We start from the raw sequence: 57,092 nt of genomic DNA, 5'->3' as shown, positions 1-57,092 counted from the left end.
CGAGCGCCCGCACCTGATGGCGCACATCGAGACCTTCGAGCAGTTCATCCGCTGGAAGCTCGATCCGCAGCGCCCCTACCAGTTTCACGTCGACACCAGCATCGAGCTGCAATCCGACTACTGCATCGACCTGCACGGCAAGCTGCTGGTCAACTTCATCGGCCGCACCGAAAACCTGCAGGCCGACTTCGAAGAAGCCTGCCGCCGCATCGGCATCCAGCCCCCGCCCCTGCCGCACAAGCGCCAGGCCACCGACCGCAAGAAGGACTACCGCAGCTATTACAGCGACGAACTCGCCGAACTGATCGGCGAACGCTTCAAGCCGGACATCGAGCTGTTCGGCTATCGCTTCGATCCGCAGTAGACGCGGCGGCAGATCGAAGCGGGCGGATCAGGGGGCCTTGGAGCCGGCTTGCGGCTTGGACTGATTGCGCTTGGCTACTTCGCGCAGACGCTCGACATCTTTGTCAGTAAAACTCGGACAGCGCTGCTGCCCTTTCGCGTCGAGCAGGGCCTGGACGAGAGCCGACACGGAAAGGGTTCCCGCCACCGGCGGCAACTCGGCATCGCCAAAAACTGGGGCAATGCTATCGATCATGCTGTCGCGAACCGGCGCTGATCTGGAGGCAGCGCACGTCCACTCAACCAGCAGCGGCAGCCAATCCTCCGATTCCGTACAACCGAGGCGTTGCGGGCCGTGACAACCAGCCTTTTCCTTCGCAGCCTGGAAACGGCCTCCGTCCGGCTTCATCGCCCACTGCAGGCGCGCCTCGAACCGAGCGTACTCAGCGTCCTGCAGATATGGACGCACAGCGGCTGACAGCTCACCCACCTGTGTAGTCGTCAGCGGCGTCCAATCGGGCTCGATGAGCAAACTGTTAACGGCGGACGACAAGGTGCCCTGACTGCCATTCAATGCAACGCCGGCCAGCAAGGCATCATCAATGGCAGCGTATTCAACATCAGCACCCTGCAGTTGCGCCCTATCAAGACTCGCCCCCTGCAGGTGCGCCCCCGAAAGACTCGCCCCCTGCAGTTGTGCCTCGATAAGACTCGCCCCCTGCAGTTGTGCCCCGTCAAGACTCGCCCCCTGCAGGTGCGCCCCCAAAAGACTCGCCCCCTGCAATTGCGCCACATCAAGACGCGCCCCCTGCAGGTGCGCCCAGTCAAGACGCGCCCCCTGCAATTGCGCATCCTCAAGACGCGCCCCCTGCAGGTGCGCCCCCAAAAGACTCGCCCCCTGCAGGTGCGCCCCCAAAAGACGCGCCCCCTGCAGGTGCGCCCAGTCAAGACTCGCCCCCTGCAGTTGCGCCCCCAAAAGACTCGCCCCCTGCAGTTGTGCCTCGATAAGACTCGCCCCCTGCAGTTTTGCCCTGTTCAGATCCACCAGCGGCAACACCGCCCGCTCCAAACGGGCTCCGCGCAAATCGCGCTGCTGTAATTTCAGCGGCACCACTTTGCGCAAGGTATCGCTGAGCCGTTCAGTAACGGGCGCCACACGCTCTGCACTCGCGTTATCGGCGCCATTCACGGCTCCTGGGATGTCCTTGCTCAGCGCATGCCGCGTTTCTGCCGACGGCTGTTCCTGCAGCAGGACTTCGTCATGCAGGTCGAGATAACGGCGTGGTATCAGCGGCGCAGCACTTGCGCCAGCCTGAGTCAACTCCTGCACGGGAGGATCAAATAACCACGCCGTCGGCCACAAAGTCGGCCCCAGCACACCGCTCCCCCTCCAAGCAGCAATATCTTTACATCTGTCCAGCTGCTGCCTGGGAATGGACGCCGCCTTGCCACTCTCACGCGCCAGCAGGCGACATGCGCCGATGCGATCAACGAAACGCACCAGCATGGCCTCAAACCCCTCTGCGTCGACCAGCACTACAGCACCATCAGCAGCTTCAGCCGACGGCTCCGGCACCGTAGCCGGCACCAACGCCACCAAGGCCCCGCCTCCGCTCACCAGCGCCAGCCCGCACGCACACAGTGTCGATAACCAGGGCGCAGTGATCCCGATCTTGCAGGCTTCAGGGCGAAAACCATCGAGAAAATGCCCGCTGCGCGACGCGATCAGTGGCCACAGCCAGACCACCAGCGCGACATCGGTCCACACCGCCAAGCGCTGTGCCCAGGTCACTGCCTCCGAGTGGTAGGCGAGGAACTTGATCTGCACGTACAGCAACAGCAGCAGCGGTACGCCGATCACGCTGGCGAACACCGCGACCGCCAGCAGCGGTCGCAGCCAGGGGTGGGTCTGATGCAGCAGGTAATGGGCAAACGGAAATACGTGCAGCCGCTCGACCAGGCGCGGGTAATCATCCGCCTTGGCCAACGCCCAGACCTTGCGCGCCAGCAGGTTGAGCTGGATCAGCAGGTTGAGGTGCACCAGGCAGTACAGCCACGGCGCCACCGTATAAAAGCTGACCAAATCGACCTGCACGTCGATCAGCGGCAGGCGCACCGGGCTTTCCTTCAGCAGGTCGAGGTGCGTGGTGCTCCACACCGTCACCGCCAGATAGGCGCTCAGTGCCATGAAGGCGACATGCAGCGTGGCCACCGTGCTCGCCGCCGTATTCACCGCCTCCAGCAGCTTTTCACCGAACTGGTACGGAGTCGGATCGGACGGAAAGACATCGACCAAGCGCACGTCATTAGGTCGGTGCCCCCACTTGCGCCAGGGGAACAAGGGCTTTCGCGGCCTGCCGGACATGCAGCCACCTCATAAACCGATTCGATGACCGGCGAGTCATACCCAAGCCCGCGGGGTGCGGTCTATGCGCATCCTCACTTGAGCAAATGCCGTGCATGACAAGCCTGCTCCGCCCGCCACCGACCGCCCTGCGCTGGCGTTAAAACCGCCGCGCAACGGACGCTGCCACAGCGCACTGCCGAAGCGCACACTGGCGGCCGCGCCTCCGATCGCGCCGCAGAGAGCCCCCATGCCCGCCCGCACCCGCCTGATCTGCAATGCCGATGACTTTGGCCTGAGCCCCGGCATCAGTGCCGCGATTCTGCAGGCGCACGCGGCCGGGGTGATCAGCAGCACCACGCTGATGAGCAATATGCCGGCGGCGGCCGATGCCGTGGCGCAGGCGCGCGACTGGCCACGGCTGGGGATCGGTGTGCATCTGAACCTGACGCTCGGCGCGCCGCTCAGCGCGCCGGCGGCGCTGCCGGATCTGCTCGCTGCCGACGGCCGCTTCCTCGACCGCGCGCAGCTGGCGCCGAAGCTGCGCGGTTGCGGCACGGCGGCGCTGCGGGCGCAGCTGCTGCGCGAGTTCGATGCGCAGATCGAGCAGGCGCGCGCGCTCGGCGTGACGCCGACGCACCTCGACAGCCACCAGCACATCGCCAATCTGCCGCTGGCGCTGTGGGCGCTGGCGCACAGCGCACGCCGCCACGGCATCCGCGCCGCGCGCAGCAACTACGGGCCGTTCCGCGCCACGCCGGGCAGCGGCCAGGCGCTGCATCGTCTGTCGAAGAATCTGCGCCTGCTGCCGGAAAGCCTCTGGCAGCGCGCGGCACGGGCAGTGCTCGCGCGCTACGGCGTGCGCACGCCGCAATACAAAGCCTCGTTCACGCGGGTGCTGCCACGCGAGCGCGACTCAGTGGCGCGCCTGCTGCGCCTGCTCGACTGCCTGCCCACCGGCAGCGTGGAACTCGGCTTTCATCCCGGCCCGGAACACAGCGACATCGACGAGTCGCCGCGCACCGTGGCGATGCGCGCCAGCGACCGTCGCCTGCTCACCGACGCGGCGGTGCGCGCCCGCCTGCAGGCCGCCGACATCGAGCTGATCCGCTTCGATCAGCTCGACTGAACGCCGCAGCCGGCGGCGAAGGCGTCGAGGTAGGCGCGCACGCTGGCGGCCTCGGAGTAACGCTCGCGCACCGTGGCACGCAGGCGTTCGCTGTCGCGCGGCTGCGCCAGACGCATCAGCATCGCCGCCGTCAGCGCCGCCTCGTCGCCGACCGGCACCAGCGGTCCGTAGCGACCGCCGGCGAGGATTTCGCGCGGCCCGGACGGGCAGTCCGTCGCCACCGCCGGCGTGCCGACCGCCAGCGCCTCGATCAGCGCATTGGCGGTGCCCTCCCAGCTCGACGACAGCACGAACAGCGCGGCGCGGGCCAGGCAGGCATACGGATTGTCGACGAAACCGGGCAGATCGACCTCGCCGGCGATGCCGAGGCGCGCCGCCAGCGCCAGCAGATCCTCGCGCAGGCGGCCTTCGCCGAGGATCAGCAGGCGACAGGGCCGCTGCGCCCGCACGCGGGCGAAGGCGCGCAGCAGCAGCGCGAAGTTTTTCTGCTGGCGCAGGCCGCCGATGCCGATCAGCACCGGTGCGCCGCCGTCGTGGAACCACGGATGCAGCGGTACTTCGGCCGCCTGCCGTTCGAGCTGCGGCGTCAGCACCGGATTCGGCAGCACGTGCAGGCGCGAGCGCGGCCAGCGGATCACCGGCGCCAGATCGTCGGCCACCCCCTGCGAAACGCAGATGATGCCGTCGGCCTGGCCGAACACCGCGCGGATGCCGCGATAGGCCAGCCAGCGGCGCAGCGGATTGGCGCGCCGCGCCGTCAGCCGGCCGGGAATATTGGTACCGCAGCGCAGGAACAGCCGCGGCGGCGCGCCGAGCGCCCGCCGCGCGGCGATCGCCAGCTCGTCGTCCCCGCCCTTGGCCGACATCAGCACGTCCGGCCGCTGCTGCTGCAGCGCACTGAGCAGCGCGCGGCCAAGCCCGGCGCCGTCACCGCCGAGTTCGATCAGGCGCACGCCGTCACCGAGCTGGTCGAGGTACGGCCGCGCACGCTCGCGCACGTAGAAATCGACGCCGATGCCGTGCCCGGCGAAGCCGCGGGCGAGATTGACCAGCATGCGCTCGACGCCGCCATCACCGAAGGAGGTCAGCAGGATAGCGATGCGTTCGAGCCGATAACCCATCGCGGCCGCCCCGCTCACAACCCGAGCCGGCTGCGGTAGTGGGCGACGCTGCGGGCAACGTCGTAGCGGGCGGCGGCGGCCTGCAGCTGGGCGGCCGGCAGCGGTGCGGCCAGCGTGTCGGTGACCGCATCGGCCAGTGCCCGCGCATCACCGACCGCGACCAGCCGGCCGTGGCGGCCGTTTTCGAGGATGCCGGCCGGGCCGCCCGGGCAGTCTGTGGCCACCACCGGCGTGCCGCAGGCCATCGCCTCGACCAGCACGTTGCCGAAGCCTTCCCACAACGAACTCGACACCAGCACCGCCGCGCGGCTCATGTAGGCGTAGGGATTGGCGACGAAGCCCGGCAGCTGCACGTCCGCCGCGGTGCCGAGGCGCTCGGCCTGCGCCTGCAGCGCCCGCCGCTGCGAGCCTTCGCCGAGGATCAGCAGCCGACAGGGACGGTCGCGGCGCAGCCGGGCGTGAGCGTCGAGCAAGGTCGGAAAATCCTTGACCGTCTCCAGCCGGCCAACCGCCAGCAGCACCGGCGGCTCGCCGGCGGCCAGCCACGGATGGCCGGGGTCTTCGCCGGCGCGCGCCTGCAGGCTCGCGCTGGCGATCGGGTTGTGAATGACGTCGAAGCGTGAGCTCGGCAGGCCGAGCAGCGCGGCGGCATCCTCGGCCACCGGCGCCGAAACCGAGATCAGACCGTCATTGCGCGGATAGGCCAGGCGCATCAGCTTCAGGTGCGCTTCGCGCTTGGCCGGCTTCAGCTGGCCGAGAAAACGGCCGAGGTGCGTGTGCAGTGTCGAGAACACCGGCACGCGCACACCGGACAGCGCCCGCGCGCGCAGCGCCAGCGCGTCGATGCGCTCGATGTGCGTCAGCAGCGCCTGCGGTCGCACCCGGCGCAGGTAGCGCACCAAGGTCGGCAGGCCGAACAGCAGGTGCGTGGTCGGAATCGGCAGGATCTGCACGCCATCGGTCAGCATGTTCATGTAGGGGCTGTCGCCATCGGCGACCAGCAGATCGACCAGCACGCCGCTGGCCGCCAGCCCGTTGGCCAGCGTGACCACGGTACGCCCGATGCCGCCGCGCGCCAGCGAGGCGACGATCATCGACAGACGAAGCACAGACATGGAGGCAGCGACTCCGCACGCGCAGGGCACGGGCCGGAGTCAACCGCCGCGCCACGGCACTCCGCCGCCGTCCGCGACCGCCTCGACGGGCATGCGGATCGGCCGCGGCATGCTGGCCGCACTCGCTTACACCAGACTTACCGCGACGGGCGGGCGTTGTGTCCGCGGTAAAAATCGTCATCAGGCGCGGGAAACGGGAGCCGCCACCGGGCAGACCGCAGCGGTTCAGCGCATCACCCGGTAGTGATCGGCGGCGAGGCAGACCTCGTCGCGCAGCGCCGACTGGCGCACGAACGCCTCGCCCTGCTGGCGGTCGCTGCTGCGACGCAAGGTGCGGCACCCGTCGACCAGACGCTGATGCTCGCGTCCGCGGCATTCGCGGTAGGCGATGCTGCCGGGGCCCATGCGGCTGCAGTCGTCGATGTAGACCGCAGGGGCCGCCGTGCCCGGCGCCGGGGCCGACCAGACCACGCGGGCATCGCCACGCGCCGGGGCCGGCGGCAGCGCCAGGCGGATGCCGGTTTCGCTGGCATAGCGGCGCGCCTGCTAGCAGGCCTCGTCACGGAACACCGCAGCATTCCGCTGCACGGCCGCCTCGCGCTGCCAGTAGGTGCAGGTGTCGACGAGGCGCGCCAGCACTTCGTCATGACGCCGGGCGGGCACGGCAGGCGGCACGGTCGCGATGTCGTTATCGCGCGCTGTCGGTGCAATGCTTGCCGACGGCGCCGGCCCCATGGCCGGGCTGTTACTCGCCGGCGGCGCGACGGAGAACGGCAACGGCGCGGCCGGCATCAGTCGCGCCAGCACTTCGGGCAAACGCTCACGGGCGAGCCAGAACCCGCTGCCGGCCGCGACGACGATCAGCGCCCGCAGCAACAGGCCGGTGAAGGACATCTGTGCCCGGCGAGGCCCGCGGTAACGTTGCATGGGCGCGGCGCCCTGCCGTTCAGCTGCAGCGGATCCTCGCCACCGTCGCCGTCGTCGAATGACCGTCGAGATAGCCGAGTACGCAGACCTCGCCGCCGTTGGCGAGCACCTCGGCGGCGCCGGCGATCTCCTCGGGACGGTAGTCGCCGCCCTTGACCAGCACGTCGGGCAGCACACGGGCGATCAGCTCGCGCGGCGTGTCTTCGGCGAACGACACCACCCAGTCGACGGCACGCAGCGCCGCGAGCACCTGCATGCGGTCGATCAGCGGATTGATCGGCCGCTCCTCGCCTTTGAGCCGCGCCACCGAAGCGTCGTCGTTGACGGCGACGACCAGGCGATCGCCGAGCGCCGCGGCCTCGGTGAGGTAATGCACGTGGCCGGCGTGCAGCAGGTCGAAGCAACCGTTGGTCATCACCACGCGCTCGCCGTGTGCGCGCGCAATCGCCAGCTCAGCGAGCAGAGCCTCGACATCGACAATGCCAGCGGCGGCGACGCGCTCGGGGAGCAGCGCGCCGGCGAGCTCCTCGACGCTGACGGTCGCCGTGCCGAGTTTGCCGACGGCGATGCCGGCGGCGAGGTTGGCAAGCGGTACGGCATCGGCCAGCGGCATGCCGGCGGCCAGCGCCGCGGCCAGCGTGGCAATGACGGTATCGCCGGCGCCGGTGACGTCGAACACCTCGCGGGCGCGCGTCGGCATGTGCTGGGCGAGACCGCTGGCGGCGTCGACCAGCGTCATGCCGCGCTCGCTGCGCGTGATCAGCAGCTGGGCAACACCGCAGTCGGCACACAGCCGGCGCGCCTTGCTCACCAGCTCGGACTCGTCGCGCCAGGGGCCGACGACGGCGGTGAATTCGCTTTCGTTCGGCGTCAGCAGCGTGGCGCCGCGGTAGCGACGGAAATCCTCACCCTTGGGATCGACCAGCACCGGCACGCCGCCGACACGGGCGGCATCGATCAGCCGGGCGACGTCCTGCAGCGCGCCTTTGGCGTAGTCCGACAGCACCAGCATGCCGGCGCCGGGCAGCTCGCGGGCCAGCGCCTCGGTGAGTCTGGCCGGCTCGGCAGCGGCAAAGCCATCCTCGAAATCGAGGCGCAGCAACTGCTGGTGGCGGGAGAGCACGCGCAGTTTGGTGATCGTCGCCGCGCCCTCCACCTCGATGAAGCGGCAGCCGACGCCGGCGGCCTCCAGATGTTCGCGCAGCACGGCGGCGGCGGCATCGGCACCGACCAGACCGAGCACGGTGACCCAGCCGCCGAGCGCGGCGATGTTGAGGGCGACATTGCCGGCGCCGCCCGGGCGGTCCTCGCTGCCGGCGACGTGCACCACCGGCACCGGCGCCTCCGGCGAGATGCGCCGCGTCGCCCCGCTCCAGTAGCGATCGAGCATCAGATCGCCGGCGACCAGCACTCGGGCCCGGGTGAAATCAGGCAAGCTGATATGGCGGTTCATGCGACACGGTCCTCCCGCCTGTTGGGGTTCAGGCGATGCGAAATCAGCAAACCGTCAGCTGGAGAATAGGCACTCTCCGCCGGCAACGTCGCAGCACTGCGTGACGGGTGTGCAGAACAGTTCACGCCCAAGCGCTCGACGCCCGCACCAGGTGGTGCGGGCCGCCTGCCGATGGCATCGGCAGGCCGGCGCTGACGGGCCCGGCGCCTTCATCACGGCCACAACCAATCCAGCCATGGCCGGAGCGGCACGACGGCCCGCTATGCGGCGGAGGTGTCCAGCGTCGTCTCAAGCCGTTCGCACAACCAGTGGCCGATCAGGATATGGGCCTCCTGGATGCGCGCGGTCACGTTCGAAGGCACGCACAGGCACTCATCGGCCAGCTCGATGAGGCGGCCACCGCTGGCACCGGTCCAGCCGACGCAGTAGACACCGAGCGACCGCGCCGCCTGCGCCACGGCGAGGATGTTCGGGCTGGTGCCGGAAGTGGAAATCGCCATCAGCAGATCGCCGGGCCGGCCCAGCGCTTCGAGCTGACGGGCGAAGACCGTCTCGAAGCCGAAATCGTTGGCGTGTGCGGTAAGGATCGAGGTATCGGTGGTCAGCGCAATCGAGGCCAGCGCCCGGCGGTTGAGCCGGTAGCGCACCACCAGCTCGGCGGCGAGGTGCTGGCAGTCGGCGGCGCTGCCGCCGTTGCCGGCCCAGAAAATGCGCCCGCCGGCAGCGAGCGTCGCCCGCATGCGTTCGATGAGACGCTCCAGCCTCGCGTCGAACGCCGCCAGGCCGGCGATGACCTCGGCGTGCGCAGCCAGTGTGCCGGCGAAGTCCACGGCCTCAGTCCTTGAGGATGTACTCGGCGCCACAGTACGGGCACTTGGCGTGACCCTTGACCTCGATCTCCAGGTAGACCTTCGGATGCGAGTTCCAGATCGCCATGCCCGGCATCGGGCAGGACAGCGGCAGATCCTTGCGGGTGACTTCGTAGGTCTTCTTGGCGTTGGCCTGGGTCTGGGCGCTCACGAGCGGTCTCTCCGTGCGGGTGGTCGAAATCAGGGGTGTCGGTTCTCGGGGCGGATCAGACCAGCGCCAGCCAGTCCAGATGCGCTTCGCTACGGCCGTGAACGACGTCGAAGAAGGCCTTCTGCAGCTTCTCGGTGAGCGGGCCGCGGCGGCCCTCGCCGATGGTGCGGCCGTCGAGTTCGCGGATCGGCGTCACCTCGGCGGCGGTGCCGGTGAAGAAGGCCTCGTCGGCGATGTAGACCTCGTCGCGGGTGATGCGCTTTTCACGCAGCTCGAAGCCGAGCTCGCGGGCGATGCGCATGATGCTGTCGCGGGTGATGCCTTCGAGGCAGGAGGTCAGCTCCGGCGTATAGATGACGCCGTTCTTGACCATGAAGAAGTTCTCGCCCGAACCCTCGGCGACGTAGCCCTCCGGGTCGAGCAGCAGCGCTTCGTCGTAGCCGTCGCGCAGCGCTTCCTGCAGCGCCAGCATCGAGTTGATGTAGGTGCCGTTGGACTTGGCGCGCGTCATCGTGATGTTGACGTGATGGCGGGTGAACGAGGACACGCGGATGCGAATGCCGCGCTCCATCGCCTCGGCACCGAGGTAGGCACCCCACGGCCAGGCGGCGACCATCACGTGCACCTTGAGATTGTCGGCGCGCAGGCCCATGCCCTCGGAGCCGTAGAAGCACATCGGCCGCAGATAGCAGCTGCTGAGCTTGTTCTCGCGCACCACGGTGCGCTGCGCCTCGCTCAGCGTCGCCTTGTCGAACGGCATCGGCATGCTGAAGATCTTGGCCGAGTTGAACAGACGATCGGTGTGGGCATCGAGACGGAAGATCGCCGTGCCGCGATCGGTCTCGTAGGCGCGCACGCCTTCGAAGACACCGAGACCGTAGTGCAGCGTGTGGGTGAGGACGTGGACCTTGGCCTCGCGCCACGGCACCAGTTCGCCATCCAGCCAGATCACGCCATCACGGTCAGCCATCGACATTTCGCATACTCCTATCAAACGGGGGACCCGCACCCGGCATCCATGGGCCAGCGGGTGCGGCAAAGATTGACTATTTCACCACAAAGCATAGGGAGGGGGTACGCGCGCTGCAGCATCGGCCCGCCTCAAGCCCGCAGACGAATCTGCTGAACCGCACCCGAGTCAACCGCCCGGCGACACTCGATCAGCTGCGGGTGCGCCAGCAGGAGCTTCTGCAACTGCGCATGTCCGTAGCGCTTGACGTTGAACGCCGGGTCGACCTTGCGCAGCGCTATCCCCACTGCCGACAACGTCAGCCACACTCCCGGCGTCAGCGCCTGACGCAGCAGCATCGCCGCATCGCCCTGCCGCCCGCGCAGACGCACGCTCAGATGACCTCCCGACTCGGTACGACGCTCAACCGTCTGCTCACACGCACAAACCAGGGCCGTCAACGTCGAAAACCCGTAGTGAGCGACATCAAACCCCGGCTCAAGCTTGCGCAAAACCTGGCCGAGTGAGGACAAAGCCACCCAGCTGCCATCCTGCAGCGCTTTGTGCAGCAGCGGCAGCGGGTCACGCTGGAGAAGAGCTGCGGACTTGATGTCCCCCTTCACCTCCGCCACGACATCTGTCGTCGGCACGGGTACCGCCACGCGCGGCGTGTCGTCCAGCGGCTCAATGGCCAGAAACAGATCAGCGGCCTTACGCAAGGCCTGCGGGGTATTGTCGCGACCAGCGACGAGGACGAACTGCCCGGCCTCGCGCAGCCGCACGGCCAGGCGGGTGTAGTCGCTGTCGCTGGCCAGCAGACAGAAACCGTCGACACGACCGGCATGCAACACGTCCATCGCGTCGATGACCAGAGCAATGTCGGCGGCATTCTTGCTGTTGACCGTCGGGAACACCTGCACGGCCTGGATTGCATGCTGCGCCAGGTATTCGCGCCAATGGCGCAGCCGCTCGCCACTCCAGTCGCCGTAGGCGCGGCGGATGCGCACATCGCCATGGCGGGCAAGTGCTGCGAACAGACCACGCAGACAACCCGTTTCGTGCACGTTTTCGGCATCGATCAGCAAGGCCAGGCGCCGCGGACACGCCCTTGCCCCGTCCATGCCGTCAATCCTCCATCAGGCGCCGCCACAGCGCGGCGGCGCCTTCGCGGTATTCCTTGAGTTCGTCGCCGTGGATCACCGAGGGTTCGTCGCGCAACTTGGCGATGTGCGAGCGGCGGCGCAGCCGGCGGTAGGCGTCGCGCAGCAGGTTGGCGTCGCTGGAGCTGAGAATGCCGGTCGCCTCCAGCGCGGCGAGCTGGCGGACGTTGTCGGTGAAGCGGGCGAGAATCGGTTCTTCGCGGCTGTGCGCCAGCAGCAGGTACTGGACGATGAACTCGATGTCGGCCATGCCGCCGCGGTCCTGCTTGAGGTGGAACTCGTCGGCGCGCCGCGAGCCGTGTTCGCTGCGCATGCGCTCGCGCATCTCGCGCACCTCGCGCCTGAGTTCGAGCGGGTCGCGCGGCCGGGCGAGGATTTCCTGGCGGATCGCGATGAAGCGGGCGCCGATGGCAGCATCGCCGGCCACCGGCCGCGCGCGCACCAGCGCCTGATGCTCCCAGGTCCAGGCATCGCGGCGCTGGTAGTCGGCAAAGGCCTCGACGTTGGCGACCAGCATGCCGGCACGCCCGCTCGGGCGCAGGCGGGTGTCGACTTCATAGAGGATGCCGGCCGGCGTCGGCGCGCTGAGGATGTGGATCAGGCGCTGGCCGAGGCGGGCGAAGAAGCTCGGATTGTCGAGCACGCGTGCGCCGTCGGTCTGCTGCTCCTCGCCGCTCGAATCGTGCAGGAACACCAGATCGAGGTCGGAGCCGTAGCCGAGCTCAATGCCGCCGAGCTTGCCGTAGGCAATGATGGCGAAGCCGGCGGTGCGCTCGACGCCGTCGACACGGCAGCGCGGATGGCCGTGGCGGGCGACGGTATCGGCCCAGGCCAGCTCCAGCGCGCGCGCCAGCAGCCGCTCGGCGATCATCGTCAGGTGGTCGCTGACCACCATCAGCGGCAGCGCGCCGCTGATGTCGGCGGCGGCGACGCGCAGCACGTTGATCTGCTTGAACTGGCGCAGCGTGATCAGCTGGCTTTCGAAGTCATCGGCGGCGACCCGGCTCAGCATGCGCTCAAGCTCGGCGCGCAATGCCGCGGCGTTCGGTGGCGCATAGAGCGCGGCGGGATTGAGCAGCTCGTCGAGCAGCACCGGGAAGCGCGTCAGCTGCTCGGTGATGCGCGGACTGGCGCTGGCCAGCGTGACCAGCTGATCGAGCGCAACCGGGCTTTCGAACAGCAGCGCCAGGTACACCGAGCGCCGCGCGATGGCCTCCAGCAGCGGCAGCAGCCGATCGAGCGTGCGGCTCGGCTGTTCGACCTTGCCGAGCGCCGTCAGCAGGCGCGGCATCAGCCGGTCGAGGCGCTCGCGCCCCTGCTCGCGCATCGCCCGGCAGGAAAAACTGCCGCGCAGGCGTTCGAGCGCGGCGAGCGCCTGCGGCGCATCGTCGAAACCGGCGCCGCGCAGGGCCTCGACGGCGGCCAGCTCGCCGGCCTGCCCGGCCCACACCGTCCCCAGATCGACGACCTCCTCCCCCGCGGCCGTCACCGCCTCGGGTTCGGAGAACACCGCGTGGAACTGGCCGGCGACGTAGTCGCGATGCCCGTCGAGGGTGTCACGGAAGCGGCCCCAGTCGGCAAAGCCCATCGCCAGCGCGAGCCGGGTGCGGGCCAGCTCGTCGGCAGGCAGTGCATGCGTCTGCTGGTCGCGCTGCGCCTGGATGCGGTTCTCGGTGCGGCGCAGGAAGTCGTAGGCGTACTGCAGGTGGACGACGGCGTCCTCGGGCAGACGCCGGGTCAGCGCCAGGCGTTCGAGCACGGCGAGGATGCCGCGCACGCGCAGTTCCGGCTCGCGGCCGCCGTAGATCAGCTGGAAGGCCTGGCCGATGAACTCGATCTCGCGGATGCCGCCGCGACCGAGCTTGACGTTGTCCTGCATACCCTTGCGCTCGACCTCGGCGGCGATCATCGCCTTGAGCTTACGCAGGGCCTCGAAGGCACCGAAGTCGAGGTAGCGGCGATAGACGAAGGGAGCGAGCGTCGCCAGCAGCTGCTCACCGGCGGCGATGTCACCGGCGATGGCGCGCGCCTTGATCAGCGCGTAGCGCTCCCACTCGCGCCCCTGCGTCTGGTAGTAGGTTTCGAAGGCGCCGAAACTCGCCACCAGCGGCCCGGAGTCACCGAACGGGCGCAGGCGCATGTCAACGCGAAAGACAAAACCTTCGGCGGTCAGCGCGTCGAGCGCGCGGATCAGCCGCTGGCCGAGGCGCAGAAAGAACTCCTGATTGCTGACGCTGCGCCGGCCATCGGTTTCGCCGTGCTCGGGGAAGGCGAAGATCAGGTCGATGTCCGAGGAATAGTTCAGCTCGCGACCGCCGAGCTTGCCCATGCCGAGCACCACCAGACGCTGGGCCTGACCGTGCTCATCGCGCGGCTCGCCGTGGCGGGCGACCTCCCAGACGTGCAGCTGGCCGAGGGCGGCATCGACGCAGGCATCGGCGAGGTCGGTCAGATCGCCGAGCGTGGCCGCGGTCGGCGCCAGACCGCCGAGATCGCGCCAGGCGATGCGCACCATCTCGCGCTGGCGCAGCCGGCGCAGCGCGACACCGAGCGCGTCCTCGCTGCTGACATCGAGGAGCGCGGCATCGACACGCTGACGCAGCTGGCCCGGTGCGTAGGCATGGTCGAGATCACCGCCGGTCAGCAGCTCATGCAGCATCGCCGGGCGGCGCACGCAGGCGGCGGCGACGAATTCACTCGCCGCCCATACCATCGCCAGCTCGTGCAGACGCTCGACCGGCCAGGCGGGCAGCTCCTCGCGCGCGCAGGCGTCGCAGTAGTCCTGCCAGCTCGCGGCGAGCGCGGGGCGCAGCACGGCGGGCAGCGTATCGAGGACTTCGGCGAAAGCGTTCATCGTGCCTCCCTGGGCGTGACGAGCCGCCGGCGGCACGGTCGCGGCCACCGGCGCAAGCGCTCGGACCTTTCAGTCTGGTCGCTGCGCCGCCGCGCCGCCAGCCGCCCCTCGCCTCACTCGCTCAGCATCTGATCGAGCGGCAGCTCGACGCCATTGAGCTGCAGGTGACCATCGCGATAGTCGAGCTCGCTCGACAGCTTGCCGTTGCTGCGGAAGATCCAGCCGCTGCGCACCAGCGGGTCGAGCTGTGCATCGAGCGTCGCCTGCATCGCCTGCTCGAAGTTCTGCGCCTTGCCGGCAGCCGGCGCACCGAGACGCCGCTCCATGTCGTTCTGCTGCGTCTGCATTTCCTGCTGCAGCTTGACCTGCTCGGCCAGCGCCAGGCGCAGGAAGCCTTCCGGCAGCTCGATGCGGCCGTGGGCATTGTCGAGCAGCTGCAGGGCGGCGTCGCTGGCGGCCCAGTCATTTGGCGCGCGCAGGTTCAGCGTCAACTCCGCCAACAGCGGCGACGGCACCTCGGTCAGGTGCACCTGCACGTTCTTCAAGGCCACGCTCGGACGATGCGACAGCAGTTCGTTGACGATGCCGAGGATCGCCTGCGCATCGGGTTCCTGCCCCTCGGCCGCAGCGGCGGTCATCGCATCGGCCTGGGTTTGCAGCTTGACCAGCGTCGGCCCGTGCAGGCGCGCCATCGACAGCGTCAGTTCGCCGTTGCCCAGCGCTTTGCCGGCACTGGTGACGTTGCCGACCGAGAAGCGCTCATCGAAGCCGATGTAGCCATCCTGCTCGGAGGAAGTCACGCCGACGCTGATTTTCTCGACGCCGAACTCGTTGGCGCCCTCCTCGCCCGGCACGCTGCCCTGAATGCCGTCGACGGCGAACTCACCGGTGCCGACGAACAACCCGCTCGGGCCGCGCACCTGCTCGCCGTTGCCCTTGAGTCCGCGCACGCTGACATCGGTGATGCCCGTTTCGCTGACGCCGCGTCCGCGCATGTGCTCAAGACGCAGGTCCATTCCCAGCTTGCTCGCCCCCGGCTGCAGCACGCCAGCCAGGTGCAGACCGTCGAGCGCAAAGGCTTCCGTCGCCTCCTGCTCGAAATCACCGATGCGGATGCTCGGCGCATCGAACAGCATGTCGAGGCTGTCGACGACCTGCTGCATGAACACCGGCAGCGGCAGATCGTCGCCCTGCGGGTCGCGCAGACCGATGCGCAGATGGCCGCTGATCGGTGCCTGTCCCGGTGGATTGAAGGCGATGTCCTCGATGCCGAGCAGCGGACCTCCGGCAAGCAGCGAGCGGCCGAGCTGCAGCAGACGCTGACGCGTTTCGGTGTCGTCGAGCGCCTCCAGCGCGCCGGCGATGATTTCGGTGCGCAGTTGCGCCAGCACCGAGGCATCGAGACGCTTGGCGCTGAGCGTGAAGCCCGCGCGCCCCCAGTCGGCGCCGGCGATGTTCAGCCGCTCGGCGGAAAACACCTCGCGCACGTCGAGCTGATCCTCGCCACTGGCCTCGACGCGGATGGCCACCTTCTCGGCCACCGTCTGCGCCGCTTCGTCGTGCTGCGGCCCGAAACTCACGCGCGCCGCACCGAGCGTACTGCTGCCCGGCCAGAAACCGTATTTGCTGCTGTGCTGATCAACCTGCATTTCGAGATCGGTGGCGACGAGCTCGGCCGGCACCGGTTCGCCGGTGTCCGGCGCTGGCGGCTGGTTCCACTGCAGACGCAGGCGATTGCCGCCGAACGAACCACGCAGCGCACGGGTATCGGCCGACAGATCGAAGCGTCCGGCGATCGGGTCGAGCTGCAGCGAGGCGCCGCTGAGCGGATCGACATACTGCATCGCCGCCACTGCCACGGTGTGGGTGCTGCTGCCATCGAAGGCGATCAGCGAGCCGAGCTGAACGAATTCGGCATCGCTGCTGCGCAGCGCACTGCCCGGCTCCAGCCGCAGCACGGTGCGCATCGCACCGAGGCGCGGCGTCCAGCGGCCGCTGCTGATCCAGGGCGCCGGCGTGAACGGGCCGTGACTGACGGTGTGCTCGGCGCGCAGCACCAGCGGCGGCGTGTCAGCGGCGGCCAGCGGCGGGCGCCACTCCAGACGCGTCACGGCTTCGGCGCCGAACCAGTGGCGGTTGTAGTGCTCGGTCGTCGCATGCAGGCCAGGCTGACTGCGATTGAGCTCATCTACCCAGGCGCGGTATTGCCGCTCGGATTCCTGCCCGGCCCAGCCTGCACCACCGACCACGCCGGCCAGTGCGGCGGCAGACAATCCCGCGCCTGCCCAAATCAGCTTGCCCATATCTCACCTCGTTGCCCGGCGTCCCCGCACCGGCTCGCGCCGCGAGTATTCCACACGTGTATGGCGTCTCGCTGCGCGTTGCCGCACAGCCGCCCGCTCATAAAGAAAAAGCCCCGCCGAAGCGGGGCTTTCCAGCTGTCGGGCCGCAGCCCGGACGGCTCGGGCTTACATCATGCCCATGCCGCCCATGCCACCCATACCGCCCATGTCGCCCATACCGGCGGCCGGCTCTTCCTTCTTCGGCAGCTCGGCGATCATGGCTTCGGTGGTGATCAGCAGGCCGGCAACCGAGGCGGCGTTCTGCAGCGCAGAGCGGGTCACCTTGGTCGGATCGAGGATGCCCATCTCGATCATGTCGCCGTACTCGCCGGTGGCGGCGTTGTAGCCGTAGTTACCGCTGCCGCCGGCAACGTTGTTGAGGACCACGGACGGCTCCTCACCGGCATTGGCGACGATCTGGCGCAGCGGCTCTTCCATCGAACGCAGGGCGATGGCGATGCCGACGTCCTGGTCGTGGTTGTCGCCCTTGAGGCTGTTGATCGCCTGCAGCGCGCGGATCAGCGCGACGCCACCGCCGGGGACCACGCCTTCCTCGACCGCCGCACGGGTGGCGTGCAGGGCGTCTTCGACGCGGGCCTTCTTTTCCTTCATTTCGACTTCAGTCGCAGCACCGACCTTGATCACGGCGACACCGCCGGCGAGCTTGGCGACGCGCTCCTGCAGCTTCTCGCGATCGTAGTCGGAGGTCGCTTCCTGGATCTGCACGCGGATCTGCTCGACGCGGGCCTTGATCTCGGCCTCGGAGCCGGCGCCGTCGATGATCGTGGTGTTTTCCTTGGCGACGATGACCTTCTTGGCGGTGCCGAGATCAGCCAGCGAGGCCTTCTCCAGCGTCAGGCCGACTTCCTCGGAGATCACCTGACCACCGGTGAGGATGGCGATGTCCTGCAGCATGGCCTTGCGGCGATCGCCGAAGCCCGGGGCCTTGACGGCGGCAACCTTGACGATGCCGCGGATGGTGTTGACGACCAGCGTCGCCAGCGCCTCACCCTCGACGTCCTCGGCAACGATCAGCAGCGGCTTGCCGGCCTTGGCGACGCCTTCGAGCACCGGCAGCAGATCGCGGATGTTCGAGATCTTCTTGTCGCACAGCAGGATGTACGGGCTTTCCAGCTCCGCAGCCATCGACTGCTGGTTGTTGATGAAGTACGGCGACAGGTAGCCGCGGTCGAACTGCATGCCTTCGACGACATCGAGCTGGTTCTCCAGGCCCGAACCGTCCTCGACGGTGATGACGCCTTCCTTGCCGACCTTCGCCATCGCGTCGGCGATGATGCGGCCGATGTGGTCATCGGCGTTCGCCGAGATGGTGCCGACCTGGGCGATGGCCTTGTCGTCGGCGCAGGGCTTGGACAGCTTGGCCAGCTCGGCGACGGCGGCGGTGACCGCCTTGTCGATGCCGCGCTTGAGGTCCATCGGGTTCATGCCGGCGGTGACCGACTTCATGCCTTCGCGGACGATGGCCTGGGCCAGCACGGTGGCGGTGGTGGTACCGTCGCCGGCGATGTCGGAGGTCTTCGAGGAGACTTCCTTGACCATCTGCGCGCCCATGTTCTCGAACTTGTCCTGAAGCTCGATTTCCTTGGCGACGGAGACGCCGTCCTTGGTCACGGTCGGCGCACCGAAAGCCTTGTCGAGGACCACGTTGCGGCCCTTCGGACCCAGCGTGACCTTGACCGCATTCGCCAGCGTGTTGATGCCACGCACCATGCGTACGCGGGCGTCATCACCGAACTTCACGTCTTTTGCAGCCATGCTTCTGAAACCTCTGGAATTCTGTGTGTAGCTGAACTTAAAGGGAGAATGCGGCGGGGGCCGGCTTACTTCTCGATGACGGCCATGATCTCGTCTTCGCGCATCACGAGGACGTCGTCACCATCGACCTTCACTTCGCTGCCGGAGTACTTGCCGAACAGAACGTGGTCGCCAACCTTGACGTCGAGCGGACGGACATCGCCGTTCTCAAGGATCTTGCCGCGGCCGACGGCCAGCACGGTGCCACGGGACGGCTTCTCGGCTGCATTGCCCGGCAGGACGATACCACCCGCAGTCTTGGTCTCTTCCTCGACGCGCTTGACGATCACGCGATCATGCAACGGACGCAGACTCATTCCTGTGAACTCCTCTCGGTAAAACAACGAAACGTTACGTTGGTGCCGCTGTTGTTAGCACTCAACATGAGCGAGTGCTGATATTAGGCAGCGACGAACCCCTGTCAAGGGACGAGTGGCTAGATGGGGGAGCCATCGGCGCTTTCAAGGCCGCCGCCGCGAAAAATTCCGCTATCAGTCCTCGCGGCGGAATTCACCGTCGATGGTGCGCGAGCCGCGGGCCTGTCCGCCCGCCTGTCCACGGAACCCGCCGGCCGCGACGACGGTCACCTGCCGAGCCAGCAGATCGATCAGCAGCCGGCGTGTCGCCGGCAACAGACAAAACAGGCCCAGCGCATCGGTGATGAAGCCCGGAGTCAGCAACAGCACGCCGCCGATGAGGATCGCGGCACCATCGAGCAGCTCGCGGGCCGGCATCTGTCCGGCATCGAGCGCCGCGCGCACGCGTGCCAGCACGCCCAGTCCTTCACGCCGCAGCAGCCAGGCACCGGCGGCGGCGGTGCCGATGACGAGGGCGATGGTCGGCAATACGCCGATCACCGAGCCGACCCGGATCAGCAGAGTGATCTCCAGGATCGGCAGCACGATGAAGGGAATCAGCAGCAGGGCCGGCGAGCGCATCGGCTTTTCCTCGATTGGGAGGCGCCGCGCACGACGCCTTTATAATGTTGGGCTTCTTGATATGGGGACCGTCTCAGCCATGGACAAGCCCTGTCGCCTGGTGTTCTGCACCTGCCCCGATGCCGGCACCGCCGAACACCTCGCCGCCACGCTGGTGGAGGAGCGTCTCGCCGCCTGCGCCAACCTGATTCCCGGCCTGACCTCGATCTATCGCTGGGAAGGCGCGCTGCAACGCGACAGCGAAGTCCTGCTGCTGCTGAAAACCCGCGCCGAGCATTTCGAGCGGCTCGCTGAACGCCTGCGTGCACTGCACCCCTACAACCTGCCGGAGATCGTCGCCGTGGCGATCAGCGAAGGCAGCCCCGCCTACCTCGGCTGGCTGCTCGCCAGCACGGAGATCGATTCGTGAAGTTGCCGCGCTGGCTGTCCGCCCTGCTCCTGCTGTGTTTTCTGCTGCCGGCCCACGCCGGCTTCGACCTGTTCGCCAAGAAGAAAAGCGCCGACGAGCTGCTCGATGCCGACCAGGCCTTCGTGCCGACGCTGGAAGTGCTCGGCGCCGACCGGCTGCGCGTGCGCTGGATGATCGCCGACGGCTACTACCTGTACCGCGAGCGCATCCACATCAGCCTGCCGGCCGACGCCAGCGGCGCGACCCTCGGCACGGTCGAGCTGCCGGCCGGCACGATCAAGAATGACCCGGCCTTCGGGCCGACGGCGGTGTTCCATCACGACGAGGCCGTCGCCGACGTGCCGCTGCTGCGCACGCAGAGCGGACCGCTGACATTGCGCCTGCAGCTCGATTACCAGGGCTGCAACGAGCCGGTCGGCGTCTGCTACCCGCCGCAGTCACACGTCTTCAGTGCCGAGCTGCCCGCGACGGCGGGCTCGACGGGCGGCGCACCGCCCGTCACCCTCGCGGCCGTGCCGGCGTCGGCGATGCCTCCGCTGGCCGAGCAGGACCGCATCGGTCAACTGCTGAGCACGCAGCGCTTTCTGGCGCTGCCGGCGTTCTTCGGCTTCGGTCTGCTGCTTGCTTTCACGCCCTGTGTCTTCCCGATGATCCCGATTCTCTCCGGCCTGATCGTCGGCCGCGGCCAGCCGGTCAGCCGCGCGCATGCCTTCGTGCTCAGCCTGATCTACGTGCTGGCGATGGCGCTGACCTACACAGCCGCCGGTGTCGCGGCGGCGAGTTTCGGCGCCAATCTGCAGATCGCTTTCCAGCACCCGGCGGTACTCAGCACTTTTGCCGCGCTGTTCGTGGTGCTGGCGCTGTCGATGTTCGGCTTCTTCACGCTGCAGCTGCCGAGCAGCCTGCAGACCCGGCTGAGCACGCTGTCGGCGCGCCAGCACGGCGGCGAGTACGCCGGTGTCGCCATCATGGGCCTGCTCTCGGCGCTGATCGTCGGTCCCTGTGTCGCGCCGCCGCTGATCGGCGTGCTAGCGGTGATCTCGGCGAGCGGCGATGTCGTGCTCGGCGGCAGCGCACTGTTCGCGATGAGCCTCGGCATGGGCGTGCCGCTGCTGGTGATCGGCGCCAGCGCCGGCCATCTGCTGCCGCACGCCGGCCACTGGATGGAGCGGGTCAAGGCGGTGTTCGGCGTGCTGCTGCTCGCGGTCGCCCTGAGCCTGCTCGAACGCGTGCTGCCGGCGGCGGTGTCGATGCTGCTGTGGGCGGTGCTGCTGATCGTCTGCGCCACCTACATGGGGGCGGTCAGCACGCTGCCGCACGGCGCGCCCTGGTGGCGCACGCTGATCAAGGGGCTCGGCCTGGTGCTGCTGATCCAGGGGGCGCTGCTGCTGATCGGTATCGCCGCCGGCGGGCGCGATCCGCTGCGTCCGCTCGGCGGCGTGTTCGCCGGCACCGGCGGGGCCAGTGCCGCGGAATCGGCGCTGTTCCGCCGCGTGCATGCCGGCGATGAGCTCGATGCGGCGATCGCCGCGGCGACGCGCGCCGGTCGCCCGGTGCTGCTCGACTTCTATGCCGACTGGTGCGTGAGCTGCAAAGAACTGGAGCGCGAGACCTTTCCCGACCCGGCGGTACGCGCCGCGCTCACTGACTTCGAGCGCCTGCAGGTCGACGTCACGGCCAATTCCGTCCACGATCAGGCGCTGCTGACGCGCTTCGGCCTGGTCGGCCCGCCGGCGATCCTGTTCTTCGATCACGCCGGCCAGGAGCAGCGGGCGCTGCGTGTCGTCGGCTTCATGCCGGCAGCGGACTTCGCCGTGCACGTCGGTAACGCCGTGCATTGAACGCACGGTAAAAATCCGCGATCGGCGGCGATCGGCACGCGGCATAAGCGTTTGGGCCCTGTGGACAGGGTCCGGACCTTGCGGCAGAATCCGCCGGTTCTACGAGCGGCCCACAGCGCCGCCGCCCTCCCGCGCAGGAACTCCCGTCCCAACCATGGCGAAACTGCTGGTCCTCAACGGACCCAATCTCAATTTGCTCGGCACCCGCGAACCGGCGCTGTATGGCTCGACGACGCTCGACGACATCCGTCGTCAGTGCGAAACCGTCGCCGGCCGCCTCGGTCACGACTGTGCGTTCTTCCAGAGCAATGCCGAGCACGCGCTGGTCGAGCGCATTCACGCCGCCCGCGGCGAAGCGGTGGCGTTCATCGTTTTCAATCCCGCGGCGTACACGCACACCAGCGTGGCGCTGCGCGACGCGCTGCTCGGCGTCGCGATCCCATTCATCGAAGTCCACCTCTCCAACGTCTTTGCCCGCGAAACCTTCCGCCATCACTCCTATCTTTCCGACGTGGCGGTCGGTGTCATCAGCGGCTTGGGCGCGCAGGGCTATGAACTGGCCCTGGAGGCAGCGGACCGTTATCTGCAAGCTCGCAGCCAGGCTTAGGAAATCATGGACATCCGCAAGATCAAGAAGCTCATCGAACTGCTGGAAGAATCCGGCATCGCCGAAATCGAGATCAAGGAAGGCGAGGAGTCGGTCCGCATTTCGCGCCAGGCTCCGGGCCTCATGCCAGCGGCCTTGGCGGCACAGCCGGCGCTGGCCTACGCCGCCGCGCCAGTCGCAGCGGCGCCGGCCCCTCTGCCCGCCCCGGCCGCACCCGTGGAAGTGGCCGCCAAGGGATATGCGATCAAGTCACCGATGGTCGGCACCTTCTACCGCGCACCGTCGCCGGACGCCAAGCCGTTCATCGAAGTCGGCCAGACCGTGGCGCCCGGTGACGTGGTCTGCGTCATCGAAGCCATGAAGATGTTCAACCAGATCGAGGCCGATCGCGCCGGCACCGTCAGTGCCATCCTCGCCGAGAGCGGACAGCCCGTCGAATTCGATCAGCCACTGATCATCATCGAGTGAGCGTCGCCATGCTCGATAAGGTCGTCATCGCCAACCGCGGCGAGATTGCGCTGCGCATCCTGCGCGCCTGCCGCGAACTCGACATCAAGACGGTCGCCGTCTACTCGACCGCCGACCGTGACCTCAAGCACGTGCGGCTCGCCGACGAAACCGTCTGCATCGGTCCGGCGCCGTCTGCCGAGAGCTACCTCAACATGGTCGCGCTGATCTCGGCGGCCGAGGTCACCGACGCCGTCGCCATCCACCCCGGCTACGGTTTCCTTTCGGAAAACGCCGATTTCGCCGAGCGCGTCGAGCAGTCCGGCTTCATCTTCATCGGCCCGCGCGCCGAGACCATCCGCCTGATGGGCGACAAGGTCTCGGCGATCCAGGCGATGAAAGCCGCCGGCGTGCCCTGCGTGCCAGGCTCGGACGGCCCGCTCGGTGACGACGAAGCCACCAATCTGGCGATCGCCCAGCGCATCGGCTACCCGGTCATCGTCAAGGCGGCGGGCGGCGGCGGCGGGCGCGGCATGCGCGTCGTGCATACCGAAGCGGCGCTGATCAACGCCATCGCGCTGACCCGCGCCGAGGCCAAGGCGGCCTTCGGCAACGACATGCTGTACATGGAAAAATACCTGGTGCATCCGCGCCACGTCGAAGTCCAGGTACTCGCCGACACCCACGGCAACGCGATCTTCCTCGGCGAGCGCGACTGCTCGATGCAGCGCCGTCACCAGAAGGTCGTCGAGGAAGCCCCGGCGCCCGGCATCACCCCGGCGCAGCGCGCGGCCATCGGCGAAGTCTGCGTCGCCGCCTGCAAGCGCATCGGCTACCGCGGCGCCGGCACCTTCGAGTTCCTCTTCGAGAACGGCGAGTTCTACTTCATCGAGATGAACACGCGCGTGCAGGTCGAGCATCCGGTGACCGAGCTGATCACCGGCGTCGACATCGTCAAGGAGCAGCTGCGCATCGCCGCCGGCCTGCCGCTGTCGTACACGCAGAACGACATCCACATCCGCGGCCATGCCATCGAGTGCCGGCTCAACGCCGAAGACCCGGACACCTTCCTGCCCTCGCCGGGCACGATCACGCGCTACCACTCGCCGGGCGGTCCGGGCGTGCGCGTCGATTCGCACATCTATGCCGGCTACCGTGTGCCGCCGTACTACGACTCGATGATCGGCAAGCTGATCACCCACGGCGAGACCCGCGACGTCGCCATCGCGCGCATGCGCAACGCCCTCGCCGAGCTGGTCGTCGACGGCATCAAGACCAATGCCGCGCTGCACCGGCGCATCATGATGGACGCCAACTTCTGCGAAGGCGGCACTGACATCCACTACCTGGAATCGACGCTCGGCCTGCAAAGCTGAGGCGGAGGTCCCGTGCGTGAGGACATCGACATTTCCTGGCTGCAGCTGACACTGGAAGCGATCGAACACAGCACCGAGCAGCTCGAAGACGCGCTGCTCGAAGCCGGCGCCTGCGCGGTGACGCTGCAGGATGCCGCCGATGATCCGGTCCTCGAACCCGCCCCCGGCGAAACGCCGCTGTGGGCGCGTACCCGCGTGACCGGCCTGTTCGACGCCGGCACCGACATCGAGATCGTCAAGCGTCAGGTCTGCCTGGCACTCGGCTGCAGCGCGCTGCCCGAAGCCTGCATCGATGCGCTCGAAGAGCGTGACTGGGTGCGTGCCTGGATGGACAACTTCCATCCGATGCGCTTCGGCTCGCGCCTGTGGGTGGTGCCGAGCTGTCGTACGCCGCCCGAGCCGGACGCCGTCAATCTGTTCCTCGACCCGGGCCTGGCCTTCGGCACCGGCACGCACCCGACCACGGCGCTGTGCCTGGAGTGGCTCGGCGATGCCGAGGTCAACGGGCGCAGCGTCATCGACTACGGCTGTGGCTCCGGCATTCTGGCGATCGCCGCACTCAAGCTCGGCGCCGCGCGCGCGCATGGCGTCGACATCGACCCGCAGGCCCTGCTCGCCACGCGCGAGAACGCCGCCGCCAACGCCGTCGACCAATCCCTGCAGGTCGGCGCGCCCGAGACGCTGCCGGCCAAACCGGCCGACATCGTGCTCGCCAACATTCTGGCCGGACCACTGCTGATGCTCGCGCCGCGCCTCGCCGCGCTGTGCGCGCCCGGCGGGCACCTGGTGCTCGCCGGCCTGCTCGAACGTCACGCCGACGAGCTCGAAGCAGCTTACGCACAATGGTTCGAACTGCAGCCGCGCGCCGAACGCGAAGGCTGGGTGCGCCTGCACGGCATCCGCCGCAGCGCCTGAGCCTTTCCCCCGTTCCTGCCCTCGCCGCCATCATGCGTATCGGTCCGTATTCCCTGAGCACTCCAGTCGTTCTGGCACCGATGGCGGGCGTCACCGACCGCCCATTCCGCCAGCTGTGCAAACAGCTCGGTGCCGGCATGGCCGTCTCCGAGATGGTCACCGCCGACACCCGCCTGTGGCACACGCCGAAGTCGCGCCGCCGGCTCGATCATCATGGCGAGCCGGGCCTCAAGAGCGTGCAGATCGCCGGTGCCGACCCGCAGCAGATGGCGGCGGCGGCCCGACTCAACGTCGAGCGCGGCGCGCAGATCATCGACATCAACATGGGCTGCCCGGCGAAAAAGGTCTGCAACGTCGCCGCCGGCTCAGCACTGCTGCGCGACGAAGCACTGGTGGCCCGCATCCTCGCCGCGGTGGTCGACGCCGTCGAGGTGCCGGTCACGCTGAAGATCCGTACCGGCTGGGACCCGCAGCACCGCAACGCCGTGCGCGTGGCCCGCATCGCCGAGGACTGCGGCATCCGCGCGCTGGCCGTGCACGGCCGCACCCGTGCCTGCGGCTACAGCGACGGCAGCGTCGAGTACGAGACGATCCGCGAGGTCAAGGCGGCCATCGCCATCCCGGTCATCGCCAACGGCGACATCACCACCCCTGAAACCGCTCGCGAGGCCCTGGCCCGCACCGGCGCCGATGCCGTGATGATCGGCCGCGCCGCACAGGGCCGCCCCTGGATATTCCGCGAGATCGCGCACTATCTTGAGACTGGCGACAAACTGCCGGGGCCAACGGTCGGGGAAGTCCGTGGCTGGCTGCTCGCACACCTGGAACAGCTGTACGCGTTTTACGGTGCCGTCACCGGAACGCGCATCGCGCGCAAACACCTCGGCTGGTACTGCCGGGGGCTCGTCGGCGAGCACGCCCTGCGCGAAGCCGCCAACCGCACCGACGATCCGCGCCAGCAGCTGACCCATGTCAGCGAGTGGTTCGACCAACTCGAAACCCACACGGAGCCTTTCGCAGCATGACCCCGCTCGACGACGAACGCGCCACGCCCAGCGTCACCCCGCTGCGCGCCCATGTGCGCAGTGCACTGCACGAGTATTTCGAACAACTCGGCGATCAGATGCCGAGCGGGCTTTATCAGCTGGTGTTGCAGGAAGTCGAACGCCCGCTGCTGGAGACCGTGCTGCATTACACGCGCGGCAACCAGAGCCGCGCCGCCGACGTGCTCGGCATCAACCGCAGCACGCTGCGCAAAAAACTGCGCCAGTACGACATCGACTGAACGACTCACCAGAAAGCCAGCGGGGCCGCTCCCCTCGCGAGGAGCGGCCCCGTGTGTCTTTGCGCGTCCTTACTTCTTGGCGCGCAGGCGGGCGAGCACGTCGGAGCTGCTGGCGCCGCCGCCGATCAAGCCAGAAGCGCGCAGCCGCGCGTCCAGATCGGCGCTGCTGTCCGAGCTCAGCGCCAGCTCATCAGCCGCATCGAAACGTGCCGCCTGTTCCTTCTGCCGCTGCTCCAGCCGCGCCAGCGAATCCATCGCCGTGGTCATGCGCGCATTGGCGCCGGAATGACTGGCGGCAATCGTCGACTGCGCCTTGTGCACGGCCTCGGTCGCCTTGACCATCGAGGCGCGCTGCTTGAGCTTGTCGAGATTGCCTTCGGCCGCGCGAATCGCATTCTTGATGCGATTTTCCCGCTCAAGAAACTGGGTCGCGATGTCGCGCTTCTGCGTCAGTTCGTTTTCGAGCTCGGCGATTTTGTTCGCCAGATCGTCGCGCAGCGCAGCGTTCTGCGCATCGAGCGCGCCGTCCGCGCCTTCCTTGGCCAGCACCTGACCGAGATAGCCCTCGTACTCGCCGATCTTGCCACCCAGGCCGGCAACGTCCTGATCGGCCAGCTTGCGCTTGGCCATCAGGCTGGTCAGTTCGTCCTTGGCCTTGCGCAGCTCTTCGCCGGCGTCGCGGATTTCCTGATCGAGGATGCGCATCGCCTGGCTGTCGACGATGGCCTCACCGACTTCCGTGGCGCCTCCGCGCACGGCGGTGAGTATCTTGCTGAGAATGCCCATAGCCTGCCCTCCGGGGTCAGTCGCGGTGCTTCAGATAGGAACCGAAGGATTCGTAGGCCTGCACGGCGTTGTCACCGAGCGTCTCGATTTCTTCGAGAATCTCCGCCAGATCCGACGATGCACTGAGCGCACCGAACAGCTCGTAGTAGTCACCGTCCGCCATGCGCACGATGCCGAAGGTCGACAAGGGCATCAGTTTGTGCGTGCGCAGGATCAGATCATTGAACGCCGCGGGATTTTCCACTTCTTCCATCGACCACAACAAGGTGCCGACCAGCAGCTGCGAACCGCTCGCGCTCATGAACAGCGGCAGGTCCTCCAGCTCGCTCAGGCGAATGCCGATGCAGGGTTCGACCCCTTCGATGCGCTCGATCTTGTAACGACCTTCGCGCACGGCATCGGTATCGATCAGTGCTGCCAGCAGCGTATCGGTAGTCCACACGAAATCACTCACACCCGCTCTCCTTCGGCTCGGGATGATGGGAACGATGCCCTGACGCAGCGCCAGCTCGCAGGTGCGCAGCGCCTCTGACATCAACGGCGGAATCCACACGTCCCGCTTGACGAAGCCCGCCGCGCGCATGCGCTCGCGGAAAGCCCGCTGATAGTCCGCCGATGTCTTTCTCTGTTCGTCCATACGTGCGTCCGGCCTCGTCGAGTTTAGCGGCCCGATCATACCTGTAAAGTGAATTATGATTCTTACATGTAAGATTTACGTCAAACCTCATCCTAACGCAGCAGCTATAGTGCAGGCTGCATCGCAGTTGGGAGATCGATCATGGGGCTGCTGGACCTACTGTTCAAACGGGGCAAGAACAAGTTGCGTAATGAATTCGCCGCGCCGCTGCCGACGAGCCTGCCCGCGCCGCTGGGCCTGCGCATCGGCGCCAGCGTGGAATTCGACCTGCTGCCGATCCGCATGCATCAGGACAGTTTCCGCTTCGCGCTGCCGATCGCCGATCAGCCGATGATCGTGGCCGCGCAGGGCCGTTTCGAACTCGACGAAGGCGTGCGCATCCATCGCTTCTACAGCGAGGAATCGACGATGCTGCAGCTGCTCACGCGTGGCAGCGGTGAACTGGCCAACGTCGAGGAAATCACGCTCTACGTCCCCTACGAGTGCTTCTACCCGGACGGTGAAGCCCAGTGGAGTCGCTGGAGCGGACTCAACGGCCGCATCGGCGCGCCGGAGTTCCGCCTCACCGACGGCACCACCTACACCCGCATCTGGTTCGACAACGAGCCCGGCTGGGTGCGGCCGGTGCGCTACACGGAAACCGTGCACGATGAGCCCGATCCGCGCAGCGCCAGCCGGCGCATCGTCCAGGAGGCGATGCTCTACGGCCGCCACATCACCGACAGCGAGCGTGCCGAGTATCTGCTGGTCACCCGCGAGGAGACCGACGGCGAAGCCTCCGTCAGCCTGATGGTCGGCATCGACCTCGACCGCTCCGCCATGAAGATTCTGTAAACCGCTGGAACCCGTCGCCATGAACTATCTCGTCGGTCTGCCCGCCTTTCTGGGTTATTTCATCCTCAGCATCGTGCTGCTGCTGACCTATGCCGTCGTCTATACGCGCATCACCCGCCACGACGAAATGCTGCTGATCCGCACCAACGTCCCGGCCGCCGCCGTCGCCTTCACCGGTTCGATGCTCGGCTTCGCGCTGCCGCTGGCCAGCGCCGTCGCCCACTCGGTCAGCCTGATCGACTGCCTGCTGTGGGGTCTGATCGCGCTGGTGGTACAGACCGGTGCGTATTTCGGCGTGCGTTACTGCCTGCCCGACCTGTCCACGCGCATCGAGAACGGCCAGATGGCGACCGGCTGCCTGCTGGCCGGCGCCTCGCTCGCCGTCGGCGTGCTCAACGCCGCCTGCATGACTTACTGAGGGCGCGTGCGATGAAGCGATCGAAGATGGTGCGGCTGGTGCTGATGGGCGCTGCCGTGGCACCGCTCGCCGGCTGCGGTGACGATCAGAACCAGGTCGAGTTCAGCGAGGACGTCACGGTCTATTCCTCGGTCGAGGACTGCGTCGCCAAAGGCGTGTTCACCGAGAAGTTCTGCCGCGAAAACTACGAGAAAGCCAAGGCCCTCAACGACAAGGTCGCCCCGCATTTCAGCGCGCAGCAGAGCTGCGAACAGCAGTTCGGCCCGGGCGCCTGCGAATACCGCCAGTCCGACAGCGGCAGCTTCTGGATGCCGGCGATCGCCGGCTTCATGCTCGGCCAGGCTTTGAGCAACCGCCGCAGCGAGATCATCTACCAGCCGGTCTACCGTGATTACAACGCCTCTTACGGTGGCAGCAGCAGCGGCGGCTGGAGCGGCGGCTATCGCACCTACAACAGCCGTGATGCGATCCGCCCCTCGGCCAACGGCTCGGCGCGCTTCAACACCGACCTGCTGCGCGATGCAGCGATCGCGCAGAAACCGGCCTATGCGCGGACGCAGACGATCTCGCGCGGCGGCTTCGGCTCACGCGCCGCTTCGTCCAGTTCGAGTTTCGGCGGATGAGGCGGCTGCCACTCGAACCGCGCACGGACTGGCAGCAGACGGCGCAGCATTTCGGTTTTCGCTTCCACACCATGTACGGCGAGCCGTACTGGGATGAGTCGGCCTGCTACGCCTTCACGCTGGCGCAGATCGAGCGCGACCTCGAAGACCCAAGCGCCGAGCTGCACGCGATGTGCCTCGACATAGTCGACACGATCGTGCGCGAAGAAGCCCTGCTGCGCCGCCTGGCGATCCCCAAGTTCGCCTGGGGCTGGCTGCGCGACAGCTGGCTGCGCGGCGAGCGCTCACTGTACGGACGCTTCGATTTCGCCTACGACGGCCACGGCCCGGCCAAGCTCTACGAGTACAACGCCGACACGCCGACCGCGCTCTACGAAACCGCCTTCTTCCAGTGGGTCTGGCTGGAGCAGGCGCTCGAACGCGGCCTGATCCCGGCCGATTGCGATCAGTTCAACAGCGTGCAGGAAACCCTGATCGGGCGCTTCGGCGAGCTCGGCATCGACGCCACGCTGTTTCTCGCCTGCGCCCGCGGCAGCGAGGAAGACCGCGGCACCGTCGATTACCTGCGCGATTGCGCGATGCAGGCCGGCCTGCATACCGACTTCCTGCACATCGAGGACATCGGCATCGACACCCAGGGTCAGTTCACCGGTCTGCACGGCGAGCCGCTGCGCTGGCTGTTCAAGCTCTACCCGTGGGAATTCATGCTGCGCGAGCCCTACGCGCCACGGCTGCCGGGCAGCGACACCTATTTCGTCGAGCCACCGTGGAAGGCGCTGCTCTCCAACAAGGGCCTGCTGCCGCTGCTGTGGGAGCGCCATCCACAGCACCCGAACCTGCTGCCAGCCTACTTCGCCGATGACCCGCGCTGCGGACGGCTGGGCATGAACTTCGTGCGCAAGCCGCTGTTTTCACGCGAAGGAGCCAATGTGCGCGTGGTGCGCCACGGGCAGATCCTGCACGACGCTCCCGGCCCCTACGGCGAGGAAGGCTACGTGCTGCAGGCGCTGCGGATGCCACCGGTGTTCGACGGCCGTCACGTCGTCGTCGGCAGCTGGATCGTCGGCGATACCGCCTGCGGCATCGGCCTGCGCGAAGACGCCGGCGTGGTGACGCAGGACCTGTCGCGCTTCGTGCCGCATGTGATTCTCGACTGAACCGCCGGTTGTCGCCCATGACGGCCGGCACGACGCACTTCCTGCGGCAGATCAAGCGCTTCGTGCCTATAATGCGCGGCTTTCCGTAACGGCAAAGCCCGACTACACAGCCATGACTGCATCCCTCGTCCGTATCCGCCGCGCCCTCGTCAGCGTCTCCGACAAGACCGGCATCGTCGAATTCGCTCAGGCGCTGGCCGACTTCGGCGTCGAAATCCTCTCCACCGGCGGCACGGCGAAACTGCTCGCCGCGCAGGGCCTGCCGGTCACCGAAGTCTCTGACTACACCGGCTTTCCGGAAATGATGGACGGCCGCGTAAAGACGCTGCACCCGAAGATCCACGGCGGCCTGCTCGGCCGGCGCGGCATCGACGAAGGCGTCATGGCTCAGCACGGCATCCCGCCGATCGACATGGTCGTCGTTAACCTCTACCCGTTCGAGGCCACCGTCGCCAAAGCCGGCTGCACGCTGGAAGACGCCATCGAGAACATCGACATCGGCGGGCCGACGATGCTGCGCTCGGCGGCGAAGAATCACGCCGGTGTCACCGTTGTCGTCGATGCCGCCGACTACGCGCGCGTCCTCGATGAAATGCGCGCCAGCGACGGCGCCGTCAGTCTGGCCACCCGTTTCGATCTGGCGGTGAAGACCTTCGAGCACACCGCCCGCTACGACGGCATGATCGCCAACTACCTCGGCAGGCGCGCGCCCGGTGGCAGCGCGGACTTCGCGCGTACCTTCAATCAGCAGCTGCGCCTGGCGCAGACCATGCGCTACGGCGAGAACCCGCACCAGAAGGCCGCCTTCTACATCGAGCCGGGCTACGTCGAGAGCAGCATCGCCACCGCGCGCCAGCTGCAGGGCAAGGAGCTGTCGTACAACAACATCGCCGACACCGACGCGGCGCTGGAATGCGTCAAGCAATTCGAGGCGCCGGCCTGCGTCATCGTCAAGCATGCCAATCCCTGCGGCGTCGCCGTCGCCGGCGACCTGCTCGCCGCCTACGACCTGGCCTACGCCACCGACCCGGAATCGGCCTTCGGCGGCATCATCGCCTGCAACCGTGAACTCGACGCCGCCACCGCGCAGGCGATCATCGAGCGCCAGTTCGTCGAGGTCATCATCGCGCCGAGTATCAGCGCCGAGGCGCTGGCGATCACCGCCGCCAAGCAGAACGTGCGCGTCCTGGCCTGTGGCCAGTGGCCGGCGCAGGCCAGCGCGCGCTTCGACTACAAGCGCGTCACCGGCGGCCTGCTGGTGCAGGAGGCCGACCTTGCGCTGCACGGCGAGATCAAGGTCGTCAGCCAGCGTACACCGAGCGAAGCCGAGCTCAGCGATCTGCTGTTCACCTGGCGCGTGGCCAAGTTCGTCAAGTCCAACGCCATCGTCTACGGCAAGAACCTGCGCACGATCGGCGTCGGCGCCGGGCAGATGAGCCGCGTCAACTCAGCGCGCATCGCCGCGATCAAGGCCGAGCAGGCCGGCCTGCCGGTCGCCGGCTCGGTGATGGCTTCCGACGCCTTCTTCCCGTTCCGTGACGGCATCGACGCCGCCGCCGCCGCCGGCATCCGCGCAGTGATCCAGCCCGGCGGCTCGATGCGCGACGCCGAAGTCATCGCCGCCGCCGACGAGCACGGCATGACCATGCTGTTCACCGGCATGCGCCACTTCCGTCACTGAGGAGCCGGCAGACCATGAATGTGCTGATCATCGGCAGCGGCGGGCGCGAGCATGCGCTGGCCTGGAAGGTCGCGCAGAGCGCACGGGTGAAGAACGTCTTCGTCGCCCCGGGCAACGCCGGCACCGCGCTCGAAGAGAAATGCCAGAACGTGCAGATCGCCGTCGACGACGTGCCGGCGCTGGTCGAATTCGCCCGCACCAATCACGTCGGCCTGACCATCGTCGGCCCGGAGGTGCCGCTAGTGCTCGGCGTGGTCGACGCCTTCCGTGCGGCCGGCCTCAAGTGCTTCGGGCCGCTGCAGGCGGCCGCACAGCTGGAAGGCTCGAAGGCCTTCGCCAAGGATTTCCTCGCCCGCTATCACATCCCCACCGCGGCCTACGCCACCTTCACCGAGATCGAACCGGCACTCGCGTATATCCGCGAGCAGGGCGCGCCGATCGTGGTCAAGGCCGACGGTCTCGCCGCCGGCAAGGGCGTGATCGTCGCGCAGAGCGTCGAGGAAGCCGAAGCCGCGGTGCGCGACATGCTCGCCGGCAATGCCTTCGGCAGCGCCGGCAGCCGGGTCGTCGTCGAGGAATTCCTCAGTGGCGAGGAAGCGAGCTTCATCGTCATGGTCGATGGCGAGCACGTGCTGCCGATGGCCAGCAGCCAGGACCACAAGGCGCGCGACAACGGTGATCAGGGGCCGAACACCGGCGGCATGGGTGCCTATTCGCCGGCGCCGGTGGTAACGGCGGCGGTGCACGCGCGGGCGATGGAGGAAGTCATCCTGCCGACGGTGCGCGGCATGGCCGCCGAGGGCACGCCGTACACCGGTTTTCTGTACGCCGGGCTGATGGTCGCCGCCGACGGCTCGATCAAGGTGCTGGAGTTCAACTGCCGCTTCGGCGATCCGGAAACCCAGCCGATCATGATGCGGCTGCGCTCGGATCTGGTCGATCTGTGCGAATGCGCGCTCGACGGCCACCTCGATCGCATCGAGGCGGAATGGGATCCGCGGCCGGCGCTCGGCGTGGTGCTCGCCGCCGGCGGCTATCCCGGCCACTACGAAAAAGGCGACACCATCCACGGCATCGACAACGTCGCTGACGAGGACGGCAAGATCTTCCACGCTGGCACGGCGCTGGTCGAAGGTGAGGTGTGGACCAACGGCGGCCGCGTGCTGTGCGCCACGGCGCTCGGCAACAACGTCGCCGAGGCACAGACCCACGCCTACAACCTGGCCAAGCGCGTGCACTGGCAGGGCATGTTCTACCGCACCGACATCGGCTACCGGGCGATCGCGCGCGAACACCCGGCGCCGCGCCGCCGCGGACGCTGAGCCCTTCGGCGGCATGGGCCGCGCACTTTGTTTGCTAGCATCGGCCCATGCCCCGCCCCCCCCTGCCACGCCGCCGCTGGCTGACCGGCGGCATCATCAGCCTCGCCACCCTGGCGGCACTGCCGCTCGCCGCGGAACGCCTGCTCGACCGGCAGCTGCGCCGCGCCGGCTTTCCTGCCGCCGAGCTGCGCCTCATGGAGCTCGGCGCGACCCGCCTGAGCGCACGCCTGCGCCTGAGTGCGAACGCACCGGCCGGCTGGATCGAGATCGACTACAGCTTCGGCAGCCTGCTGCACGGCCGCATCGAACGCCTGCGCCTGGCCGATCTGTATCTGCCGCTGCCGGCCGCCGGCGACGATGGCGATACCTCTTCACCGCTGACAACACTGCCGGTACTGCCGATCGATGCGCTGGTACTGGACGGTATCCGTCTGCAGCTCAGCCGCGCCGGGCGTGACTTTGAACTGCCGCTGCAACAGTTTGAAGCTGTCCAGTCCGCTCAGCGCTGGCAGCTCGATGGCCGGATCGGCGCTGCCGCGACCGAACTGTCGCTGCGTGGTGTGATTGGCCATCTCGCCGGCGGCCTGCAGGGCAACGTGACGCTGCGCAGCCGCGATCCGGCCGCCCTGGCCCGGCGCATCGGTCTGCCGCTGCCCCTTGGCGGCCAGCTCGGTGCCGAGCTGACACTGCAGCAGCCCGCGCGCGCCGAGCCGCTGTCGCTGGCGCTGCGTATTCAGGGCGAGCAACTCAGCTGGGGCGACTGGCTGCAGCAGGGACGCCTGAGCGCCGCCGCGCGGCTGCTCATCGATGGCAGCGGTCTGCATCGCATCGAGGCAGATCCCTTCGGCCTAGAAGCACACCCCGGTCCGGCGCTGGCACCGCAACTGCCACCGGCACTGGCCGCGGCCCCGCTGCGCCTCGGCCTGCAGGCACTGCAGCCTTCGACACCGCTGCTGCGCCTCAATGCTGGCGGCGACATCGACGGCCTGAGCGCCCAGTTCGGCCTGAGTTTCGGCAACACCGGCTGCGGCGGCCACCTCGAACTGCAGCGCACGGCCGACGGACTGCACGTCGCACTCAACGAGGCCGACCTCGGCCTCGCCGATTTCGGCCTCGCCGGGCGCGGCCTGAACCTCGCCCTCGACATCGACCGCAGCGCTCCACACAGCGTCTCTGGGCGGCTGGAGCTGGCGCAGCTGCGCAGCACACGGCAGCCCGCCTTGCACGCCCCGCTGCGCCTCAGCGGACCATTCTCCGGCACCCTGGACGAGCAACTGGCGCTCTCGCTCGATGCCGACACCACCGACGGATTGCGGCTGATGCAGCTGCAGCTGCGACACGACACGCGCCACGGCCGTGGCGAACTGCAGCTGGCCAGCGAACCGCTGAACTTTGCGGAAACCGGTCTGCGCGCCACAGCCCTGTGGCCGGCGGCGGGCGACTATGTCAGCGCGGCACGCGGCACGCTCGCCTTCAAACTGCACAGTGGCTGGGGCGAAGCCGCCGGCCCGGATCTGGCCGAAATCCAGCTGCACGATCTCGACCTGGCACTCGGCGCCATCCGCCTGTATCGCATCAACGGCCGGCTGCGCGCCGATCGGCTCTGGCCGCTGCGCGTCCCCGCCGGTCAGCCAATCACGATTGCCGCCGTCGACGCCGGACTGCCGCTGCGTGATGGCCGGATCGAAGCCGAACTCAATGACGATCGCTTACGCCTGCGCATGGCACGCTTCAGACTGCTTGACGGCGAGGTACAGGTCACGCCGTTCACCACCCGGCTCGGCGCACCGCGCCATGATTTCGTGCTCGCGGCGCACGGACTCGATCTCGGCGAACTGTTCACGCTGATCGCACTCGACGGCCTGCACGGCCGGGGTCGCCTTGACGGCGCCCTGCCATTACGCCTCGGCCGTGACGGCTCGCTCGAAATCGTCGATGGTCAGCTGCACGCGACGGCGCCGGGCGATCTGCGCTACGCCCCGGCCGAGCCACCGGCTTTTCTGAGCGAAGGCGAGGCGGCCCTCGCCCTGCAGGCGCTGCGCAACTTTCATTACCAGTCCCTGTCGATGCAGCTGGACGGCCGCAGTGGCGGTGAAATGCACGTCGGCCTGTCGCTGCACGGCGCCAATCCGGACTTCTATGGCGGCCATCCGGTCGCCTTCAATCTGCGCCTGTCGGGTGCGCTGGCCGGCCTGCTGCAGCAGGGGCTGGACAGCTACCGCCTGCCCGAACAGATCCGCGAACGTCTTGAACGCAATGGGAAAACACCATGAAGCCAGCCGCCCCGCTGCTGCCCACCACGCTGATCGGCAGTCTGCTGCTCGGTGCGTGCACGCCGACCGTGCGCGTCGAAGCGCCCGAAAAACCGATCGAAATCAATCTCAACGTGCGCATCGAGCAGGAAGTGAGGGTCAAGCTCGACCACGAACTCGACAGCGCCTTCCGCGACAACCCGGACCTGTTCGGCACTCCGGCCGCCAAGGAGAAGCGCCCGTGAACCGTCATTTACAGCTATTGCGTGCCCTGCTGCTCGTCGTCGTTACCGCAGGCATGGCTCAGCCAGTGCTGGCGGCCGATCCGCTCGCCACCGCCCGCGCCGCCGGTCAGGTCGGTGAACGCGCCGACGGTCTGCTCGGCCTGCCGGCCCAGGCCAGCAGCTCCCTGCGTGAGCAGGTGGACATGATCAACGCCGAGCGGCTGCAGAAGTACCGCGAAATCGCCGGGCGCACCGGCCGACCGCTACGCGAAGTGCAGTCGCTCGCCGGCAGCCGGCTGATCGAAGCCACACCAAACGGGCAATGGGTGATGGATACCAACGGCCAATGGCGGCGGCGCTGACGCACACCACGGGCAACGCCCGCGCGGGCGGGCGGGCGGGCAGCGCGATCAGACTCAGCGGCGCATCATCTCGAAGAATTCGCGGTTGGTCTTGGTGTTCTTCAGGCGTTCGAGCAGGAATTCCATCGCCTGCAGCTCGTCCATCGGATGCAGCAGCTTGCGCAGGATCCACATCTTCTGCAGATCCTCGGGCTCGGTCAGCAGCTCCTCGCGACGGGTGCCGGAGCGGTTGATATCGATCGCCGGGAACACGCGCTTCTCGGCAATGCGGCGATCCAGGTGGATCTCCATGTTGCCGGTGCCTTTAAATTCCTCGTAGATGACGTCGTCCATGCGCGAGCCGGTATCGATCAGCGCAGTCGCGACGATGGTCAGCGAGCCGCCTTCCTCGATGTTGCGTGCGGCACCGAAGAAACGCTTCGGCCGATGCAGCGCATTGGCGTCGACACCGCCGGTCAGCACCTTGCCGGACGACGGCACGACGGTGTTGTAGGCGCGGGCCAGGCGGGTGATGGAATCGAGCAGGATGACGACGTCGCGCTTGTGCTCGACCAGGCGCTTGGCCTTTTCGATGACCATCTCGGCCACCTGCACATGGCGCGCGGCCGGCTCATCGAAGGTCGAGGCGATGACCTCGCCGCGCACCGTGCGCTGCATCTCGGTGACTTCTTCCGGGCGCTCGTCGATCAGCAGCACGATCAGGTAGCACTCGGGGTGATTGGCACCGATGCTCTGCGCGATGTTCTGCATCATCACGGTCTTACCGGCCTTCGGCGGCGAGACGATCAGGCCGCGCTGGCCTTTGCCGATCGGCGCGGTGAGATCGATGATGCGGGCGGTGATGTCTTCGGTCGAGCCGTTGCCACGTTCGAGCCTCAGCCGGCTTTGCGCGTGCAACGGTGTCAGGTTTTCGAACAGGACTTTGTTCTTGGAATTCTCCGGCGGCTCGAAGTTGATCGAGTCGACCTTGAGCAGTGCAAAGTAGCGCTCGCCTTCTTTCGGCGGGCGGATCTTGCCGCTGACGGTGTCGCCGGTACGCAGGTTGAAGCGGCGGATCTGCGAGGGTGAGACGTAGACGTCATCCGGCCCCGCCAGATACGAACTGTCCCCGCCGCGCAGGAACCCGAAGCCGTCCTGCAGGATCTCAAGGACACCGTCGCCGTAGATGTCCTCACCATTCTTCGCCAGCGCCTTGAGGATCGCGAAGATCACATCCTGCTTGCGCGACCGAGCCATGCCTTCCAGGCCGAGGCCCTGGGCAATTTCGATGACTTCGGCCGCGGACTTTCTTTTCAGTTCGGTCAGATTCATGTAGTCGTGCTTCCGGCGCGTAGCTGCGGAATTTGAGAAGTACCCGGGCAAACAGGGTCTAGAGATGGAATGAAGCGAGCGGGGATCAAGCGCCGGGGGGCGGCGAAACTGCGCGGCGCGATGCGGCGCAGACGGGGTGCACCGCGTAACGGTGGAAAATTAACACGCAAAAAGGGCGGCGTCCAGACGACGCCACCCTGCAAATCGCTCGTCGCAAAGAAAGTTCAAACGTTGGCGTCGAGGAAACGTGCCAGCTCGGACTTCGACAGCGCGCCAACCTTCTGTGCGACGACCTGACCGTCCTTGAAGACCATCAGCGTCGGAATGCCGCGAACACCGAACTTCGCCGGCGTGGCCGGATTTTCGTCGATGTTGAGCTTCGCCACCTTGAGCTTGCCGGCGTATTCGTCAGCGACCTGATCGAGAATCGGCGCGATCATGCGGCACGGACCGCACCACTCGGCCCAGTAGTCGAGCAGCACCGGCTGCGCGGATTTCAGTACCTCGTCCTCGAACGTGTCGTCGGTGACATAAACGATTTGATCACTCACGGCATTCGCCTCCAAAATGGCCGCCGCATCACGGGCAGCCTGTGCTTACGTGACCCTCATTATCAGCCGAAACGTCGGAACGCTGGCAAGTCCCCGTCCAAGTGACCGACACACCACGGCATTGATCGTTGGAATCCATGGAAAAGAATCATCTGACCACTACGGCCTTCCATTCCCTGCAGCTGGTTGACTGCCTGCAGGAAGCGCTGGAGGACGCTGGCTTTACCTACGCCACGCCGATCCAGGAGGCCACCCTCCCCCTCGCGCTCGCCGGCCATGACATCGCCGGCCAGGCGCAGACGGGTACCGGCAAAACCGCAGCGTTCCTGCTGGCCACGCTGCACTACCTGATGACCACACCGGTCGAAGAAGGACTGGCGGGCCCCTGGGCGATCGTTCTGGCGCCGACCCGCGAACTCGCGCTGCAGATCCACAAGGACGCCGAGTCGCTCGGCCGCTACACCGGCCTCAAGTGCGCAGCCGTCTACGGCGGCACCGGCTACGACTCGCAGAAGCGCCAGCTCGAAGACGGCGTCGATATCGTCGTCGGCACGCCGGGCCGCATCATCGACTTCTACAAGCAGGGCGTGCTGAAGCTCAAGCACATCGAGGTTGTCGTCCTCGACGAGGCCGACCGCATGTTCGACCTCGGCTTCATCTCCGACATCCGCTACCTGCTGCGGCGCATGCCGGCACCGGACCAGCGCATCAACCTGCTGTTCTCGGCGACGCTGTCGACCCGGGTCATGGAGCTCGCCTACGAGCACATGAACAACCCGCAGCAGATCAAGATCGAGTCCGAGCAGGTCACCGCAGACAAAGTCCGGCAGGTGCTGTTCCACGTCTCCAAGGAAGACAAGATTCCGCTGCTGATCGGCCTGCTGCGCCAGCAGAAGCCGTCGCGGGCGATCATCTTCGTCAACACCAAGCGCGCTGCCGAACAGGTCGAAGCCTGGCTGGCCGGCAACGGCTACCAGTGCGCCGTGCTCTCCGGCGACATCCCGCAGAACAAGCGCGAGCGCCTGCTGGCGCAGTTCCAGGCCGGCGAGCTGAACATCCTCGTCGCCACCGACGTCGCCGCGCGCGGGCTGCATATTCCCGACGTGACCCACGTCTTCAACTTCGACCTGCCGCAGGATGCCGAAGACTACGTCCACCGCATCGGCCGTACCGCGCGCATCGGTGCCGAGGGCGATGCGATCAGCTTCGCCTGTGAGGAATACGTCTACTCGCTGCCGGACATCGAGGATTACATCGGCCAGAAGATCCCGGTCACGCCGATCGAGCCGGAACTGCTCGTCGAGCCGCAGCCGCCCAAGCGCATCGAACGCGCACCGCGGCCGCTGCACGGCCGCCCGCGGCGGCGCAACGCCCCGCGCCCGGCCTGATCGATAACGTCGTCTCTACAGCCCGAGCGTGAAGACGCACGGGCTGCAGAGGCCCGATGATGGACGCTTTGCCGCGTCAGCCGGCGAAATTGAGCGTCCAGCCGGCGGCGGCGAGCCATCCGGCCTCCGCCTCCAGATCGGCACAACTCAAGGGATGTGACTCCAGCCAGCCCGGCGGCAGCAGCAAGCGCAACGCGTGCCCGTCCGCAGCCAGCGTCAGCGCCGGCAGCGGGTCGCGCGAACGCGAACGGTGCAGCACACAGGCGAGCCGCAGCAGGACACACAAACGCTGCATGCGCTCGTTCTGGACGGCTGGCAGCTGATTGAAGACATCGAGTGGAAACTTGCGCCGGTGGCCACGCACCAGCGCGGCCAGCGCGCTCTGCTCGGTGCGCGAAAAGCCCGGCAGATCGGCATTGGCCAGAATGTAACCGCCGTGTTTGTGGTACTGGCTGTGCGCGATCGTCAGGCCGATTTCGTGCAATTGCGCCGCCCACGCCAGGAAAGACACATCATCCTCGTCATCGAGCTCCCAGCCGTCGGCCACCTGCGCGCGCAGCGCCATGGCGGTCTGCGCCACGCGCTGACCATGGGCCTCGTCGCTGGCGAAGCGGCTGCCCAGCACCCGAACCGAACGAGCCCGCACGTCCTCATGACGCACACGACCGAGCAGGTCGTAGATCAGCCCCTCGCGCAGCGCACCATCGGAGACGCGCATGCGCTCAAGTCCCAATGACTCGAAAATCCCATAGAGCACGGCAAAGCCGCCGACGAACACACTGGCCCGCTCCGCGGACAGATCGAAGCGGCTGGCCAGCGCAGCGGCATCGGCCGCGAGCAGCTCGCTGCGCAGCCGCTGCATGCCCTCGGCGGTAATGTCATCGCTGCACCAGCCGAGCCACACCAGCACGTCGCGGATCGCCTTGATGCTGCCGGACGCACCGATGGCTTCATCCCAGCGCTGAGCGCGGAAGGCGGCCTCGACCGGCTCCAGCTCCTGACGCACGGCGAGCTCGGCGGCGATGAGGTCGGCTTCGCGGATACGCCCGGCGGAGAAACAGCGCCGGGTCATGCTGACGCAGCCCATGTACAGGCTTTCGAGCTGATGGGGCTCGAACTGCTCACCGACGATCAGCTCGGTCGAACCGCCGCCGATATCGACGACCAGACGCCGCCCCTGCCCCGCGGTGGTATGCGCGACACCGAGGTAGATCAACCGCGCCTCTTCCATGCCGCTGATCACTTCGATGCGATGACCAAGAATGGCCTCGGCTCGCGCCAGGAAGGCCGCGCCGTTGCGCGCCTGACGCAGGGTATTGGTACCGACGATGCGCACGCGGCTGGGCGGCAGATGGGCAATGCGCTGCGCGAAGCGCGCCAGGCAGTCGAGTGCGCGCTGCTGAGCCGTGGCTGACAGGCGCTGCTGCTCGTCGAGTCCGGCGGCGAGCTGCACCATCTCGCGCAGCCGATCGAGCACCTGGACCTGCGCCTCGTGGGCGCGCACGACAATCATGTGGAAACTGTTCGAGCCGAGATCGATCGCGGCAAAGGAGTCTGCAGGCATGTCGTACGGTTCTCTGGCGACGGCGACGTGAACACAACCCGGCTACTGTAACGTGCCGCCGCCCCCGCCGGTCTGCGGATGATCAGTCGGGATCAGGCCGGGATCAGTCGCGCAAGGCACGCATCTGCGCCGACGTCAGCAGCCACTGCAGCACGCCGCCGCCAGCCGTCGCGCTGCCGTTGAACTCGATCAGCGCACTGCCGCCCTTGCGCAGCCGCACCGGCGAGGGGGCCGACTGAGCACCCAGCAGCAACCCGATCAGCCGCCCGAGGTGCGGCTCGTGGCCGACCACGGCGATGCACGCCTCCGCCGACTGCTCGCCGAGCCAGGCCAGCAGCTCGGCCGGATCATCGGCCGGCGTCATGCCGTCAATGCGCTCCGGTGTCGGCCCGCCGAAGGCCGCGGCGAGCACCTCAGCGGTTTCCAGCGCCCGGCGATACGGGCTGCTGACGATCCGGTCCAGGCGATCGAGCTGTGAGCGCAGGCGATTCGCCACCTTGCGCATGCGGCGCAGGCCTTCATCGGTCAGCGCGCGCTCGGCGTCGTGACCGCCCGCGCGGATGAAGCCCTCGGCGTCTTCCGCCACCCCATGTCTCAGCACCAGCAGTTTCATGATCCGAGTCCTCCGCTCCCGCGACTCACCACCTTGCGCGCGAGCGCCAGTTCGGCGGGAAAATCACAGGCGAACGTACTGCCAACCCCCACCTGGCTGGTGATGCGCAGCTGTCCGCCGTGCCGGCTCATGACATGCTTGACGATCGCCAGCCCGAGCCCGGTCCCGCCGCTCTCCCGATTGCGCCCGCGGTCGACGCGGTAGAAGCGCTCGGTCAGGCGCGGCAGGTGATGCGGCGCGATGCCCTCGCCATTGTCCTCGACTTCCATGTGCAGGCCGCGTCCGTCCTGATACCAGCGGATGACGATGCGACGTCCCGCCGGCGTATGGCGCACAGCATTGAACACCAGATTCGAGAAGGCGCTGCGCAGCTCCTGCTCATGCCCGAGCAGCCAGAGATCGCCATCGGCCTCGACGCGAATCTCATGCCCCTGCTCACCGGACAAGGCAATGCCATCCTCGGCGATCGCCGCCAGCATGCCCGGCACTGCCACCGGCCGCATCGCCACCCGCTCGCCCTGGCCTTCGAGCTTGGCCAGCATCAGCAGGTCTTCGATGATGTGCTGCATGCGCCCGGACTGCTGCTGCATGCGCCGCAGCGGCTGCTCCCATTTCTGCGCGCACAGATCGCCGCTGTCGAGCAGGGTTTCGAGATAGCCGCCGATCACTGTCAGCGGTGTGCGCAGCTCGTGCGAAACGTTGGCGACGAAGTCGCGGCGCACCTGCTCCAGGCGATGCACGCGCGACACATCGCTGGCGATCAGCAGACGGTTCGCTTCACCGTACGGGATGACCCGCACCGACAGCGGCAGACCGTCGGCGATCGGCGACGGGAAATCGCAGACGCCGTGGTACTCGTGTTTGCCGAGGAACTGCACGAAGCTCGGATGGCGCACCAGATACGTCAGACGGCTGCCGATGTCCTGCGGCGAACGCAGGCCGAGCAGCCGCTCGGCGGCCGGATTGCACCACAGCACGACATCACCTTCGTCGACGACGATGGTGCCATCGGGCATGGCGCGCGCCGCTTCCTGGAACTTGCGCAGCACGGCGACCAGATGCCGGGCCGTGTCGCGCCGGCGCTGCCGGCGCCGCTGCACGTGGTAGTAGAGCTCATCCCAGATGCCGCTGACCTGCGGACGCTGGCGGCGGCAGTCATCACGCAGCCAGCGTTCGAAACGATACAGCTGGCGCAGATGCCAGGCGACCAGCAGCAGCGCTGCCAGCGTCAGTCCGCTCCACGGGTGATCGACTTCCCACCCCAGAAACACGCCGGACAGCAGCGCACCGAACGTGCGCCACACGGCAGATGGCCAAGGACTGCGCAAACGTCAGACCCGCGTGGAGAAACGATAGCCGGTACCACGCACGGTCTGGATCAGGGCATCGTGCAGAGTCGGTTCCAGCGCCTTGCGCAAACGGCGGATATGCACGTCGACAGTGCGCTCCTCGACGTAGACATTGCTGCCCCAGACACGGTCGAGCAGCTGCGAGCGCGAATACACCCGCTCCGGGTGCGACATGAAAAACTCCAGTAAACGGTATTCGGTCGGGCCGATGTCGACGTCGACGTCATCGGCAGTGACGCGATGGCTGACCGGGTCGAGCTTGAGGCCGTTCGCCTCCAGCGCTTCCTCACCGGCCTGCGGACCGCCGCGCCGCAACACCGCCTTGATCCGCGCCACCAGCTCGCGCGGCGAGAACGGCTTGGTGACGTAGTCGTCGGCGCCGCTTTCCAGACCGTGGATCTTGTCTTCTTCTTCGGCGCGCGCGGTCAGCATGATGATCGGCACTTCGCGCGTCAGTTCGTCTTTTTTCAGGCGCCGCGCGAACTCGATGCCACTGGTACCGGGCAGCATCCAATCGAGCAGGATCAGGTCGGGCAGGCGATCGGCGATCATGGCCTGTGCAGCGCGGGCATCCGCCGCTTCAGCAGTCGCATACCCGGCATTGCCGAGCGCGAAACTGACCATTTCGCGAATCGGCTGCTCGTCTTCCACGACCAGAATGCGTTTCTCACTCATGACAACGGGCTCCTCGATGAGGCGCCGGCATTAAAAGTGAGGAATATGACATCCGCATGACTCCGCGTCGACTGAATGACTGTCCGATGACAGTTTCGTGCCGACCGCCACAATCGGTGTGAAAGGCAGTGTCATGGGTCAGTTACCCCCTTTGCACGATACGGCAATCTAGCTCTTCACCATTCCCCAAACCCCCGATATGTGATTTCATTCCGCCGCTTGCGGCCGGCCCCCCGACGAAATTCTCGATCGCCGCTTCCTGCGGAAGCCGACTACCGCATTTTTGCATTCGTTCATTTTTATGGAGGTCGACGATGGCTCTCGATGACAGTTTCTCGGGCTTTACGCCGTATCAGCCGCAGCCTGACGAGGAATACATGAGCGAAGGGCAGAAAGCGCATTTCCGCGACATTCTGCTGTCCTGGAAGCGGGAGCTGATGGCTGGCAGCCAGCGCACCGTCACGCACATGCAGGACGAGCCCCTGAATCTGCCCGACCCCAACGACCGCGCCAGCCAGGAGGAAGAATTCTCCCTGGAGCTGCGTGCCCGTGACCGCGAACGCAAGCTGCTGCGCAAGATCGACAAAGCCATGCAGCGCCTCGCCAACGACGAATACGGCTACTGCGAGAGCTGCGGTGTGGAAATCGGCCTGCGCCGCCTGGAGGCCCGCCCCACCGCCGAGCTGTGCATCGAATGCAAGCAGGTCGAAGAAATCAAGGAAAAGTCGCACGCCGCCTGAGCGGCAACCTGCACGAAAAAGGCCCGCTGGAGGCAACGCCAGCGGGCCTTTGCATGACGGCGCCCGCTCAGGCGTCGATGGCGAATTTCTTCAGCCGATACAGCAGGGTATCGCGGGTGATACCGAGCAGGCGGGCAGCCCGACTGCGATTGCCCTGGGTGCGCTCCAGCGCCTGACGGATCAGCCCCTGTTCCAGATCATCGAGGCGCACACCGGATGCCGGCAGGGCGAAGGCGGCTGCCGTGTCTTCGATCACGCCACCGCCGGCGAGCAGCTCGGCCGGCAGGTTTTCTGCGCCGAGCGTCCGCCCCGGGCACAGGATCACCATGCGCTCGCACAGGTTGCGCAGCTCGCGCACGTTACCGGGCCAGTCGTAACGGCGCAGCACGGAGAGCGCCGCCGCCGACCAGCGCGGAGCCGCAACACCGTGGCGCTCGGCGAGCGCCTCGCAGAACGCCTGGGCCAAGCGCTCGACATCAGCGCCGCGCTCGCGCAGCGAGGGCAGGCGCAAGGGCACCACGGCCAGCCGGTAATACAGATCCGCACGGAAACGCCCGGCGGCGACTTCGGTGCGCAGCTCGCGATGCGTCGCGGCAACCACGCGCACATCGGCCTTGCCCGGTCGTGCCTGACCGACCGGCTGGAACTCGCCGGATTCGAGGAAGCGCAGCAGTTTTGCCTGCACCCCCATCGGCAGCTCGGCCAGTTCATCGAGGAACAGCGTGCCGCCGTCGGCTTCGCGCACATGACCGGCATGTTCGGCGACAGCCCCGGTGAAGGCGCCGCGGGCATGACCGAACAGCAGCGACTCGGCCAGCGTCTCCGGCAGCGCGGCACAGTTGACCGACACGAAGGGTGCCCCGGCACGCCGGCTGTGCTCGTGCAGCGCCCGCGCGAACAGCTCCTTGCCGGTGCCACTCTCGCCCTCGATCAGCACGGTGACGTCGGTCGCCGCCACGATGCGGGCGGCGTTGCACACTTCCCGCAGCGCGGGGGCCTCACCGAGCAGAAGGCGTTCAAAGGCATCCATCGGATCATTCTCCGTCAGCAAACGCGTGCCTTGCGGCGCGCTTACGATATTCCGTGCAACAGATCGGGCGGTAGCCAGGCAGTCAGCACACCGAGCACCACCAGCGTCAGACCCGCCACGCGCCGCAACCGCGGCACTCCGCCCAGACGTGCCAGACCGCCGGCCAGCAGGCCGCTCAGCAGCATCACCGGCAGCGTACCGACGCCGAACGCCAGCATGGTCGCCGCACCGGACAGAGCACCGCCCGCCGCTGCGGCCAGTGCGAGCATGTAATACACCAGTCCGCATGGCAGCCAGCCCCAGACGGCCCCGAAGGCCAGTGCTCCGGGCCAGGAGCGTACCGGCAGCAGGCGCCGCCCGAGCGGTTCCAGACGACGCCACAGCGGCTGGCCGAAACGTTCGATCGCCGCGACCGGCGGCAGCCAGCCGGCGATCGACAAACCGATACACGCCAGCATGATCGCCGCCAGCAGGCGCAGCGCACCCTGTGCAGGCTCAAGCGCAAGGCCTGCTCCGAGCGCCGCACCAACAGCACCGGCCAGCGCACCGGCAACGACATACGATGCAAGACGGCCGGCATTGTATGCCAGCACGAAACCGATGAAGCGCAGGCGATCGGCGCGCACCGCCGCCGGCAAACTGAGCGACAGCGCACCGACGATACCGCCGCACATGCCGGCACAGTGCAGCGTACTGGCCAAACCGACGAACCAGGCGGCCGTCAGGCTGAGAACGGGCTCGGGCATCACGCGATCACTTGCGCCCGGGGCGCACCAGCGCGCCGAGCCCGTGCGCTAGCAGTGCCTCGTCGACGCGGGCACGGATCTTCTGCGCGCAGTCGAGCGTCAGTGCCTCGGTCAGGGTGTCGCGCGCAGCACTCAGCGGCACCGAGCGGATCATCCATTTGACCTTCATCAGGTTGCCCAGGCTCATCGACAGGCTGTCGACACCCATGCCGAGCAGCAGCAGGGCCGCGGCCGGATCGCCCGCCATCTCGCCGCAGACGCTGACCGGCACGCCGACCCGGCGTGCCCGCTCGACCAGCCACTGCATGACGCCGAGCACGGCCGGGTTCAGGCTGTCGTAGAGCTTGGCGACGCGGTCGTTGTTGCGGTCGACCGCCAGCAGGTACTGCGTCAGATCGTTGGAGCCGACCGAGACGAAGTCCACCCGCTGCGCCAGCAGTTCGATCTGGCAGACCGCGGCGGGCACCTCGATCATCACACCGACCCGCGGCATGTTGACGGTCACGCCATCCTCGGCCAGCTCGGCGTGCGCCCGGCGCAGCAATTCCAGCGCCTCGTCGAGTTCGGCGACGACGGTAATCATCGGGAACAGCACCGAAACGTTCTCGGCACCGGTCTGCGCCGCAGCACGCAGGATCGCCCGCAGCTGGGTCTTGAAGATGTCCGGCTGATCCAGCGAGATGCGGATGCCACGCCAGCCGAGAAACGGGTTCTGCTCCTCGATCGGGAAATACGGCAGCGGCTTGTCGCCACCGACGTCGAGCGTGCGCAGCGTCACCGGCCGCGGCGCCATGCTGGCCAGCACGCGGGCGTAGGTTTCGGTCTGCTCGTCCTCGCCGGGAAAACGATCGCGCAGGAAAAAATGCATCTCCGAGCGGTACAGGCCGACACCCTCGGCGCCGCTGTCGCGCGCGGCGTTGATATCGGCGAACAGACCGGAGTTGGCCAGTAGACTGACGCGATGGCCGTCCGGCGTCATCGCCGGCTGGTCCTTGAGCTCCTGCAGCCCCTGCGACAGATCGGCCTCTTCGCGCGCGAGCTTGAGGTATTCCTCACGCAGCGCCGCTCCCGGCTGGATGCAGATGCGTGCCGAATAACCGTCGACGACGACTTCGCGGCCGTTGAGCCGGGTCAGCGGCGCACTGGAAACACCGAACACCGCCGGAATGCCCAGCCCACGCGCCAGCAATGCGACATGCGAAGCCCCGGTGCCGCGCACCGAGACCAGGCCGACCAGTTTTTCCGGCGGCACGTCGAGCAGCTGCGAGACGTTGATCTCCTCGCCGACCAGCACGCAGCGCTCCGGATAGACCGTGGCCGCCGTCGCCCCGCCGGCACGCAGGCGCTTGAGCAAACGGTCACCGAGATCGCGGATGTCGGCGGCACGACCGCGCAGGTAGGCGTCGTCCATCTCCTCGAACACGTTCGCGTACTCGGCGACCGTGTCGCGCAATGCGCCGGGCGCCCAGTTGCCGGCGCGCACGCGGGCCAGTGTGCCGTTCATCAGGCTGTCTGAACCGAGCAGCATCGCGTAGGCATCGAACAGCGCCTGATCGCCCGGTGACAGGATGCGCCCCATGCGTGTGCCGAGTTCGCGCAGCTCGGCCAGTTCGGTGGCAACTGCAGCGCGGAAGCGCTCGCATTCGGCCTCGACGTCATCCGGGCCGACCGGCCTGTCCGGCACCGAAGACAAGCTCGACTCGGTGAAGATCACCACCGCCTGACCGATGCCCAGGCCGCGTGCGCTGGCAACGCCCTCGACGAACAGGGTGCCGGCGAAATCATCGACATCCATGCGATCGAGCGCCTGGCGCAGTTCCGCCTGCGTGATCGAGCCGGCGAGCTGTGCGGCGAGCGTGACCATGAAGGCAACTTCGTCGTCGACGTAGCGGCGCTGCTGGCGCTGCTGCACGACGAGTACGCCCATCACCTTGCGCCGGCGCACGATCGGCACGCCGAGAAACCCGTGAAACGGCGATTCACCGGTGGTGGCAACGAACAGGAACTGCGGATGATCCGGCGCATTCTCGACGTTGACCGGCTCGGCACGGCTCGCGCACAGGCCGACGAGCCCCTTACCGAAAGGGATGCGCACACGGCCGACGGCGCCGGGACGCAGGCCGTCGGTCGCCATCAGCACGTATTCGGCCCGCGACTCGTCGCTCAGATAGACCGAGCAGACGTCAGCCGCCATCGTCGCCTTGACCCGCTCGACGATCAGCGCCAGCGCCTCGTCGAGATCGTGTGCGGTGTTGACTTCCTGCACGATGCGCTGCAGCGAATCGAGCATCGTCGCCTCCTTGGCAGCCATGACGTCAGCGCGGCGGCAAAGCCCGCCCGCCTCCGGCCGTCAGGCTTGCACGGACCGGCAGCGACGGCCGCAAGCTCAGATTGAAACGCGCCAGCAGCGCCGCCGGAGGGTCCGGCGGCTGCTGTGGAAAACAGCAGCAGGACAACTCGTGGAGCGCGCGCAGGTACACGTAGCGCTTGAACGCCACGACGTTTTCCAGCGGGTACCAGTAATCGACCCAGGTCCAGTGATCGAACTCGGGGCGCTCCGACGTGCTGAGACAGACGTCGGACTCGTCGCCGAGCATGCGCAGCATGAACCACAATTGTTTCTGGCCGATGCAGGTCGGCCGGCTGTGACGGCGGATCAGGCGCTTGGGCAGGCGATAACGCAGCCAGCCACCGGTACGGCCGAGGATTTCCACATGCCGCGGATGCAGGCCGATTTCCTCGTCGAGTTCGCGGTACATGGCTTCTTCCGGTGTTTCATGACGCCGGATGCCGCCCTGCGGAAACTGCCAGGACTTCTGACCGATGCGGCGAGCCCAGAAAAGGCGCCCCGCATCGTTGCAGAGTATGATGCCGACATTGGCACGAAAACCTTCTGAGTCAATCACTTGAAAACCATTCCGCAACGGTTTTGATATTTTATTGTTTCACAAAGCGAGTGTAGGCGCCACGACGGAAAAGTCCGCCCCCGACGTGCAGCATTCTGCGCGGAATCAAGTGCCGATTCCGGCGCGCATGCCCCTGCGGGACGCCGGCCGGGATTTATCGCCCTTCGCCCTTCTGACGGCATTTTCAACCTGCCCGCCGGGCTCCGGAAAGGCTGGCAAGACTGCATGCCGGCGCTGATTTGCCCGTCCCGGCGGGCATCCGCTACGCTGCCGCGCTCCTCCCGGCAGCCGGACGCGCATCGTGAGCCTAGCCCTGTTTGACCTCGACCAGACCCTGCTCAGCGGTGACAGCGACTATCTCTGGGGCCAGCATCTGATCGAAGCCGGCGCCGTTGATCGTGCGCATTACGAGCGCAGCAATCAGCGCTTCTATGCCGAGTACGAAAACGGCACGCTGGACATCGAGGCCTTCCTGCGCTTTGCGCTGGCGCCGCTGGCAGCGTATCCGCTGGCGCAACTGCACGCCTGGCGGGACGATTTCATCGAACGGCGCATCCAGCCGCTGATCTCCGCCAAGGCCCGCGCGCAGCTCGACGGCCATCGCGCGCGTGGCGACACGCTGGTGATCATCACCGCGACCAACCGCTTCGTCACCGCGCCGATCGCCGAGTTGCTCGGCGTCGAGCACCTGCTGGCGACCGAACCGGAAGTGGTCGACGGTCACTACACCGGGCATGCGCACGGTGTGCCCTGCTTCCGCGAAGGCAAGGTCGAGCGCCTGCATGCCTGGCTCGGCGCGGACCGCTCGGCCCTGGACGATGCCTGGTTCTACAGCGACTCGCACAACGACCTGCCGCTGCTGTCACAGGTCGCCCACCCGGTCGCCGTCGATCCCGACCCGATCCTGCACGCTCACGCCACCGCCGCCGGCTGGAGCATCCTCTCACTGCGCGACTGACGTGAAGCGGGCGCTGGCGATCCTTGCGCTGCTCGGCGCAGCAGCGCTGCTCGCCCTGCTGTTCGCGGCGCTGTGCGGCAGTGCGAATTTCAGCCTGACGGACACCCTACAGGCGCTGCTCGGCGACGGCCCCGGTGCGGCGATCGTCTGGCAGCTGCGCCTGCCGCGCGCGGCAACCGCCTTCGTCACCGGTGCGCTGCTGGCGCTGTCCGGAGCGCTGATGCAGGTGTTGCTGCGCAATCCGCTGGCCGATCCCTATGTGCTCGGCGTCTCCGGCGGCGCGGCGGTCGGCGCGCTGTCGCTGCTGCTGCTCGGCCTGGGCGGCCTGTGGGTCAACCTTGGTGCCTTCGCCGGGGCTCTGTGTGCGGTGACGCTGGTGTTCGGCCTCGCCCACGGCCGCGGCGCGTGGACACCGCTGCGCCTGCTGCTGACCGGCGTGGTCACCGCCGCCGGCTGGGGCGCGCTGATCACCCTGCTGCTGTCACTGGCACCGGAGCGCGCGCTGCGCGGCATGCTGTTCTGGCTGATCGGTGACCTGTCGGCGGCGGCGGTGAGCTGGGGCGCCTGGCTGGTACTGCTCGTTGCGCTGGGCTCCGCCTGGCCGCTGGCGGCGCAGCTCAACGTCCTCGCCCACGGCGAGCTGGCCGCCGCCAGCCTCGGCGTACCGGTGCGCCGGCTGCGCCTGCTGCTGTATCTGCTCGCCTCGCTGCTGGCGGCCACGGCAGTGACGATCGCCGGCTCGATCGGCTTCGTCGGCCTGGTCGTGCCTCATCTGCTGCGCCTGCTGATCGGGGGCGACCACCGTCTGCTGCTGCCGGCCTGCACGCTCGCCGGCGGCACGCTGCTGGTGATTGCCGATACGCTGGCGCGCAGCCTGATCGCTCCGCAGCAACTGCCGGTCGGCGCGGTCACCGCGCTGCTCGGCGTGCCGCTGTTCCTCTGGCTGCTGCACGCCGGCGAGCGCCGCCATGAGTGAAACCCCACTGCTCGCCGCCCGCGCACTGCAGGTGACGACGCCCGCGCGCGCACTGTGCACCGGCCTTGAGCTGAGCATTCGCCCCGGCGAGCGCTGGGGCCTGCTCGGACGCAACGGTGCCGGCAAGAGCACGCTGCTGCATACACTCGCCGGCCTGCGCCCGGCGCAAGCCGGCAGCCTGCTGCTCGACGGCATCCCGCTCGCAGCCCTGACGCCGCGCACGCGGGCGCAGCGCATCGGTTTGCTGCCGCAGGTGCATGAAGATGCCTTCGCCGGCAGCGTGCTGGAGACCGCGCTAATCGGCCGCCATCCACACCTCGGCCCCTGGGGCTGGGAGACTGAACGGGACATCGAGCTGGCCCGCGCGGCGCTCGCCGCGGTCGGCCTCGGCGGTTTCGAATCGCGCCGCATCGCCTCGCTGTCCGGCGGCGAGCGCCGGCGGCTGGGCTTCGCCAGCCTGCTGACGCAGGACCCGGCGCTGTATCTGCTCGATGAGCCGAGCAATCATCTCGACATCCATTACCAGCACGTCCTGCTCGGCCTGCTGAAGCAGCGCATCGCCAGCGGCGCGCGCGCCTGGCTGATGGTCAGCCACGATCCGACACTGGCGGCACGCTACTGCAACCGCATCGTGCTGCTGCACGCCGACGGCCACACCGAGACCGGCGGCACGGAACTGCTGACGGCGACCGCACTCTCCGCTCTGTACGGCCATCCGCTGCACCGCCTGGAGTCGCCGTTCGGCCCGCTGTTCGTGCCGGGCTGAGGCGCTGCTGCCGGCTAAGCTGGTCGCATCCATCGCAAGGAGATTCGCTGATGCCCACGCAGATTCCCGACGATCCGTCACGCCGTCGTTTCGTTACCGCACTCGCCGCGGCCGGCTTCGCCGCCGCCGTGCGTCCGGTCGGCGCCGAAACCATCGTCACCCCGAGCAGCGGCCTGACCGCCGGGATGGTGCACATTCCCTCCGCCGGGGTCGAAGTGCCGGCCTACCGAGCCATGCCGCAAGGCAGGCGCAATGCGCCGCTGATCCTGGTGGTACAGGAAATCTTCGGCGTGCATGAGCACATCCGTGATATCTGCCGCCGGCTGGCGCAGCTCGGTTACTGCGCGATCGCCCCGGAGCTGTACTTCCGCCAGGGCGATGTCAGCACCATCAGTGACATTCCACGCATCATCAGCGAGGTGGTCTCGCGCGTCCCCGATGCGCAGGTGATGGCCGATCTCGATGCCACGCTGGCCTGGGCCGGCGCACAGGACATCGCCGATACCCAGCGCGTCGGCATTACCGGCTTCTGCTGGGGCGGGCGCATCGTCTGGCTGTACTGCGCACACAATCCGCAGCTCAAGGCCGGTGTCGCCTGGTACGGCAAGCTCGAAGGGCCGAGCAGCGAACTGACGCCCAAGCACCCGCTCGACCTCGCCGCGCAGCTGCGCGTACCAGTGCTCGGCCTGTACGGCGGTGCCGATGCCGGCATACCGGTGACGTCGGTCGAGCGCATGCGTGAAGCGATCGCCACCGCGCACGGCGCCAGCGAACTGGTCGTCTACCCCGATACGCCCCACGCCTTCAACGCCGACTACCGTCCGAGCTATCGCCCCGCCGCGGCCGCCGACGGCTGGAAGCGCATGCGCGCCTGGTTCGACGCGCACGGCCTCCCCGTCTGAGGCCGTACACGAAACAGGGCGCCCGCGGGCGCCCTGCTGGTGTGCAGCACCGCAGTGCCGACTCAGTCTTCGCTGGCAACCGCCTTGTAAAGCAGCGCACCGATGGCACCACCAATGATCGGCGCCACCCAGAACAGCCACAGCTGACCGAGTGCCCAGCCGCCATCGGCGAACAGGGCCTGCGAGGTCGAACGCGCCGGATTCACCGAGGTATTGGTCACCGGGATGCTGATCAGGTGAATCAGCGTCAGGCACAGGCCGATGGCGATCGGCGCGAAGCCCGCCGGGGCGCGGGCATCGGTCGCCCCCATGATGACGAACAGGAACATCGCGGTCATCACCACCTCGCAGACCAGAGCCGCGGTGAGGCCGTATTTGCCCGGCGAATGCTCACCGTAGCCGTTGGCGGCAAAGCCGCCAACACTGGCGTCGGCCTTGCCGGTGGCGATCAGATACAGCACCGCGGCAGCGATGATGCCGCCGATCACCTGGGCAACGATGTAGGGCACGACCTCGCTGGCCGGGAAGCGACCGCCGACGGTCAGGCCGACGGTGACCGCCGGATTCAGGTGACAGCCGGAGATATGGCCGATGGCGAAGGCCATCGTCAGCACGGTGAGACCGAAAGCCAGCGCGACGCCATGCAGGCCGATGCCGACCTCAGGGAAGGCCGCCGCGAGCACGGCGCTGCCGCAACCACCGAGAACCAGCCAGAACGTGCCGACGCATTCGGCACCCAGGCGCTTTGTGAGTGTCATGTCTGAATATCTCCCAGAAAAATGGATCTGCGGACGCATGGCACGCCTCCCGCGCCCCCGCAGCCAACCATGGCCACCCCGCCGCTGCACTCCGACCTGCCGATGCTCACCAGGCCGGCGCTCCCGAAGGATGACAGACGGCGATGAACACGGCGTGAGTACAGCACAGCTTTCAAGGTGATTTACCTCACATTTTGCGGCGGTCATCAGGCTGCCAAAACCAGGCCTTAGCCTTGCGCGCCCATCACCGACCGTTTCCCGGAGATGGAACGATGCCTCACGATCACGACCGCCGCGAATTCCTCATCCGCTCGGGCCTGCTGCTGGCCGGTGCCGCCGTCGCGCCGTGGTGGCCGGCCCGCGCACACGCCACAGACAGCGATGCCGGCGGCAGCGGAGGCAACAGCGCCGGCGGGCAGCCAAGCGTCGCCCAGGGCCTGCAGATCGGCGACGTCACCCGCGGTGCCGCCATCGTCTGGAGCCGCACCGACCGCCCGGCGCGCATGTGGGTGGAAGTCGCCGACAATGCCGAGTTTCACGGTGCTCGCCGCGTACGCGGTCCGTACGCCACCGAGTCGACCGACTACACCGCGCGCCTCGACCTCACCGACCTGCCGGCCGACAGTGAACTGCACGTGCGCGTGCTGTTCGAGGATCTCGCCAGCGCCGGGCGCTTCAGCGAGCCGGTCACCGGCCGCCTGCGCACCGCCCCGGCGCAGCCGCGCAACGTGCGCCTGCTGTGGTCCGGCGACACCGCCGGCCAGGGTTTCGGCATCAACCCGGAATGGGGCGGCATGCGCATCTATGAAACCATGCGCCAGCGCCAGCCCGATTTTTTCATTCACTGCGGCGACACCATCTACGCCGACGGCCCGATTCCCGAGCAGAAGACTGTCGAGGACGGCCGTGTCTGGCGCAATCGGGTCACGCCGGAGGTCGCCAAGGTGGCGGAAACCCTCGATGAGTTCCGCGGCCGTTACCGCTACAACCTGCTCGACGAGAACGTGCGCCGCTTCAACGCCGAAGTGCCGCAGATCTGGCAGTGGGACGATCACGAAGTGATGAACAACTGGTCGGCCGCCAAGGACATCAGCGCCGACACGCGCTACACGGAAAAGAACGTGCCGCTGCTGCTGGCGCGGGCGACGCAGGCCTTCCTCGAATACGCGCCGCTGCGGCGCATGTATGACGTCGAGGCACAGCGGGTGTACCGGCGCATCAGCTACGGTCCGCTGCTCGATGTCTTCGTCGTCGACATGCGCAGCTACCGCGGCGCCAACAGCGCCAACCGCCAGGCGCAGCTGAGTGAAGCCAGCGCCTTCCTCGGTCGCCCGCAGCTCGGCTGGCTGCTCGACGGACTGCGCCATTCGCAGGCGACCTGGAAGATCATCGCCGCCGACATGCCGATCGGCCTGCAGGTGGCCGATGGCAAGAATGCCGACGGCAGCCCGCGCTGGGAGGCGATCGCCAACGGCGAGGACGGTGCGCCGAGCGGCCGCGAGCTGGAAATCGCCGAACTGCTGCGCGGCATCAAGGCCGCCGGCGTGAAGAACATCGTCTGGCTGACCGCCGACGTGCACTACACCGCCGCCCACCACTACGCGCCGGAACGCGCCGCGTTCAAGGACTTCGATCCGTTCTGGGAGTTCGTCTCCGGCCCGCTCAACGCCGGCAGCTTCGGCCCCAACGCGCTCGATGCCAGCTTCGGGCCGCAGGTGGTCTGGCAGAAAGCACCGGCGGTACAGAACACCTCGCCGTTCGCCGGCCTGCAGTTCTTCGGCGAGGTCAACATCGACGCCGCCAGCCGCGCGCTCAGCGTCAGCCTGCGCGATCTCGACGACAACGAGCTGTTCTCGAAGCGCCTGGAAGCGGTGTAAGCCGCACCCGGTCCGCGCCGCCCGAGGCCCGGGCGGCACGGCGAACGGTCTCAGGCCTCTTCGGGCTGGGCCTGCCCGTCGGCGAGGATGCCCTCGCCGCGCAGCCAGGCCTTGAAGCCTTTCATCACCGGCCGCGAGATCATCGTCTCGGCGTTCAGCCGCTGCTCGTAGACCTCCATGATCAGCGCCTCGTCGCGGCCGGCGGCAGCGCGGGCGCGCTCGATCAGCGCGTGCACATCGGCGCCGAGCAGGCGACCGGGACGCTCACGCACGACGTCATAGACCGCCGCCATCACGGTCTTGTCATCGGCGTTCATCTTGCATTTGCCGTCGATGATCTTGAGCATCAGCGTGGTCACGCAATCGAGCTGCAAGGGCTCAAGCGTGGTACGCGCCGCCCAGGCGGCGGCGAACGTCGGTGTGGTCATGAATGTTCCTCCGCGAGCGACGCTCCGCCGCCCATCCGCAAGTTGCCGTATCGCGTGGCGTATCTGATGACAAAGCCCGTCCATCCGGCAAGCCGCGGGCTGCGCAGGCTCAGGCGGGCTCGGCCGCCAGGCGTTCGCGGTGCAGCAGTTCCGGGAACCAGCGTATCCACAGCACCACCACCAGCAGGGTGCCGAGGCCGCCGAGCAGCACCGCCGGCACCACGCCGAGCAAAGCCGCGGTGACGCCGGACTCGAACTCGCCGAGCTGGTTGGAGGCGCCGATGAATACCGAGTTGACGGCGCTGACGCGGCCACGCATCGCATCCGGCGTTTCCAGCTGCACCAGGGTGCCGCGCACGACGACACTGACCATATCGGCGGCGCCGAGCGCGAACAGCGCCAGCAGCGACAGCAGGAACTGCGTCGACAGCGCAAACACCACGGTCGCCAGGCCGAAGGCTGCCACCGAGCCGAACAGGATGCGCCCGACATGGCGTTCGAGCGGCTGTCGCGACAGCCACACCGACAGCAGCAGCGCACCGACCGCCGGCGCCGAGCGCAGCAGCCCGAGCCCCCAGGGTCCGGTGTGCAGAATGTCGCGCGCATAGATCGGCAGCAGCGCAGTGGCACCGCCGAGCAGCACCGCGAACAGATCGAGCGAAATCGCCCCGAGCACCACCGGCCGGCTGCGGATGAAGCCGATGCCGGCGAAGATCGAGGCCAGACCGACCGGCTCTTTCACCGGCTGCGGCGGCGTGTCGTAACGCACGCCCTGCACCAGACAACCGGCCAGCAGAAAGGCCGTCGCCGCGACCAGGTACACCACTGGCGCACCGAGCGCATAGAGAAAACCACCGAGTGCCGGGCCG

Annotated in this window: 56 protein-coding genes (2 of these 56 running past the window's edge); 26 read left to right on the top strand and 30 right to left on the bottom strand. The window is 67.6% G+C overall.

The window, feature by feature from the left end; translation table 11 throughout:
* Nucleotides 1-364, top strand: the 3' portion of a protein-coding gene (locus C7443_RS09395) for a sulfotransferase family 2 domain-containing protein (RefSeq protein WP_110018334.1). 299 nt of this gene lie to the left of the window's left edge; the window shows 364 of its 663 coding nt (coding positions 300-663); its start codon lies beyond the left edge, outside the window; it ends in the stop codon at nt 362-364.
* 27 nt (nt 365-391) lie between these two features.
* On the opposite strand, the gene C7443_RS09390 is transcribed toward C7443_RS09395, so the two are convergent.
* Nucleotides 392-2,638 carry a pentapeptide repeat-containing protein gene (locus C7443_RS09390; protein WP_170123560.1) on the bottom strand — a complete coding sequence of 749 codons (2,247 nt, stop codon included), beginning with the start codon at nt 2,636-2,638 and terminating at the stop codon, nt 392-394.
* 298 nt (nt 2,639-2,936) lie between these two features.
* Here C7443_RS09390 and C7443_RS09385 point away from each other — a divergent pair, with 298 nt between their 5' ends.
* Nucleotides 2,937-3,815, top strand: a complete 879-nt coding sequence (locus C7443_RS09385; RefSeq protein ID WP_110018332.1) for a carbohydrate deacetylase — start codon at nt 2,937-2,939, stop codon at nt 3,813-3,815.
* Here the strand turns inward: C7443_RS09385 and C7443_RS09380 are convergent.
* The 14 genes from C7443_RS09380 to C7443_RS09315 all read right to left on the bottom strand — a co-directional run bounded on the left by C7443_RS09380 (nt 3,803) and on the right by C7443_RS09315 (nt 19,509).
* A complete protein-coding gene (locus tag C7443_RS09380; protein WP_110018331.1) occupies nt 3,803-4,936 on the bottom strand; it encodes a glycosyltransferase in 1,134 nt (377 codons plus the stop codon). The two genes, C7443_RS09385 and C7443_RS09380, sit on opposite strands and share 13 nt — an antisense overlap.
* Nucleotides 4,937-4,950: 14 nt before the next feature.
* Nucleotides 4,951-6,051 (bottom strand): glycosyltransferase, encoded by a 1,101-nt coding sequence (locus tag C7443_RS09375; protein ID WP_110018330.1) that lies wholly within the window; start codon nt 6,049-6,051, stop codon nt 4,951-4,953.
* A gap of 225 nt (nt 6,052-6,276) precedes the next feature.
* Nucleotides 6,277-6,522: a hypothetical protein gene (locus C7443_RS09370; RefSeq protein WP_110018329.1), complete on the bottom strand. Its 246-nt coding sequence runs from the start codon at nt 6,520-6,522 to the stop codon at nt 6,277-6,279.
* Between the two features lie 75 nt (nt 6,523-6,597).
* Nucleotides 6,598-6,945 carry a hypothetical protein gene (locus C7443_RS09365; RefSeq protein WP_110018328.1) on the bottom strand — a complete coding sequence of 116 codons (348 nt, stop codon included), beginning with the start codon at nt 6,943-6,945 and terminating at the stop codon, nt 6,598-6,600.
* A gap of 52 nt (nt 6,946-6,997) precedes the next feature.
* Entirely contained in the window at nt 6,998-8,431 is a 1,434-nt protein-coding gene (gene hldE, locus C7443_RS09360) for a bifunctional D-glycero-beta-D-manno-heptose-7-phosphate kinase/D-glycero-beta-D-manno-heptose 1-phosphate adenylyltransferase HldE (protein ID WP_110018327.1), read from the bottom strand.
* A gap of 260 nt (nt 8,432-8,691) precedes the next feature.
* On the bottom strand, nt 8,692-9,261 hold the full coding sequence (locus tag C7443_RS09355) for a D-sedoheptulose-7-phosphate isomerase (protein WP_110018326.1): 570 nt from the start codon (nt 9,259-9,261) through the stop codon (nt 8,692-8,694).
* Between the two features lie 4 nt (nt 9,262-9,265).
* Nucleotides 9,266-9,451, bottom strand: coding sequence for a zinc-finger domain-containing protein (locus C7443_RS20265; protein ID WP_211346187.1), 186 nt, complete (start codon nt 9,449-9,451; stop codon nt 9,266-9,268).
* Nucleotides 9,452-9,506: 55 nt separating this feature from the next.
* The gene (locus C7443_RS09345) at nt 9,507-10,427 is read right to left on the bottom strand and encodes a branched-chain amino acid transaminase (RefSeq protein WP_110018325.1); all 921 of its coding nucleotides are present in this window, start codon (nt 10,425-10,427) and stop codon (nt 9,507-9,509) included.
* 125 nt (nt 10,428-10,552) lie between these two features.
* A complete protein-coding gene (locus tag C7443_RS09340; RefSeq protein WP_170123559.1) occupies nt 10,553-11,485 on the bottom strand; it encodes an NYN domain-containing protein in 933 nt (310 codons plus the stop codon).
* A gap of 40 nt (nt 11,486-11,525) precedes the next feature.
* Complete coding sequence (gene glnE / locus C7443_RS09335; RefSeq protein ID WP_110018323.1) at nt 11,526-14,414, bottom strand: bifunctional [glutamate--ammonia ligase]-adenylyl-L-tyrosine phosphorylase/[glutamate--ammonia-ligase] adenylyltransferase; 2,889 nt, start codon at nt 14,412-14,414, stop codon at nt 11,526-11,528.
* A 113-nt stretch (nt 14,415-14,527) separates the two neighbouring features.
* Entirely contained in the window at nt 14,528-16,717 is a 2,190-nt protein-coding gene (locus tag C7443_RS09330) for a DUF945 family protein (RefSeq protein WP_110018322.1), read from the bottom strand.
* Nucleotides 16,718-16,882: 165 nt separating this feature from the next.
* Nucleotides 16,883-18,532: a chaperonin GroEL gene (groL, locus tag C7443_RS09325; RefSeq protein WP_110018321.1), complete on the bottom strand. Its 1,650-nt coding sequence runs from the start codon at nt 18,530-18,532 to the stop codon at nt 16,883-16,885.
* Nucleotides 18,533-18,597: 65 nt separating this feature from the next.
* The gene (groES, locus tag C7443_RS09320; RefSeq protein ID WP_110018320.1) at nt 18,598-18,888 is read right to left on the bottom strand and encodes a co-chaperone GroES; all 291 of its coding nucleotides are present in this window, start codon (nt 18,886-18,888) and stop codon (nt 18,598-18,600) included.
* A 174-nt stretch (nt 18,889-19,062) separates the two neighbouring features.
* Entirely contained in the window at nt 19,063-19,509 is a 447-nt protein-coding gene (locus C7443_RS09315; protein WP_110018319.1) for an FxsA family protein, read from the bottom strand.
* A gap of 79 nt (nt 19,510-19,588) precedes the next feature.
* Here C7443_RS09315 and cutA point away from each other — a divergent pair, with 79 nt between their 5' ends.
* The 8 genes from cutA to fis all read left to right on the top strand — a co-directional run bounded on the left by cutA (nt 19,589) and on the right by fis (nt 26,389).
* Nucleotides 19,589-19,918, top strand: coding sequence for a divalent-cation tolerance protein CutA (gene cutA / locus C7443_RS09310; RefSeq protein ID WP_110018318.1), 330 nt, complete (start codon nt 19,589-19,591; stop codon nt 19,916-19,918).
* A complete protein-coding gene (dsbD, locus tag C7443_RS09305) occupies nt 19,915-21,759 on the top strand; it encodes a protein-disulfide reductase DsbD (RefSeq protein ID WP_170123558.1) in 1,845 nt (614 codons plus the stop codon). The genes cutA and dsbD overlap by 4 nt, the downstream gene beginning before the upstream one ends.
* Nucleotides 21,760-21,913: 154 nt before the next feature.
* A complete protein-coding gene (gene aroQ / locus C7443_RS09300) occupies nt 21,914-22,366 on the top strand; it encodes a type II 3-dehydroquinate dehydratase (protein WP_110018316.1) in 453 nt (150 codons plus the stop codon).
* A 6-nt stretch (nt 22,367-22,372) separates the two neighbouring features.
* Nucleotides 22,373-22,834, top strand: a complete 462-nt coding sequence (accB, locus tag C7443_RS09295; RefSeq protein ID WP_110018315.1) for an acetyl-CoA carboxylase biotin carboxyl carrier protein — start codon at nt 22,373-22,375, stop codon at nt 22,832-22,834.
* Between the two features lie 8 nt (nt 22,835-22,842).
* The gene (accC, locus tag C7443_RS09290) at nt 22,843-24,189 is read left to right on the top strand and encodes an acetyl-CoA carboxylase biotin carboxylase subunit (RefSeq protein ID WP_110018314.1); all 1,347 of its coding nucleotides are present in this window, start codon (nt 22,843-22,845) and stop codon (nt 24,187-24,189) included.
* Nucleotides 24,190-24,219: 30 nt separating this feature from the next.
* Entirely contained in the window at nt 24,220-25,104 is an 885-nt protein-coding gene (gene prmA, locus C7443_RS09285) for a 50S ribosomal protein L11 methyltransferase (RefSeq protein ID WP_110018367.1), read from the top strand.
* Between the two features lie 32 nt (nt 25,105-25,136).
* Complete coding sequence (gene dusB, locus C7443_RS09280) at nt 25,137-26,129, top strand: tRNA dihydrouridine synthase DusB (RefSeq protein ID WP_110018313.1); 993 nt, start codon at nt 25,137-25,139, stop codon at nt 26,127-26,129.
* Nucleotides 26,126-26,389 carry a DNA-binding transcriptional regulator Fis gene (fis, locus tag C7443_RS09275; RefSeq protein WP_110018312.1) on the top strand — a complete coding sequence of 88 codons (264 nt, stop codon included), beginning with the start codon at nt 26,126-26,128 and terminating at the stop codon, nt 26,387-26,389. The genes dusB and fis overlap by 4 nt, the downstream gene beginning before the upstream one ends.
* A gap of 69 nt (nt 26,390-26,458) precedes the next feature.
* On the opposite strand, the gene C7443_RS09270 is transcribed toward fis, so the two are convergent.
* Complete coding sequence (locus C7443_RS09270; protein ID WP_110018311.1) at nt 26,459-27,175, bottom strand: PspA/IM30 family protein; 717 nt, start codon at nt 27,173-27,175, stop codon at nt 26,459-26,461.
* 16 nt (nt 27,176-27,191) lie between these two features.
* Nucleotides 27,192-27,812 (bottom strand): YjfI family protein, encoded by a 621-nt coding sequence (locus tag C7443_RS09265; RefSeq protein ID WP_170123557.1) that lies wholly within the window; start codon nt 27,810-27,812, stop codon nt 27,192-27,194.
* Between the two features lie 141 nt (nt 27,813-27,953).
* Here C7443_RS09265 and C7443_RS09260 point away from each other — a divergent pair, with 141 nt between their 5' ends.
* The 9 genes from C7443_RS09260 (at nt 27,954) to C7443_RS09220 (ending at nt 36,685) form a co-directional block, all read left to right on the top strand.
* Nucleotides 27,954-28,646, top strand: a complete 693-nt coding sequence (locus tag C7443_RS09260) for a DUF2491 family protein (protein ID WP_110018309.1) — start codon at nt 27,954-27,956, stop codon at nt 28,644-28,646.
* 19 nt (nt 28,647-28,665) lie between these two features.
* Entirely contained in the window at nt 28,666-29,064 is a 399-nt protein-coding gene (locus tag C7443_RS09255; protein ID WP_110018308.1) for a DUF350 domain-containing protein, read from the top strand.
* 11 nt (nt 29,065-29,075) lie between these two features.
* Nucleotides 29,076-29,687, top strand: a complete 612-nt coding sequence (locus C7443_RS09250) for a DUF1190 domain-containing protein (protein WP_110018307.1) — start codon at nt 29,076-29,078, stop codon at nt 29,685-29,687.
* Nucleotides 29,684-30,844 (top strand): glutathionylspermidine synthase family protein, encoded by a 1,161-nt coding sequence (locus C7443_RS09245; RefSeq protein WP_110018306.1) that lies wholly within the window; start codon nt 29,684-29,686, stop codon nt 30,842-30,844. Before C7443_RS09250 ends, C7443_RS09245 begins: the two co-directional genes overlap by 4 nt.
* Before the next feature lie 112 nt (nt 30,845-30,956).
* Complete coding sequence (gene purH, locus C7443_RS09240) at nt 30,957-32,525, top strand: bifunctional phosphoribosylaminoimidazolecarboxamide formyltransferase/IMP cyclohydrolase (RefSeq protein WP_110018305.1); 1,569 nt, start codon at nt 30,957-30,959, stop codon at nt 32,523-32,525.
* Nucleotides 32,526-32,539: 14 nt separating this feature from the next.
* Nucleotides 32,540-33,847: a phosphoribosylamine--glycine ligase gene (gene purD, locus C7443_RS09235; protein WP_110018304.1), complete on the top strand. Its 1,308-nt coding sequence runs from the start codon at nt 32,540-32,542 to the stop codon at nt 33,845-33,847.
* Nucleotides 33,848-33,894: 47 nt separating this feature from the next.
* The gene (locus C7443_RS09230) at nt 33,895-36,120 is read left to right on the top strand and encodes an intermembrane phospholipid transport YdbH family protein (RefSeq protein ID WP_110018303.1); all 2,226 of its coding nucleotides are present in this window, start codon (nt 33,895-33,897) and stop codon (nt 36,118-36,120) included.
* Nucleotides 36,117-36,344 carry a YnbE family lipoprotein gene (locus C7443_RS09225; RefSeq protein ID WP_110018302.1) on the top strand — a complete coding sequence of 76 codons (228 nt, stop codon included), beginning with the start codon at nt 36,117-36,119 and terminating at the stop codon, nt 36,342-36,344. Before C7443_RS09230 ends, C7443_RS09225 begins: the two co-directional genes overlap by 4 nt.
* Nucleotides 36,341-36,685: a YdbL family probable chaperone protein gene (locus tag C7443_RS09220; RefSeq protein ID WP_146213276.1), complete on the top strand. Its 345-nt coding sequence runs from the start codon at nt 36,341-36,343 to the stop codon at nt 36,683-36,685. Before C7443_RS09225 ends, C7443_RS09220 begins: the two co-directional genes overlap by 4 nt.
* A 54-nt stretch (nt 36,686-36,739) precedes the next feature.
* Here C7443_RS09220 and rho read toward each other — a convergent pair whose 3' ends face one another.
* Complete coding sequence (rho, locus tag C7443_RS09215; protein WP_110018300.1) at nt 36,740-37,996, bottom strand: transcription termination factor Rho; 1,257 nt, start codon at nt 37,994-37,996, stop codon at nt 36,740-36,742.
* Nucleotides 37,997-38,220: 224 nt separating this feature from the next.
* Nucleotides 38,221-38,547 carry a thioredoxin TrxA gene (gene trxA / locus C7443_RS09210; protein WP_110018299.1) on the bottom strand — a complete coding sequence of 109 codons (327 nt, stop codon included), beginning with the start codon at nt 38,545-38,547 and terminating at the stop codon, nt 38,221-38,223.
* A 137-nt stretch (nt 38,548-38,684) separates the two neighbouring features.
* Here trxA and rhlB point away from each other — a divergent pair, with 137 nt between their 5' ends.
* Complete coding sequence (gene rhlB / locus C7443_RS09205; protein WP_110018298.1) at nt 38,685-39,935, top strand: ATP-dependent RNA helicase RhlB; 1,251 nt, start codon at nt 38,685-38,687, stop codon at nt 39,933-39,935.
* A gap of 76 nt (nt 39,936-40,011) precedes the next feature.
* Here rhlB and ppx read toward each other — a convergent pair whose 3' ends face one another.
* The 4 genes from ppx to phoB form a co-directional block, all read right to left on the bottom strand.
* Nucleotides 40,012-41,499: an exopolyphosphatase gene (gene ppx, locus C7443_RS09200; protein WP_110018297.1), complete on the bottom strand. Its 1,488-nt coding sequence runs from the start codon at nt 41,497-41,499 to the stop codon at nt 40,012-40,014.
* Between the two features lie 103 nt (nt 41,500-41,602).
* Entirely contained in the window at nt 41,603-42,112 is a 510-nt protein-coding gene (sixA, locus tag C7443_RS09195) for a phosphohistidine phosphatase SixA (protein ID WP_110018296.1), read from the bottom strand.
* Nucleotides 42,109-43,416, bottom strand: coding sequence for a phosphate regulon sensor histidine kinase PhoR (gene phoR / locus C7443_RS09190; protein WP_110018295.1), 1,308 nt, complete (start codon nt 43,414-43,416; stop codon nt 42,109-42,111). Before phoR ends, sixA begins: the two co-directional genes overlap by 4 nt.
* A 27-nt stretch (nt 43,417-43,443) precedes the next feature.
* Nucleotides 43,444-44,136, bottom strand: a complete 693-nt coding sequence (phoB, locus tag C7443_RS09185) for a phosphate regulon transcriptional regulator PhoB (protein WP_110018294.1) — start codon at nt 44,134-44,136, stop codon at nt 43,444-43,446.
* Between the two features lie 314 nt (nt 44,137-44,450).
* Between phoB and dksA the strand changes: the two genes are divergently transcribed.
* Nucleotides 44,451-44,876 (top strand): RNA polymerase-binding protein DksA, encoded by a 426-nt coding sequence (dksA, locus tag C7443_RS09180; protein ID WP_110018293.1) that lies wholly within the window; start codon nt 44,451-44,453, stop codon nt 44,874-44,876.
* A gap of 67 nt (nt 44,877-44,943) precedes the next feature.
* Here the strand turns inward: dksA and C7443_RS09175 are convergent, their stop codons facing one another.
* The 4 genes from C7443_RS09175 to C7443_RS09160 are packed head-to-tail and all read right to left on the bottom strand — an operon-like array spanning nt 44,944 to nt 49,558.
* Nucleotides 44,944-45,906, bottom strand: coding sequence for a sigma-54 interaction domain-containing protein (locus C7443_RS09175; protein ID WP_110018292.1), 963 nt, complete (start codon nt 45,904-45,906; stop codon nt 44,944-44,946).
* A 41-nt stretch (nt 45,907-45,947) separates the two neighbouring features.
* The gene (locus C7443_RS09170) at nt 45,948-46,652 is read right to left on the bottom strand and encodes a sulfite exporter TauE/SafE family protein (protein WP_110018291.1); all 705 of its coding nucleotides are present in this window, start codon (nt 46,650-46,652) and stop codon (nt 45,948-45,950) included.
* Nucleotides 46,653-46,659: 7 nt separating this feature from the next.
* Nucleotides 46,660-48,942, bottom strand: a complete 2,283-nt coding sequence (gene ptsP / locus C7443_RS09165; protein ID WP_110018366.1) for a phosphoenolpyruvate--protein phosphotransferase — start codon at nt 48,940-48,942, stop codon at nt 46,660-46,662.
* A gap of 25 nt (nt 48,943-48,967) precedes the next feature.
* Entirely contained in the window at nt 48,968-49,558 is a 591-nt protein-coding gene (locus C7443_RS09160; RefSeq protein WP_110018290.1) for an RNA pyrophosphohydrolase, read from the bottom strand.
* 301 nt (nt 49,559-49,859) lie between these two features.
* On the opposite strand from C7443_RS09160, the gene C7443_RS09155 reads away from it, so the two are divergent.
* Genes C7443_RS09155 through C7443_RS09140 form a run of 4 tightly spaced genes read left to right on the top strand, consistent with a single transcriptional unit; the run spans nt 49,860 to nt 53,160 of the window.
* Complete coding sequence (locus tag C7443_RS09155) at nt 49,860-50,516, top strand: histidinol-phosphatase (protein ID WP_110018289.1); 657 nt, start codon at nt 49,860-49,862, stop codon at nt 50,514-50,516.
* Between the two features lies 1 nt (nt 50,517).
* Complete coding sequence (locus C7443_RS09150) at nt 50,518-51,492, top strand: FecCD family ABC transporter permease (RefSeq protein ID WP_246004605.1); 975 nt, start codon at nt 50,518-50,520, stop codon at nt 51,490-51,492.
* Entirely contained in the window at nt 51,485-52,258 is a 774-nt protein-coding gene (locus tag C7443_RS09145; RefSeq protein WP_110018288.1) for an ABC transporter ATP-binding protein, read from the top strand. Before C7443_RS09150 ends, C7443_RS09145 begins: the two co-directional genes overlap by 8 nt.
* 50 nt (nt 52,259-52,308) lie before the next feature.
* On the top strand, nt 52,309-53,160 hold the full coding sequence (locus tag C7443_RS09140) for a dienelactone hydrolase family protein (protein ID WP_110018287.1): 852 nt from the start codon (nt 52,309-52,311) through the stop codon (nt 53,158-53,160).
* Between the two features lie 62 nt (nt 53,161-53,222).
* Here the strand turns inward: C7443_RS09140 and aqpZ are convergent, their stop codons facing one another.
* On the bottom strand, nt 53,223-53,918 hold the full coding sequence (gene aqpZ, locus C7443_RS09135) for an aquaporin Z (RefSeq protein ID WP_110018286.1): 696 nt from the start codon (nt 53,916-53,918) through the stop codon (nt 53,223-53,225).
* 272 nt (nt 53,919-54,190) lie between these two features.
* Here aqpZ and C7443_RS09130 point away from each other — a divergent pair, with 272 nt between their 5' ends.
* Nucleotides 54,191-55,795, top strand: coding sequence for an alkaline phosphatase D family protein (locus tag C7443_RS09130; protein ID WP_110018285.1), 1,605 nt, complete (start codon nt 54,191-54,193; stop codon nt 55,793-55,795).
* A 50-nt stretch (nt 55,796-55,845) separates the two neighbouring features.
* Here C7443_RS09130 and C7443_RS09125 read toward each other — a convergent pair whose 3' ends face one another.
* Both C7443_RS09125 and C7443_RS09120 read right to left on the bottom strand, forming a co-directional pair.
* Entirely contained in the window at nt 55,846-56,223 is a 378-nt protein-coding gene (locus C7443_RS09125; protein ID WP_110018284.1) for a hypothetical protein, read from the bottom strand.
* A 109-nt stretch (nt 56,224-56,332) separates the two neighbouring features.
* Nucleotides 56,333-57,092: the 3' portion of an MFS transporter gene (locus tag C7443_RS09120; RefSeq protein WP_246004604.1), read on the bottom strand. Its footprint extends 476 nt past the window's final position; only the last 760 of its 1,236 coding nucleotides appear in the window; its start codon lies beyond the right edge, outside the window; its stop codon occupies nt 56,333-56,335.

Source organism: Plasticicumulans acidivorans (genome assembly GCF_003182095.1).
Classification (GTDB): domain Bacteria; phylum Pseudomonadota; class Gammaproteobacteria; order Competibacterales; family Competibacteraceae; genus Plasticicumulans; species Plasticicumulans acidivorans.
This window is presented reverse-complemented; position numbering and strand designations above follow the sequence as displayed.

Coding starts and splice junctions, on each gene's coding strand:
- C7443_RS09345 (WP_110018325.1), bottom strand. CDS start 10,427: ATGTCGATGGCTGACCGTGATGGCGTGATCTGGCTGGATGGCGAACTG.
- C7443_RS09130 (WP_110018285.1), top strand. CDS start 54,191: ATGCCTCACGATCACGACCGCCGCGAATTCCTCATCCGCTCGGGCCTG.
- groES (WP_110018320.1), bottom strand. CDS start 18,888: ATGAGTCTGCGTCCGTTGCATGATCGCGTGATCGTCAAGCGCGTCGAG.
- hldE (WP_110018327.1), bottom strand. CDS start 8,431: ATGAACCGCCATATCAGCTTGCCTGATTTCACCCGGGCCCGAGTGCTG.
- C7443_RS09225 (WP_110018302.1), top strand. CDS start 36,117: ATGAAGCCAGCCGCCCCGCTGCTGCCCACCACGCTGATCGGCAGTCTG.
- cutA (WP_110018318.1), top strand. CDS start 19,589: ATGGACAAGCCCTGTCGCCTGGTGTTCTGCACCTGCCCCGATGCCGGC.
- C7443_RS09145 (WP_110018288.1), top strand. CDS start 51,485: ATGAGTGAAACCCCACTGCTCGCCGCCCGCGCACTGCAGGTGACGACG.
- C7443_RS09125 (WP_110018284.1), bottom strand. CDS start 56,223: ATGACCACACCGACGTTCGCCGCCGCCTGGGCGGCGCGTACCACGCTT.
- purD (WP_110018304.1), top strand. CDS start 32,540: ATGAATGTGCTGATCATCGGCAGCGGCGGGCGCGAGCATGCGCTGGCC.
- C7443_RS09365 (WP_110018328.1), bottom strand. CDS start 6,945: ATGTCCTTCACCGGCCTGTTGCTGCGGGCGCTGATCGTCGTCGCGGCC.
- dksA (WP_110018293.1), top strand. CDS start 44,451: ATGGCTCTCGATGACAGTTTCTCGGGCTTTACGCCGTATCAGCCGCAG.
- C7443_RS09385 (WP_110018332.1), top strand. CDS start 2,937: ATGCCCGCCCGCACCCGCCTGATCTGCAATGCCGATGACTTTGGCCTG.
- C7443_RS09265 (WP_170123557.1), bottom strand. CDS start 27,812: ATGGACGAACAGAGAAAGACATCGGCGGACTATCAGCGGGCTTTCCGC.
- rhlB (WP_110018298.1), top strand. CDS start 38,685: ATGGAAAAGAATCATCTGACCACTACGGCCTTCCATTCCCTGCAGCTG.
- groL (WP_110018321.1), bottom strand. CDS start 18,532: ATGGCTGCAAAAGACGTGAAGTTCGGTGATGACGCCCGCGTACGCATG.
- C7443_RS09140 (WP_110018287.1), top strand. CDS start 52,309: ATGCCCACGCAGATTCCCGACGATCCGTCACGCCGTCGTTTCGTTACC.
- ptsP (WP_110018366.1), bottom strand. CDS start 48,942: ATGCTCGATTCGCTGCAGCGCATCGTGCAGGAAGTCAACACCGCACAC.
- ppx (WP_110018297.1), bottom strand. CDS start 41,499: ATGCCTGCAGACTCCTTTGCCGCGATCGATCTCGGCTCGAACAGTTTC.
- accC (WP_110018314.1), top strand. CDS start 22,843: ATGCTCGATAAGGTCGTCATCGCCAACCGCGGCGAGATTGCGCTGCGC.
- rho (WP_110018300.1), bottom strand. CDS start 37,996: ATGAATCTGACCGAACTGAAAAGAAAGTCCGCGGCCGAAGTCATCGAA.
- C7443_RS09170 (WP_110018291.1), bottom strand. CDS start 46,652: ATGCCCGAGCCCGTTCTCAGCCTGACGGCCGCCTGGTTCGTCGGTTTG.
- aqpZ (WP_110018286.1), bottom strand. CDS start 53,918: ATGACACTCACAAAGCGCCTGGGTGCCGAATGCGTCGGCACGTTCTGG.
- dusB (WP_110018313.1), top strand. CDS start 25,137: ATGCGTATCGGTCCGTATTCCCTGAGCACTCCAGTCGTTCTGGCACCG.
- C7443_RS09255 (WP_110018308.1), top strand. CDS start 28,666: ATGAACTATCTCGTCGGTCTGCCCGCCTTTCTGGGTTATTTCATCCTC.
- C7443_RS09330 (WP_110018322.1), bottom strand. CDS start 16,717: ATGGGCAAGCTGATTTGGGCAGGCGCGGGATTGTCTGCCGCCGCACTG.
- C7443_RS09175 (WP_110018292.1), bottom strand. CDS start 45,906: ATGGATGCCTTTGAACGCCTTCTGCTCGGTGAGGCCCCCGCGCTGCGG.
- aroQ (WP_110018316.1), top strand. CDS start 21,914: ATGGCGAAACTGCTGGTCCTCAACGGACCCAATCTCAATTTGCTCGGC.
- glnE (WP_110018323.1), bottom strand. CDS start 14,414: ATGAACGCTTTCGCCGAAGTCCTCGATACGCTGCCCGCCGTGCTGCGC.
- C7443_RS09230 (WP_110018303.1), top strand. CDS start 33,895: ATGCCCCGCCCCCCCCTGCCACGCCGCCGCTGGCTGACCGGCGGCATC.
- C7443_RS09380 (WP_110018331.1), bottom strand. CDS start 4,936: ATGGGTTATCGGCTCGAACGCATCGCTATCCTGCTGACCTCCTTCGGT.
- C7443_RS09260 (WP_110018309.1), top strand. CDS start 27,954: ATGGGGCTGCTGGACCTACTGTTCAAACGGGGCAAGAACAAGTTGCGT.
- C7443_RS09250 (WP_110018307.1), top strand. CDS start 29,076: ATGAAGCGATCGAAGATGGTGCGGCTGGTGCTGATGGGCGCTGCCGTG.
- phoB (WP_110018294.1), bottom strand. CDS start 44,136: ATGAGTGAGAAACGCATTCTGGTCGTGGAAGACGAGCAGCCGATTCGC.
- C7443_RS09245 (WP_110018306.1), top strand. CDS start 29,684: ATGAGGCGGCTGCCACTCGAACCGCGCACGGACTGGCAGCAGACGGCG.
- fis (WP_110018312.1), top strand. CDS start 26,126: ATGACCCCGCTCGACGACGAACGCGCCACGCCCAGCGTCACCCCGCTG.
- C7443_RS09270 (WP_110018311.1), bottom strand. CDS start 27,175: ATGGGCATTCTCAGCAAGATACTCACCGCCGTGCGCGGAGGCGCCACG.
- accB (WP_110018315.1), top strand. CDS start 22,373: ATGGACATCCGCAAGATCAAGAAGCTCATCGAACTGCTGGAAGAATCC.
- C7443_RS09375 (WP_110018330.1), bottom strand. CDS start 6,051: ATGTCTGTGCTTCGTCTGTCGATGATCGTCGCCTCGCTGGCGCGCGGC.
- purH (WP_110018305.1), top strand. CDS start 30,957: ATGACTGCATCCCTCGTCCGTATCCGCCGCGCCCTCGTCAGCGTCTCC.
- sixA (WP_110018296.1), bottom strand. CDS start 42,112: ATGAAACTGCTGGTGCTGAGACATGGGGTGGCGGAAGACGCCGAGGGC.
- C7443_RS09315 (WP_110018319.1), bottom strand. CDS start 19,509: ATGCGCTCGCCGGCCCTGCTGCTGATTCCCTTCATCGTGCTGCCGATC.